This is a genomic window from Humidesulfovibrio sp. (assembly GCF_031082295.1).
Taxonomy (GTDB): domain Bacteria; phylum Desulfobacterota; class Desulfovibrionia; order Desulfovibrionales; family Desulfovibrionaceae; genus Humidesulfovibrio.
Window position 1 is genome coordinate 55,037 of sequence record NZ_JAVHLD010000005.1, and the last position, 56,590, is coordinate 111,626.

The following is a 56,590-nucleotide window of genomic DNA, read 5'->3' on the forward strand; positions in this document are numbered from 1 at the left end:
GCGGAAAAGGCCGAGCGAGCCAAAAGCGAGCAGGTAGACAATGAACTGCGCACATTGCGCAGCAAGGTGAAGGCCCTTGAGGAAAAGGTCTCCAAACTCTCAACGGAGCTTACAACGAGAAGGGTCATTGGAGAGAACAAGCGAGGCTTTTCCTGAACGCAATATGAGTGATGAAGAGCACTAGCGGTGCACTACATAGGGGGGCATTGCTCGGTTAATCACAGGAGCACGTGCCAAGGGCAAGGGCAAGATTATCTGACGGTATCATTGTAACGGGAGGAAGTATGTCTCAGTGGTCCAAAAACAACGACGTTCTGAACACTGTTAACCGGGGCAACCCTTGTGAATCCGGCCTGTGCACCCTGTGCCGCGCCGACTGCTCCGGCAAGTGCGAAACCTGGCTCTCCAGCCTCAAGGGCCGCAGCCTGCTCTACCCCCGCGATTTCGGCACCGTCACTGCGGGCAGCAACAACACCTGCCATGTCGGCGTAAGCTACAATGCCCTGCGCATCCAAGGCTACAACTACGGCGCAGATGGCATGGCCCAGAACATGTCCACCTCTCCGGACAACTGCCTGTTCACCAAGGTCAACCTGGAGACGAGCTTCGGCAATGAGGATCCGGTCAAATGCCGTCTCCCCCTCATGACGGGCGCATTGGGTTCCACCTTCATCGCAGCCAAGTATTGGGACTCCTTCGCCATCGGCGGATCCCTGGCGGGCATCCCCGTTGTAGTCGGCGAGAATGTCGTCGGTGTGGACCGCCAATCCAAGCTCACCGCGAAGAAGATCACCAAGGCTCCTGAACTGGACCGCCGCGTGGAGACCTACCTGCGCTATCACGACGGGTATGGCGCCATCATCGTGCAAATGAACGTGGAGGACACCCGCAACGGCGTGGCCGAATATGTCATCAACAAGTACGGCGACAAGGTCTGCCTGGAGTTGAAGTGGGGCCAGGGCGCAAAGAACATCGGCGGCGAGATCGAGGTGGACAACCTGGACTACGCCCTGTTCCTGAAGGGACGCGGCTACCTGGTTGACCCGGATCCGGAGGATCCCAAGGTCCAGCACGCCTTCCACAGTGGCGCCATCAAGAGCTTTGCCCGCCACAGCCGCCTTGGCTACACCGATCTCACCTCCGAGGCCCAGGTCCGCGAGAGCTTCATGCAGTCCGTGGCCTACCTGCGCAAGCTGGGCTACAAGCGCATCTCGCTCAAGACCGGCTCCTACGGCATGGAAGCCCTGGCCATGTCCATCAAGTATGCCAGTGACGCCAACCTCGACCTGTTGACCATCGACGGCTCCGGCGGCGGCACGGGCATGAGTCCTTGGAACATGATGGAGACCTGGGGCGTGCCGAGCATCCTGCTGCACGCCAAGACCCGCGAATACGCGGCACTGCTGGCGGCACGTGGCCGCAAGGTGGTGGACATCTCCCTTGCCGGCGGCTTCGCACGCGAGGACCACATATTCAAGGCCATGGCCCTGGGTGCGCCCTTCACCAAGCTTATCTGCATGGGCCGCGCCATCATGATCCCCGGTTTCCTGGGGGCCAACATTGAGGGCGTGCTCCATCCCGAGCGCAAGGCTCAGGTCTTCGGCAACTGGGACATCATGCCCAAGGCCATCAGCGACCTCGGAAAATCCCCCGAGCAGATCTTCGCCTGCTACGAAGACGTCAAAAAGAAGGTTGGCGCCAAGGAGATCAAGAACATTCCCTTCGGGGCAATCGCCTTCTGCACGTTGGCCGACAAGCTCGCCGCCGGGCTGCAGCAACTCCTGGCCGGAGCGCGCAGGTTCTCCCTGTCCGAACTGTGCCGCAACGACATCGCCTCAGCCAACCGCGAGACCGAGTTCGAGACGGGCATTCCCTTCATTACCACTGTGCAGGATGAGACTGCCAGGAAGATCCTGGAGTCCTGATCCGAAAGAGGCCCCTTCCTTTTGGTGAGTGGGAAGGGGCCTCCCCCAAGCTTGGCTCGGCACGTCGGGCATGCTAGTGTCTGAACGTATCCCGATATGGATCAGGCATCAGGCGGAGTTTATGCACGACATGCGCAGAACCAAGTCCCAACTCATCGAGGAACTCAAACGGTTCCGACACAAAGAGGCGCACACCGACGCCCTTGCCAGAGAGCATGAGCGAGTCGAACGCGCCCTGCGCGAGCGTGTAAAAGAGCTGAATTGTCTCTATGGCATTTCGCACCTGGCGCAAAACAGGGAACTGCCAATGGAGGAGTTGGTCAGGCAGGTTGGAGAGTTGGTCTGCGCCTCCTGGCAGTACCCAGAAATTACTTGCGCCCGCATCCGCATCGAAGCCCACGACTGCACCACCCGAAACTATCGCAATAGCCCCTGGAGCCAATCAAGCCCCATCAACATCCAAGGGGAACACCTTGGGGAAATCGAGGTGCGCTATCTGGAAGAACGCCCGGAGAGTGATGAGGGGCCGTTCCTGCGAGAGGAGCGCAACCTGATTGACGCCGTGGCCCACAAGCTGGGCCGCTTGGTGCAGGCCAACCGCAGCGAGGCCCACATGCGAGTTCTCTCACGCGAACTCATCAAGGCTCAGGAGAATGAACGCCTGCGCATCGCCACGGAACTGCACGACCATCTGGCCCAGGACCTCGCCGCGCTCAAGCTCGACCTGGGAGAACTCATGGAGCATCCACCGGCGCCTGGCCTTCCCATGCAGAACCGTTTGGCTGAACTCACTGAAAGGCTCTCCGGGGCCATCTCGTCCATTCGCAACTTGGCCTACGACCTGCTTCCCCCGGGCCTGGAAGACCTGGGCCTCGTGCGGACCCTTAGGCGCTACTGCACGGACTTCGCCAACCGCAGCGGGCTTGCAGTGGACTTTTTCGCCGATGGCATGGAGGGTGTGCACCTCGGCTTCGAGACCCAGATCAACATCTACCGGCTGGTCCAAGAGTCCCTGACGAACGTTCGCAAGCACGCCCAGGCCAGCTGTGCCACAGTGCGGATCATCCGCTCTTACCCGAGCGTTATCGTACGCATTGAGGACAACGGGCAGGGGGTTGACCTTGAGCACCGCCTGGACGAGTTCTATCAGAGCAAGAAGATGGGCATATGGGGCATGCGCGAGCGGGCCAGGCTCCTTGGCGGGCACATCACCCTGCGCTCACGCCCAGGCCGAGGCATGCGCATCCACATTGAAATCCCCCTGGAGAACATGAACAATGGTGCATAAACACAAGATTCTGGTCATCGACGATCACCCGATGTTCCGTGATGGTGTGAAGACCATTGTCCGGGCCAACCCAGCCTATGACATCGTCGCCGAGGCCGGGACCTGTGCCGAGGGCTTGGCCCTGGCAAGAAGCCTCCAGCCTGATCTCGTCATCGTGGACATCTCCCTGCCTGACGGCAACGGCATTGACCTAGCGCGCGACATCCTGACTTACGCCCCGGAGAGCAGGGTGCTCATGCTCAGCATGCACTCCAAGGTCGAATTCATAGCCACGGCCTTCCAGGCTGGTGTCTCGGCCTACCTAGCCAAGGACTCCAGTCGAGACCAACTCCTGCAGGCCTTGGATGCTGTGTTGGCAGGCAAGCAGTACCTTGACGGCTCCCTCTCACCCAGGGTGCTCAGCGAGTTGCTCTTGCGCACCAACTCGGAAACGCGCATGGCTGACGCTTCCTACGGCAAGCTCTCACGACGGGAACAGCAGGTGCTGCGGCTCTTGGCCGAGGGACAGGCCCCGGCAGCCATCGCCGAGCGGCTGTTCATCTCCCGTAAAACCGTGGAGAACCACCGCACCAACATCCTGCAAAAACTCGGCATCAAAAGCCCCGTGGCCCTGGTGCGCTACGCGGCGCGCATGGGTCTCATCGACCTGGACACACAAGAGTAATGACGAATCATGCGGGCTTTCCGCGCCAAGCTCGCGGCATTGACAGTGCCCCCCCGCCTTGCAGTCCGCACAGGCTCGCAACAAAGCATTCTTGTTGCCTGGTGGCGATTTGTCTCCTGATGACCACGCACCGGCACGGCAAATATGGTTACAAGCTGGTAGATTCCTGCCACCGAAGACGGAAGGACCTCTTCCGCCGAAGAAGGGATCAACGGTTGCTCCTGCCACCTTATGGTCGGTATGGACGGCACAGGCCGAGCTGTCATGTTGGCCGAAACGGTTCTGTGCAGCCTTTTCCTTGTACCCAATCCCCTGGTGTGATTTCAGAAGCAAAGCACCTAGGTGAGGTGGTTCTGCACAACCGTGACATTGCGGCCTTTGGATTTAGCAAGATAGCACGCCTCATCTGCGCAACGCATAAGTATATCAATACTATGCGCTCCGTTGTCGCAGGTGGTGACGCCGACACTTACAGTTAAACGCAGCGCATTTCCATCCACCCAGAAAAAGTTGTCTTCAAAAAAAAGGCGAATTTTCTCGGCAAGGCGAAAGGCTGATGCCGAATTTGTGTTTGGGGCAAGAATTCCAAATTCTTCACCGCCAATGCGGCCAATGGTGTCAGTTGTCCTCAACATGCTGGTCAAGGAATCTGCAAGAAACTGTAATGCCCGGTCACCGGCAGCATGTCCGTATGTATCATTAATGCTTTTAAAGTAGTCGATATCGAGGAGGATTAGGGATAGCGGGAGACAGTTGCGTTTTGCCTGGTTGATCTCGGATTCCGCTTGGTCCATGAAGTATCTTCTGTTACGCAATCCGGTCAGGCTGTCGGTTGTCGCAAGCTGGGTCAATGTCTTTTCTGCGATCATCTTATCCGTAATATCTCTGTAGCTCCAAAGCCTTCCAGAAATATTTCCTGCGTCCACCAAGGGACAGGAATATTGCTCCAGTACAGAGCCGTTTTTCAAATGGATCAAGTCCAGTCTGCATCCTTCGCCTGAGCAAAGCTCATGCATATTCAGTAGGTGCTCAGACTCGGGGGAAACAGATCCGACCATGCCGGACAGCACAAATTCTCTTATTGTACTCTGTTCGAGATGGGGATCCAGATTCCATACTTTCAAGAATTGAGTGTTGTAGTGTATGATTTTAGAGTTGACATCCAGCACAATGATGCCATCGCTTGTCGATTCCAATATTAATTTCAGCTCGTAAGCCTTTTTGCTTAAGGACGTCTCCGTCATTTCTTCGATTTTTCTGGCTATTGTAGCAATCTCGTGGTTTGAGAATCTACTTGTCGGCATGGGAGAGTGCTTGCCATCTGTAATGTCGGCAATGCGCTTGCCAAGCGAAGTCAAGGGACCGACAAACCGTTTCTCGTATATTTTGACCTGTGCCAACCCCAAGGCTATCGCCATCAGGATTAAAAAAAGCACGAACAGGGAAAGTTTTACGCGTATTGGTGTTGTTATTTCGGAGCTGTCTATTGCAGAGACGATGGTCCAGTCCGTTGACTTCAATTTTTTGTAGACTGCCATCCGGTTTCTTCCAGATAGTGTGTATTCAATGTATCCAGAATTTTCTGTAAGTAATTTGCTTAAACCAGGGACAATCGTGTCCATATCCTTTTGTATATATTCCTCGTTCTGATGCACCAAGATTGTGCCCTTGCTGTCCACCACAAAATTTGCTTGAGAATCGTAGTATTTTGCGGAATTCAGCAGGCTGTTTGCGTACTCGAGCGAACAGTCAAGTGAAATGACACCCGAAATATTGGAATGAGCATCGACGAGTGTCTTGGATATCGATAGAAGCCATTCTCCTGTTTGAATTTCGCGGTATGGGATACCTACGGACAGGTCTGGGAACTTTTTCATCGCAGAAGTATACCACGGTCGTGTCCTAGGGTCATAATTTGCGACCGGCGTATAGTCGTTGATCAGCAGATCGCCATTAGTGTACCCAGAGTAGCAATACTTAATATTTGAATTTGCATTTGTTATTGATCTGTATCGATTTAGTACGGTTTTCTCCATCGTTTTGTTGTGATTTATGAAGTTTGCAACATCTGAATCGTCCGCCAGTATTTTTGCTGTAACAATAAGACCTTCTAGAGTGGCCTCAGTGTATGTTGAAATTCTAAAGTTAGAGCTAATGATCTTTTGACGCGCTTCGTTCATGCCCAGCATATATATGCTTGTAGATAGTATTGCTATAAATACTGCAGACATCATCATCGAGCTTGCCAGCTCAATGAAGAAGAATTCGTTCTTCAATGTTAATTTATATTTAGAAAACACAGTTGTGGTCTCCGCTTAGCCTTGCATGCCGGAATCTAAAGTGCCCGCGAATATTCTTGCGACGGAAGCTGAACACACTGTAGCACGCGGTTGGCTCTGAACACCCAGGCCATTGGGGGGGGTAGCCTTTTGCCTGTCCTGCGCTGATAGGCCTCGGAACATATCAAGATTTAAAACATTAACACTTTACTTCAATTAGCTCAACAAACATTGATCCAAAGTCTCACACGTTTTTGTGTCCAGCCATCAGCTGAGCACTCAGCTGAGCACCCCGCGGGTAAGGGGTGGCATTTCCTCTGATCGCACAATTCCTGAATGTGGCCTCCTGGAATTCGGCTGTATATGTCGTCAGAGCCATTCTTCTGCGCTCACCAGGCTATTCCAAATTTGCAAATCAACGTGACAGGTTGCATGTTGTTCATCGTTCCAGCCCTGGACAGCCCCACCTGTGGTGTATTCCCATCTCCATCACATGCCGTCCAGCCGCTCAATCGCCGCAAATGAGGCTCGGATTCTTGCATGCGTCTCGTTAGTGCTTTTACAGGTCTGATGATGCGGCGTGAACGCGCTACAGGGCTATCCCACTTGGCCTGCGAGGCCACCGGATTCGATCCCAGTTCGCGCATGGCTCACTTTAGGCACAGGGCTTAACGCTTGCCCCTTGTTTCGTTTGACAGATCCTTCATTTCTGGCGGCAGGAGAAAGGGTCGCGCTATGCAGAGGTCATCACGAACCGCGGCACGCTTGAGGTGTGTGAACTCCAATGACAGCAGCATGCGGAATGCCCAAGGCCTAAAAATGTATTATGGATTCGAAGCATGTGCTGTGGTCAGCGCCTTCGCAACGCATAGGCCAGGGGTTCAATCCAACTCGTTTCCATCAAGAAAACAACTGGTTGCAGCAGAAATGCCGCAGCCCGTTTCTTGTCATTTTCTCTCCGCCTGCCGCCGCGGCACCTCCTGCGCACTCCCCGCGCCCATCAACACATGGCCATTTGTGCCCGTCATTCGAAAAATCGGTTGCCCCTTCCCCGTTTTAATGTGTATGTTCTCGTTATTCTGGAGATATCGCATCCATTCCGGGAGCTGCCCATGCAGGAGTTCGCCCGCATTATCGCCGCCAGCGAAGATTGGCTTATGGAGCGCGTGCTGTCCTACGCCCTGAGGCAGGGATACACAAAGTACACATCCACCCAAGCCGAGCCTTGGCGCCTGTCCATCCGCGGACTCTCCGGCGCGCTGCTGAACGCATTGCCCGGCTCTCAAGCGGGTCTGGAGTTCGGGCCGGACGACACCTTTTCCGAGGATCCGGCGTCGGTCTTCGCGGTCCAGGAGGCGCGCCTGCACAGGGCCAGGGGCATCAGCCTGTCCATGTTCCTCGGCCTGCTCAAGTACTACCGCCAGGCTTACCTGGACCTCACGGATGAAGCCGACCCGGTCGACGAGCGGCCCCTGACCCGGCCTTTCGTGGAGCGTTTTTTCGATCGCGTGGAGGTGGGCATCGCCTCGGAATGGTGCGCCATCTCGGAAACCGTGCAGCACGGGGAGCTGCGCGAAGCCAACAGGCTCATCGTCAACGAAAAGAACCGCTACCTGACCGTATTCAAGAGCCTGGCCGCACCGGTGGTCTACATCGGCAAGGACGGGCTCGTTCAAAACATCAATGCGGCGGCAACCGACTGGCTCCAGAAGGTGTCTGGCTTCGGCGGCGCCTGTTCCCCCGCCGGGACGCCTCAGGCCAGCGGGTCCGCTGACGGCGCAACCTATCGCGGGCGGGCGGCGAAGGAGCTGTTCCCCTGGCTGGAAGAACCGCTCATGCGTGTGCTCCGGGGCGACGACGCCAGAGTGACCCTTGAACATCGGCTCGGAGAAGGCGGGACCGTCTGCGACATCAGGGTGACGATTTCGCCAAGCCTGGACATGAGCGGGAGATTCGAAGGCGCCGTGCTGGTCCTTCAGGATGTGACGGAGCTCCGCAAGGCGCAGGAGCTCCTGAGCAAGTCCAACCAAGTTTTGCAATCTGAGGTCCAGATGCGGACCAGCGCGCTCGAGGAGGCCAACCGCCGCCTCAAGAGCGAGGTGCGCGAGCGCGAGCTTTACCAGCAGGCCCTTACCGAGAGCGCCGCCCTCTACCGAGCCGTGGTGGAGGATCAGGGCGAGCTGATTTGCCGTTTCAAGCCCGACGGCTCGATCCTCTTTGCCAACAAGGCTTACATGCGCATATTTGAAGGCAGCTCTGTGCCGCTGGCCGACGGAGCGGGCCTGTTCCTGTACGACGGCAAACAGCGGTCCATCGGGGAACTGCTGGCCATGGTCACCGTAGATGCCCCGGTAATGAGCATTGAGCAGCAGGCCGTCACGCCCTCCGGCCAGCGTGTGTGGTACGTCTGGACCTGTCGGGGCATCTTCGACGATGCCGGCCAGTTGGATGCCTACCAACTGGTGGGCGGAGACGTCACCCGGGCGCGGGAGGCCGAGCAGGCCCTGCGCGAGCTCAACGAGTCCCTGGAGCGGACCGTTCGGGAGCGCACGGATACGCTCGAGGAGCGTGCCTTGAGCTTCGAGCGCATGAACAAGACCCTGACGACGCAGGTGGAAAGCCGGCGGCAGGCGGAGCTGGCCCTGGCCAAGGCCGCGGCCGAGCAACAGGCCAAGGTGCGCCAGATCACGGCGCTGTATGGCTTGTCCGAGGTGCTGGGCAAGCGCTGGGACAGCGAGCTGGAGATGCTGGACCATGCGGTGAGCGCGCTTCAGGGGGGATGGCGCGACCAGGACGGCACGGAGGTGGAGATCGTCTTTGACGGCCAGGCCTGCCGCAGCAGTAATTACCAGGAAGGCTGCGAGTGCATGACGCAGCTCCTTGCCCCCTTTGGACAGGAGCGGGGAAGCTTGACCGTCTGCCATGCCGGACCATGCAACCTGACGGCCCCCCGGCCCTTCATGGCGGACGAGGAAGAGCTGTTCACCAGCATGGCGCGCCAGCTTGAGCGGGCGCTTGAGGGCCATATCTCGCATTCGCGGCTGGCCCAGTCCGAACGCGAGTTCCTGGAGTTCTTCGACAACGCGGCCGAGGCCATCATCATCCACGACGAGAACGGGCTGATCCTGGACGTCAACACCAACGCGGGCATCTGGCTCAACCTCGCCACCGAGGGCATGGTCGGCGCAAACCTTCTGGATTTTACCTCGGCGGAGGACAGGGTGGCCATGGCCGGGCGGTTTGTGAACGCCCTGCGCGAAGCTCCGGAAATCTTCCAGACCACTTTGCGGCGCAAGGACGGGTTCGCAATTCCCCTGGAGATGCTCTGCCAGGCGCAGGACTACCAGGGGCGCAGGGTGCTGGTGAGCAGCGGTCGCAACATCGCCAAGCGCCTGCAGGCGGAGGCCGAAGCCCAGCGGCGCATGGCCCAGGAACGGCTGCTGTCCGGCATCTCCACGCGCCTGGTCAACGCCACCGGGCCGCATGTTCCCGTAGCCCTGGCGGAGACCCTGTCGGAGATCTGCGGGTTCGTCGGCATGCGGCGCGCGGCCATCTATCATTATGTTGCCCCGTTCAACCGTTTGGAGCTGGCGTATCAATGGGCGGCCGACGGGCTGCAGCCGCTGCCCAGCTCCATGAAGCGCCTGGGCCGCATGAAGGCTCCCTGGCTTCTTGAGCGCGCCATGACCAGCGAGTGGCTGCCCATCCGCGACGTGGCGCATTTGCCCCCGGCGGCGAGCAAGGAGAAGCGGCTTCTGGTCGAAGCCGGGATATCCAGCCTGACCCTCATCCCCATGTCCATCCAGGGGAAGCTCCAGGGGTTGTTCCTGGTGGCCGACTCGATCACCGCCGAGTCGCCGTCCCCAGACCCCCAGCTTCTGCTCCAGTTCGCGCCCCTGTTCTCGAACGTCATGTTGCGCCAGAGCACCCGCGAAGCCCTGCGTGAGAGCGCCAGCCTCGTCACGTCCATCCTGAACGCCCTCTCGGCCTTCCTGTGCGTGCTCGACAAGAAGGGCGCCATCACCCTGGTCAACCAGGCCTGGCTGAAGAATGGGGCCAAGAGCGGCCCCACCGTGGCCGGAAGCCTGACCGTGGGCGACAATTACCTGGACTACTTAAGCCAGGCTGCGGAACAGGGTGACGAGTACGCCTCCGCCATCAAGAAGGGCATCGGCTCGGTGCTTTCCGGGCAGGCCGACCTGTACCGCCTGGAGTTCCCCTCCCGCTCCGGACCGGCCCTGCACTGGTACCTGCTGGAGGCCACTCCTGGCGGCAAGGGCGCCCGCGGCGCCGTGCTCACGCACCTGGACATCACGGCCAGGAAGCGCGCCGAACGTCGCCTCAGCCGCAACGAGACGCGCTACAGAACGCTGATCGAGGCCCTGCACGAGGGGCTGCTCATGGTACGCCAGGGCGGGATCCTGGCCTACCTGAACGAACAGTTCGCCAAGATGCTCGGCTGGCCCAGGGCCACGCTGCTGGGCCGACGGCCAGAGGAGTACGTGGCCGCAGAGAGCCTGGCGCGCCTGTCCGCCCTGTTGACTTCGGACACGGAGACCCGGCACGCCGAGGAGATCGTCTGGAACCACTCCACCGGCCGCCATGTGTACACCCTGGTCTCCTCCTCCAAGACCCTGGACGAGGACGGCAATGTCCTGGGCACCTACGCGGTGGTCACCGACACCACGGAACGCAAGGGGCTGGAGTCGCAGCTCCTCCAGTCGCAGAAGCTGGAGGCCATCGGCCAGCTGGCCGCGGGCATCGCGCATGAGATCAACACGCCCGCGCAATACGTTGGCAACAACGTGCAGTTCGTCAAGGGCGCCTTCGAGGACATGCTCGCCATTTGCGACAAGGCCAGGGAGCTGGTGCGGGCGTCCACGGAGACCCCGCCGACCCTGGCGGACATGCAGGCCCTTGCGGCGCTCATGGCCGAGCGCGACATCGACTACCTGGAGACCGAGGTTCCAAGCGCCATCGCCCAGACCCTGGAGGGCGTGGAGCGCATCAGCACCATCGTGCGCTCGGTGAAGCAGTTCGCCCACCCGGGCGCGGCGGTCATGGCTCCGGCTGACCTGAACGAGGCAATGCGCAGCACGGTGATTGTGTCGCGCAACGAGTGGAAGTATGTGGCCGAGCTGGCCCCCGAGCTGGACGACAGCCTGCCGCCGGTGGTCTGCATGATCGGCGAGATCAACCAGGTGGTGCTGAACCTCATCGTCAACGCGGCCCACGCCATTGCCGACGCCATCAAGGCCGATCCCGAACGCAAGGGGCTCATCACCCTGCGCACGAAGCTCGCCCCGCCCTGGGCCGAGATACGCGTCTCGGATACGGGCACGGGCATTCCCCTCGCCGTGCAGGCCAAGATCTTCGATCCGTTCTTCACCACCAAGGAGGTGGGCAAGGGCACCGGCCAGGGGCTCACCATCTCGCGCTCCATTGTGGTCGAGAAGCACCACGGCCAGATGTTTTTTGAAACCGAACTCGGCGTGGGGACCACCTTCGTGGTGCGTCTGCCGCTGGAACGAAAGGACGAAGGGCAAGGATGATGAAGCGGAACATTCTCTTCGTCGACGATGAGCCGAACATCCTGCAAGGGCTGCGGCGCATGCTGCGGCCCATGCGCGAGAAGTGGGACATGCACTTCGCCGCCAGCGGGCAGGAGGCCCTGGAGATCATGTCGCGGGTGCCCATGGACGCCGTCGTCTCGGACATGCGCATGCCCGGCATGGACGGCCCGGAGCTGTTGCGGCGGATCATGCATGAGCACCCTGAAGTGGTGCGCTTCGCGCTCTCCGGCTACTCCGACCATGAGATGGTCGGGCGCAGCATCGCCCCTACGCACCAGTACCTCACCAAGCCCTGCGACGAGAAGAAGCTCGTCCAGGCGCTGGAAGAGGCCATGAACGCCCGGCGTTTCGTCACCAACAAGGCCGTGCTGGACAAGATCGCCCGCATCGAGCACCTGCCCGTGCTGCCCAGGGCCTACGTCCGCATCACCGACGAGCTGGCCAAGGGCGACCCCTCGCCCAAGGTCGTGGGCGAGATCGTGGCCGAGGACGTGGGCCTCACCGCCAACATCCTGAAGCTCGTGAACTCGGCCTATTTCGGCCTGGCGCGGCAGATCTCCTCGCCCCAGCAGGCGGTCATCGTCCTCGGGGTCAATGTCATCCGCTCGGTCATCCTCTCCCTGCATGTGTTCAAGAGCTTCGAGACCACGGAGGAGAGGTCTTTTTCCTTGTCCAAGCTCTGGTCGCACTGCATGCGCACCGCCAGCATCGCCCGGTGCATCGCCCAGATGGAGGGCATGTCCAGGGAGGATGCCGACAGCGCCTACATCGCCACCCTGCTGCACGATGTGGGCAAGCTTCTGCTGGACGCCCACTGCGCGTCGGAATGCCAGGATATCTACCGCGAGGTGCGCGAGAACAACCGCTGTGTGGCCGAGGTGGAGGCCGAGCTGCTGGGGCTGACCCACGCCCAGGTCGGCGCGTACCTGCTGGGGCTTTGGGGCCTGCCTTCAAGCGTTGTGCACGCGGTGGCCATGCACCACTCGGAGGACCCGGAGCCGGAGGGGTTCTGCCCAGCCGACGTGACCTGTTTCGCCAACCTGCTGGACCACGACATTTTCGTCTTCAACAAGCATTATGCCCGGCCCCAGATAATTCCCGGGCGTCTGGCGGCCATCGGCGGCCCGGACAAGCTCGCGCGGTGGCGGGACGCCGTAGTGGCTCTGGACCTCAGCGAGGAGGGAACATGAACAGGAAGTTGCTGTTCGTCGATGACGACGTGAACCTGCTGGAGAGCTTCCGCAGGCAGCTGCACAAGAAGGCCGAGGTCGTCACCGCCGCGGGGCCGAAGGCCGGCATCGAGGCCGCCGCGCGCCAGGGACCTTTCGCCGTGGTCATCTCCGACTACAACATGCCCGTGATGAACGGGGTGGACATGCTGCGGGTCATCCGCCACGGCAGTCCGGACACGGTGCGCGTGCTGCTGACCGGACACGCCGACCTTGAGATCGCCATCCAGGCGGTGAACGAGAGCAACATATTCCGCCTGTTGACCAAGCCCTGCCCGCCGGAAACCCTCGAAAAGGTGCTGGCCGACGCCTTCCGCCACCACGATCTCGTCACCGCTGAAAAGGAATTGCTGGAGCAGACCCTGAGGGGCAGCGTGGCCGTGCTCTGCGACCTCATCTCCCTGGTCAAGCCCGATGTCTTCGGACGTGTCTCGCGCATCCTGCCGTTCCTGCGCGGCGTCAGCAAGCTTATGGGCGACCCGCGCCCCTGGGAGACGGAGACCGCCGCCATGCTCTCGGTGGTGGGCTTCATCACCCTGCCCGATGCGCTCATCCGCAAGGTGGAAAAGGGCCAGCCCCTGACCGACTCCGAGCTGAACCAGTTCCTGGGGCATCCGGCCTTCGGGGCCAAGCTGGTTGGCAAGATCCCGCGCATGAACCGGGTGGCGGAGATAGTGGCCTGCCAGGAAAAGCACTACGAGGGGGGAGGCGTGCCCAAGGACGCCGCCCAGGGCGAGGCCATCCCGCTTGGCGCGCGCATCCTGAAGGCCGTGGTGGATTTCGACATCCTCCTGGCCAACGGCATGAGCAAGGCGGACACCATCACCAAGCTGGACCGGCGCAAGGGCGTGTACGACCCCAAGGTGCTGGCTGCCCTGGCCGAAGTGGTCAACGAACACGCGCGCTACGCCATGCAGAAGGTGCACCTGCTGGCCTTGGCTCCCGGCATGATCCTGGCCGAGGACCTCATCGGCCAGCGCGGTTCGGAGACCATGCTGCTCATGGCCAAGGGCCGGGAGCTGAACGAGACGGTCATCGAATTCATCCTGGACAATTCGCGGACCATCAAGATCAACCAGCCTGTTGCCGTGATCCAGCCGCTCTGAGCGGCCGGGAGCAAAGGAGACGAGAATGCCCCAGACCAAGGCCCGCGTGCTCATGGTGGACGATGACCCGAACCTGCTGGAGTCCTTGCGCCGGCAGTTCTCAGCAACCTATGACGTAGTGGTGGCCCAGGGCGGCGAGAAGGCCATGGAGCTCATGGCCTCAAGCGAACCCTTCGCGGTGCTTGTCTCGGACCTGAAGATGCCCGGCATGGACGGCATCGAGTTCTTGTCCAAGGCCGCGGCGCTGTACCCCGACACGGTGCGCATCCTGCTCACCGGGTTCGCCGACCTGAAGAACGCCATGGACGCGGTGAACCAGGGCTTCATCTTCCGTTTTCTGAACAAGCCCTGCCCGCCAGAGACCCTGGGCCAAGCCCTGGCCGACGCCCTGAGGCAGCGCAGCCTTGTGGAGGCCCAGCGCGAGAACTACTCGCTCAAGCGCTTCAAGCACCTTCTGGAAGGCATCGTGCAAGGCTTCTCCGCACTGGTGGAGGCGCGCGACCCGTACCTGGCGGGCCACCAAACCCGGGTCACGGCCTTGACCCTGGCCATCGCGCGCGAGCTGGGCCTTGGCGCGGATGACCTGGACATCCTGCGCATCGCCGCCCTGCTGCACGATATCGGCAAGGTCTATGTGCCGGCGGACTTCCTGAACCGCCCCGGCATCCTGCGCGAGGAGGAGTTCTCGGTCATCAAGATGCACCCCGAGGTGGGCTACGGCATCCTGAAGAATCTGGGCGAGGACTGGCCCGTGGCCACCATCATCCGCCAGCACCACGAGCGCATGGACGGCTCCGGCTATCCGCAGGGCCTGGTCGGGTCGGAGATAGTGCAGGGCGCGCGCATCATCGCCGTGGCCGACGTGGTGGACGCCATGTGTTCGCACCGGCCCTACCGGCCAAGCCTGGGCATTGAGGCCGCTCTGCGCGAACTGGAAATGGGCAGCGGCGTCAGTTATGACGAGCCCTGCGTGCAGATTTGCCTGCGGCTCTTCCGTGTCGGCGGGTTTGTGTTCCCGACGGCCCCGGGTGCCCTTTGAGCGAGGTGGGCGGCCCCGCGCCAGCGGGCCTTTGCTCCGGCGGACAGGCCCCGGCGACTGCTGAAGGGCAGGGCGCCCGCAGACGCGTCGTGCTTTTCGTGGATGACGAGCCCATCGTCCTCATGGGCCTCAAGCGCATCTTCCATCACATGGCGCAGAAGTGGGACATGCTTTTCGCCTCGGGCGCGCAGGAGGCTCTGGCGCTGATGGCCGCGCGGCCTGTTGACGCCATCGTCACGGACCTGACCATGCCCGGCCTGGACGGCACGGAGCTGCTGCGCCGCACCCTGCGTGAGCATCCCGACGCGGTGCGTGTGCTCCTCTCCGGCTACTCGGAGGAGGAGCTCCTTGGCCGGGCCCTGGCCCCGGCGCACCAGTTCTTCGCCAAGCCCTGCGACGAGCGGAGGCTCGCCAACGCGCTGGAAGAGGCCATGGACGCCCGCGCCTATGTCACCAACTCGCTGGTGCTGGAAAAGATCGGCCTGCCCCTGCTGCCCGAGGTTTTGCGGCGCATCGCCTTCGAGCTGGACAATGATGCCCCGGACATTGAGGAGATCGCCGCCCTGGTGACCGCTGACTCGGCCCTGGCCGAGGCGGTGCTTGAGCTCGTCGACGGCACGCGGCTGTGCGCGGGGCGCACGCTCGAAACACCCCGGCAGGCGGTGCTCGCCCTGGGGATCGAGATCGTCCAGCCAGCGGTCCTCTTCCTTTCCCTGTTCAGCCGCTTCGAGGCCGGCGGGGTGCGTTCCTACGCCTTGCCGAAGCTGAAGGCCCATTGCCTGCGCAGCGCGGGCATCGCCCGGGCCATCGCCCTGGACATGGGGCTTGCCGGCGCCGCGGTCGATTGCGCGTATTCCGCGGCCTTGCTCCACGACACGGGCAAGCTGCTGCTCGATGTCCTCTACGCCTCCGAGTGCCAGGAGATTATGGAAGCGGTCCGGGCCGACAACCGTCGGGTGTCAGAGGTCGAAGCGGAGCACCTCGGCCTGACCCACGCCCAGGTCGGGGCCTATCTCCTGGGCCTTTTGGGACTGCCTCAGCCCGTGGTGCGCGCCGTTGCCCGGCACCATGCCCACAGCCCAGAGCAGAAGGGATTCCATGCGGAGGACGCCGTGTACTTCGCCAATGTGCTGGACCACGGTCTTTTTGTCTTCAACGAGTGCTACGCGAGACCAGAGCCGGACCCGCTGAGGCTGGCGGGCATCGGCGGAGACGAGCGGCTTGGGCGGTGGAGGAAGGTTGTTCTCGGGCTGGGCCTGGGGCACGCCGGGGTCAATCGGGCCGGAGCCTAGCTGGCCGTAGCCTTCTGGGGCGTGAAGTCCTTGGGGATGATGTTGAAGGGCCGCAGGACTCTGGGGCGAGGCCTGGCCGCCGCCTGCCGCACCGCGTAAAAGGCCCACGCCGCCGCAGGGATCCAGCCCACCAGGGTCAGCTGCAACAGCAGGCAGGCCAGCGCGGTTCCGAACCGGTCCAGCCCGGCAAAGGCGAACCAGGGGTTCAGTATGGCGAGCAGTAGTCTCATGGCTGTCTCGTGCGTTTGTGTTGAAATGGTTCTTCGCAATAATTCAGACTAAAACTGTCTGAAATTGGATAAGCCCAATATGAGCACTCAAAAGCGATTGTCAATGGGGCGCGCACGGGCCGACGCGGGGAGCCGCTGCTAGGCCCGCTGCCTCGGGGGCGTGAAGTTTCTGGGGACGATGTTGAAGGGCTGGAGCCTTCTGGGCTGCGGCATAAGCTCCGCCCGCCGGATGGCCATGTAGGCCCAGGCGGCGGCAGGAAGCCAGCCGATGAGGGTGAGCTGCAGGCTGAGGCAGCCAAGTGCTGGGCCGAGACGCCCGAGGTGGGCGAAGACGACCCAGGGATTCAAGATGGAGAGTGCGATGTGCATAGGGACTCGTGTCGGTTTGCTGCTAAAGAGTGTCTTGCCATCTGCTGCTTTCCGCCAATTGCCGGTCTTTCGCCTTGAGCGGGCAAGTGCCAGCACAACGGAAAGAGCTATTTAGTTGTGCCGCAAAAAAAGTCAAGATGTATTATGTGAGCCGATGAACTTTCCCGCAGCATGCGAGGAAAGTGACCAGGCTCTCCGGGGAAGGCGTGAGTCTCCAGCTGGTATGGCGATGGATGGGGGCGTGTGGGAGTGGCTGGTTGCCAGGGGCTCAGGCGTTAGCGGGGAATCCAGATGCGGAAGGTCGAGCCCTGGCCCGGCTCGGAGACGGCGCCGATGCGCCCCCCGTGCTGGTCCACGGCCTTCTTGGCGATGAACAGCCCAAGGCCCGTGCCGCGCGAGCCCTTGGTGGAGAAGAACACCGAGAACAGGCGCGAGAGCGTGTCCGGCTGCATGCCGATGCCGTTGTCCTCGATCTCGAAGAACACGCCGCTGGCGTCGGGCCTGGCGCGGAACACCACCTCGTGGGTCTCCTTGGTGTGGTCTTCCAGGCAGGCGTCCACGGCGTTCTCCAGAATGTTCACCATGGCGGCGGAGAGCACCACGGCGTCCACCGCGAAGTTGCCCAGGTTCGGGGCTATCTCGCTGATGAAGCTCACGCCCAGTTGCTCGGCCTTGGGCGCCACGGTCTCGGCCACCTGCGTGGCCAGGTCGCGGGCCTCCATGTCGCGCAGCTGCAGCTCGCGCTTCTTGGCGTAGAACAGAATGTCGAGCACCATGCCCTTGATGCGCCCGATGAGCTCGGTGACCTTGCCCCAGCCCGCCTGGACCATCTCCTGGTCGCCCGTGCGGAAGCCCGCGTTGACCTTGTACACGCCGCCGTCCAGCGCCGTGAGCAGGCCCTTGATGCCGTGGGAGAGCGAGGCGATGAGCATGCCGAGGCTGGCCAGGTGGTCCTGCATGCGCGAGAGCTCGGTGATGTCGGTGGCCATCTCCATGACGGCCTCGATCTCGCCGTGCTCGTTGCGGATGGGCGCGGTCCACACCACCACCTGCACCGGCTCGCCGTCCTTGCCGCGCACGGTCAGCTCGCTCTGGTGCGCCTGGCCGTCCTCGAAGGTCTTGAGGGTGGGGCAGCCGAAGCAGGGCCTGGCCGTGCCGCAATAGGCCTCGTAGCACAGCCCTCCGCCGTTCCGGTCGGCCGGGTCGCCGAACTCGGCCTTGAAGCGGCGGTTGGCGGCCTGGATGCGCAGGTGGCGATCCTGCACGGTGATGAAGCAGGGCGCTTCGTCGAAGAGCTGCTGGTAGCGCTGGCGGGTGGCGCGCAGTTCGTCCTGCAGGCGCTGCACCTCGCCCGCGTCCACGGTGAGTTCCAGCACCAGGTCGATCTCGCCGTCCACGCCCTTGATGGGCGCGGTGTGCACCATGACGGCGGACAGGGTCTCGTCCGGGCCGAACAGGGCCACGCGGCTTTTCTGGCCCTGCCCGGTGGCCAGGGTGCGGCCCACGGGGCTCCCCGCCTCGGTGCCCGCTTGCCCGGCATAGACGGTGTAGCCCGGCTGGCCCACGCGGTCGCCCAGGCGCTCCCGGTAGAGCTGGTTCACGGAGACGATGCGCTGGTAGGCGTCCTGGATGGACACCAGGCAGGGCAGGCCGTTGAAGATGCCGATCCCGCCCTCCACGTCTCCGGCCACGCCGCCGATGAGCTGGGTGAGGCCCTCGACAGCGCCCTTGACGGCGCACTGGCGTTCCACGTCCATCAGGTGGTCCGCCTGCTGATGAACCAGCACCTCAAGGTTCTCGGTGTAGTTCTTCAGGCGCTCGCGCATGACGATCTTGGCCTTGGCGCGGTCCAGGGCGATCTCCAGCACGTCCGGCCCGGCAGGCTTGGCGATGAAGTCGCAGGCGTCGAGCTTGAGCCCCGCCACGGCCATGTCCAGGTCGCCGTGGCCGGTGACCAGGATGACCTCGGTGTCCGGGCTCATGGTCTTGATGCGGCGCAGAAGCTCCAGGCCGTCCATGCCGGGCATGCGGATGTCGGTGAGGACGACGGGGGGAAGCACGCGTTCAAAGACAGCCAGCGCCTCGTCGCCGCTGGCCGCCTCAAACACTTTGTATCCCATGTCGGCCAAGGTGATGCCGACTACCTTGCGGATTCCTGCCTCGTCATCCACAAGCAGCACGTTCATGCTCATCAAGCCTGCCCCTGGACTTTGATCGCAGCCTGTGAGGCTGGACCGCGCCCGCGTTCTGGAGCGCATCCTACATGAAGTCCCCCCGGAAGGGAAAGCTCCTCAAGGCGTCCGCTACGGCGCGCCGATGGCCCCTTCCACGATCTTCAGCACCTGAGCGGGCTCAAAGGGCTTGTTCACCGTGGCGATGGCCTTGCGGATGGCCAGGTGGATGCCCGCCAGGCCGCTTATCACCACCACGGGCAGGTCCTTGAACTCGGGCTTCTGGCTGAACTTGCGGTAGAACCTCGGACCCCATTCGTCGGGCATCTCCAGGTCCAGGGTCAGCAGGTCCGGCTTTTCGCGCTCCATGACCTCCATGGCGGCCTCGCCGCCCGGAGCCGAACAGGTGGCGTAGCCGCGTTCCTTGAAGATGGACACAAGGTATTCCACGATATCAGGATCGTCGTCCACCACCATGATTTTCTTCGCCATCTTACGCCTCCTTCGTGTTCTGCTTCGAAATTCCGACTCAGCCGGCGGGAGCCGTCGCGCTCCGGCCTTCCAGGATCCTCTCGGCCTCCCGCAGGAGCGCCTCCGGGCTGGGGGGCTTCTCCACGTAGCCGTCCACGTCCGGCAGGCGCCCTCCGTCGCCGCTGCGCGACCCGCTCTGCACCAGCTTGAGCGAGTGCCGGAAAGTATCGCCTCCGATGGCTGAAACCACAAGCACCCCGGCCTGCCCCAGAACCGCGTCGGCCTTGAGCCGCTGGAAGAGCTTCAGGCCGCCCTCGTTGGGCATCATCAAGTCCAGGCTGACGAGGTCGGGCTTCCACTCCGTGGCCTTGCGGAAGCCCTCCTCGCCGTCTCTGGCCATCCTGACCTCATACCCCGCCGTCTCGAAGACCGCGGCGATGTAAAGTCTCAGGTGCATCTCGTCGTCCACGACGAGCACCCGGCCCCGGGCCTCGCCCGCCTTCATGGCCTACTCCGCGCGCGGCACCCCGTAGGGGCTCACGTCCACCTTGTCGGGGTGGTTCACGCTGAGCACGGGGCAGGCCGAGCGCAGCACAACCTGCTCGATGGTGCTGCCGAGCATGGCCTGCTCGGGGTCCACGTCCTTGGTGTGGTGGGCCATGACGATCAAGTCTGCCTTGGCCTCGCGGGCGTACTTCAGCACCTCCACGTGCGGGGTGCCTTCGCGCAGGGCGATGACGTAGTTGTCGAAGTCGCCCATGTTGGCCACGTACTTGTCCTGAATCTTCTTCTCGGCCAGGGCCAGCTGCTGCTCAATATAGGCCTGGGTGGCGCTGCTGGCCTGGCCCTCGGGGCCGATGTCCACGCAGTGGAACACGTGCAGCTTGCAGCCGATCTCCTTGGCCACGTTGCGGGCGAACTGGAAGGCGTAGTCGGCGGGCTTGCTGAAGTCCGTGGCGACCACGATGTTGGCGAAGTACGACCAGCAGGTGACGCAGGGGCGGCTGACGATGAGCACCGGGCAGCGGGCGCTCTTGGCCACCTTCTGCATGGTGGAGCCTGCGATGGCGCGGTGACGCATGGCGCCCACGTCTTCCTCGCGGGTGTGCGCGCCCATGATGATGAGGCTGGCGTCGTCCTTGCGCGCCTTGCGCAGGATCTCGGTGTGCGGCTCGCCGGTGGTGGTCTGGTAGACGCAGTCAGGGTGGTCCTTGCCGAGCTTCTCGTAATACTGGGCCATCTCTTCCTTCACCAGGCTCACCAGGTTCTCGTCCACATTCTCCTGCTCACCGGTGCGCACGTCGCGGTAGGTGAGGCTGAACCCGCGGCCGGGCAGGCCGAAGACGTGGTACACGAAGAGCTTGGAGCGGTTCTTGCGCGAGAGCTCAAAGGCGACGCGGGCGGCGTCGTCGCATGTGGGAGAGGCCGACGTGGCGAACAGGATCTTCTCAAACATAACTACCTCCTTAGTGCGCATTCCACGGGTGCGCCGTGAAAGGCGAGTTGCCAACCGATGCCTTCCTGAAACTCGAACAGGTTCACGACTGTTTGGAAGCGGAATTCGTCCATCCGGTCGCCAAAGACCACGTGCTTGAGCTGGCCCAGGGTCACTGGCAGGTCGAGCAGCGTCTCCACCGGATAGGGCTTGACCTCGATGTCTGCGCCATCCGTGCCCACCCCGCGCAGGGCGTGGTAGATCTCAAGCCTGGGCGGAGCCGGGTGGCCGATGATCTCCACCACCTTGGACAGCTCCAGCCGCGCGATGCCCGGAGGCATGCAGCCCTCGGCTGGCCAGCGGGAAAGCCCGGCGGCAAGGTCCTTGGCAAAGGGGCTCAAGCGCGTGAGCAGCGGGTAGGCCGCGAGCATCTGGACGAAGCTGCGCAAGGTGTAACCCTGTTCCAGCACAACGCGAGCCCCGAGAGCGCAGAGTGGGTCCGTCTCTTGCTTCCCGTCGTGCCGGAGCAGAAATCCATTCTTGGCGAGTGTGATAACGTCCATATTGCACATTCCGTTTGTATGCAATTGCTCTTCTGCTACGATCTTAATGCGACTTCACTGTATTACATAATAATGTCCGAGTCAACATTGTAAAGAAAAATTCTGTGTAAAAAAGTCATATTTTCGCATATTTAATTCATTCTATCCTGGTATGACAATGGAGAATGTCGTTCCTGCATTAATTTCGCTTGTTACTGCAATGCTTCCGCCGTGTTCTTCCACGATCTTCTTGGTCGTCATGAGTCCCAGGCCGGAGCCGCCTTCACCCTTGGTGCTGAAGAATGCGGTGAACAGCCGGGCCTTGGCTTCCTCATCCAGGCCGCAGCCGTTGTCGGAAACGCTGTAGCGCACGCCGCCGCCCGGCAGGGACGAGACGCTGAGGTCCACCCGCCCGCCAGGAGCATCGGGGCCGAAACCAGCGGTCTGGCAGGCGTCAAGGGCGTTGCCCACCAGGTTCATGAGGGCCCGGTGCAGGGCGTCGGCGTCGATGTTCGCGAGCGGCAGGTCCGGTGCAGGCGCCAGGCAAAGCTCCACGCCTGCGGCCTTGGCCTTGAGCGCCAGCAGCTCCGCCACCTGACGCGCGGGCAGGGCGGGGTCGCAGGGAGCGGGCTTGAGGGCCTCGGGCCTGGCGTAGCGCAGCATTTCAAGCGAAAGGTTCTTGATCTTCTCCACGTTGGCCTGGAGCATCTCCCAGCCTTGCTCCAGGTAGGCCCGGCGATCCAGCTCCAGGCCCTTGCCCAGCAGGAAGATGCTGCCCTCCAGGCCGCTGGCCAGGTTCTTGATGGCGTGGGAAAGCCCGGCCACGGTCTGGCCCACGGCGGCCAGGCGTTCGGCCGCCAGCAGCTCGCGGGTCTTCTGTTCCACCAGGCGCTCCAGCTCGCGAGTGTGCTCGCGGATGGCCCGGCGCATGCTCAAGCGTTCGCGGGCCCGGCCCAGCGCGATGTCCAGGGCGTCGTCGCTGATGGGCTTGGTGACGAAGTCCGTGGCGTCGAGCTTGATGCCCTGGATGGCCAGGTCGATGTCGCCGTGGCCGGTGATGAGGATGACCTCGACATCGCGGCCACCGCAGTCGGCCGAGCCGTCGGCCTCGGCCTTGATGGTCCGCAGAAGTTCCAGGCCGTCCATGCCTGGCATCTTGATGTCCGTGATGACGATGGTCGGCGCGAGCTCGCGGAACAGGGCCAGGGCCTGCTCGGCGTTTTCGGCCATGTGTACCGTGAAGCCCCGGTCGGCAAGGCTCAGGCCCAGCACCTTGCGGATGCCCTCCTCGTCGTCCACCAGAAGCAGTCGCGTCGCGTCGCTCATGGCCGCCCCCCATTCAGTTCGATGGGCAGGGTGATGATGAAGCGCGTGCCCTCGCCGGGAACGGAGTAGGCGCGGATGTCGCCGCCGCAGTCCTTGACGATGCCGTAGCTGATGGACAGGCCCAGGCCCGTGCCCTTGCCCACCTTCTTGGTGGTGAAGAAGGGCTGGAAGATCTTCTCCAGCACGCCGGGGGGAATGCCGCAGCCCGTGTCGGCGATGGTCACCGCCACGAACTGGCCGTCTTTTCTGGCGGAGAGCAGGATCCGCTTGGGGCTGGCGGGCTTGTCCGCCATCTCCGGGGCCGCCCACTTTTCCTCAATGGCGTCGCGGGCGTTGATGAGCATGTTGATGAACACCTGCTCCAGGCGCCCGGCGTCGGCCAGCACCTTGGGCAGGTCCGGGTCGACGTGGAGGGCCACCTCGATCTCGCGCAGCTTGAGCTGCTGGCTGAAGATGTCCAGCGCCCGGGTGAGGATGGCCCCGGCGTCCACGGGCTCGAGCTTCATCTCCGGCTTGCGCCCGAACTCGCGCAGGTGGTTGATGATCTTGGAGGCGCGGTCCACGTGGGCGTCGATCTCCTTGGCCATCTCGGCGAGGATGTCCGGGGCCAGGCATTCCTGGCGGGTGATCTTGCGCACGATGAAGCTGGCCGCGGTCTTGATGACCGACAGGGGCTGGTTCAGCTCATGGGCCATGCCCGTGGCCATCTCGCCCAGGGTGGCCATCTTGGAGGCCTGGATGAGCTGCTGCTCGGTCTCAAGGCGCTTGGTGATGTCGCTGGTGGTGACGAGCAGCACCTTCTGGCCGGAAAACTCGGAGGGCGACACGCGCACCGTGACGAACAGCCTGCGGCCGTCCTTGGTCATGTGGACCACGCGGTCGTGCAGGTCCGTCTGGGCCAGGCGCTTCTCGAAGCGGTCGCGGTCCTCCTTCGGGTACAGGTCCTGGAACGAGCGGCCTATGATCTCGAAAGGCTCGAAGCCGTACACTGTGGGCACGGACTCGTTGCAGTCGAGGATGCGCAGGGTCTCCGCGTCAAGCACGAACACGGGGTTGGGGATGTTGCGGAAGATGGCCTGGTACTTGTGCTCGCTCTTCTCCAGCTCCTCCTCCAACTGCTTGCGGCTGGTGATGTCCAGGCACATCTCCATGGCCGAGACGATCTCGCCGTCGCTGTTGGTGATGGGCGTCGTGGTCACCAGCCAGTGCCGCTGGTTCCCGTCGGCGTCGAAGCCCGTCTCCTCGCTGCAGTGGCTCTTGCCCGTCTGGAAGGTCATCTCCACCGGGCAGTTGGGGCATTTCTCGTTGCGGCCCTTGTAGGCGTGGTAGCAGAAGTCGCCGGGGCGCGGGCGGAACTTCTCGCGGAATTCCTGGTTGTAGCGCAGCAGCCGAAAGTTCTTGTCCTGCACGGTGATGATGCAGGGCACCTGCGAGAACAGCGTCTGGTACTCGTCGCGCTGGCGGTTCAGCTCGATCTGCTTCTCGCTGATGCTCTTGCCCATGCGCTCTATGGCGTGGACCAGGGTGCCCATCTCGTCGCGCTGGGAGATGTCGATGCCCGCGCACTGGCCGCCCTCGGCGATGCGCTTGGCGCCGCGGATGAGCCTGCGGATGGGCCGGATGACGAAGCGCATCATGAACACGAAGATGGACAGGCCGAGCGCCAGCAGGCCGATGGCGGTGAAGGCGATGATGCGCGTCTTGGACGAGCTGATCTCGCGGTCGGTGGCCTCCAGTGACACCACCACGTCGATGGCGCCCAGGACCTTCTTGTCCGCCGGGTGGAAGTGGCAGTTTTCGGAGCAGCCGGGCTCGTTGTGGATGGGGCTGATGATGCCCAGCGTGCGCTGGCCGTTCGGTCCGTCGAAGATGCGCGTGCGCGCTTCCAGGGGCACGTCGGAGGTCGGGGGGTTGGACTGGTGGCAGACGTAGCATGCCTGGCTCTTGATGTCCGTGACGGAATCGACCTCGCTTGAGATGTTGGAGAACTTGATCTGACCTTCCTTGTTGTACACGCGGATGGCCAGGATGCCCTCCTGCCTGCCCACGTTGGAGATGATCTGGTTCAGGTCCTCGCGCGCGTTCAGCATCATGGCGTAGCGCGTGCCGAGCTTGATGGTGGTGCCCAGGCGGTCGGCCTCGGACACCACGTAGGTCATGAGCACGTCCTCCTGGTGGCTGATGGCCAGGTAGGACAGGGCGAACACGCACACCACGAGAGAAGTCCCCGCAGCCACGATGAGCTTGGAGATGAGGCTTCCTTGAATGGCGTCCCACGGCGTCCGCATGACTCGCTTCCCCGGCCTGTTCGGCCTGCCGCCGTTCCGGCGGGAGATGCTTGTGCAGAGCCCTCCCGCCGGTCAGCGGCGGACGGTTGTCAGCGCTTGTGACACTGGCCGCAGGCCAGCGGTCCCTTGCCCTTGGCCCTGTGGCAGTCGATGCACTGCTTGTGGTAGGCGCGCTTGAGGTTGGTGGCCTTTCCCGCGGGCTTCACCTTGTGGCACTCCACGCAGGGCGTGCCCTCGGTGGAGGCGCTCTTGTCGATCTTGCCGTCGGACCCGCCGTGGTGGCAAACCACGCATTCCTCCAGCTTGGCCTTTTCGTTGTGCTTGTCGTGGACGAACACGGCCGGGGGCCTGGTCAGCGTGCCGAAGGCCTCCGGGGCCAGTTTGGTGATGGCGTCCTGGGCCATGACGGCCTGTACCGTCGCCAGGGCCGACACGATGGTCAGTGCGGCCAGGATGAGAAGGGGGAGTGTGCGCTTCATGTCTGCCTCCTCTTAGGCCTCGGGCTTTTCCATGCATTCGTAGATGATGTCGCTCAAGAACTTGAGCTCCATACCGAGCTTGTGGTGGTGGATGATGTCGTGCAGGCCGCCGTGGCAGTTGTGGCAGGGGGTGATCACCGTCTTGACGCCGGTGGCCTTGAGCTGCTCGGCCTTGACCGTGTTGCCCGCAACCCGCTGGTTCTTGAAGGGCGGGCCGCAGTTGATGACGCCGCCGCCAGCCGCGCAGCAGAAGTTGTGTTCCATGTTGGGGTGCATCTCCACGATGTCGCCTTCCACCAGGAAGCGCGTCACCTCGCGCAGCTTCTGTTGCAGCCCCTTGCCGCGGACGATGTTGCAGGGGTCCTGGATGGTCACCGGGCCGGGGAACTTCTTGACCAGCTTGATGCGCCCCTCCTGGATGAGCTCCCAGTAGAACTCCACGGCGTGGATGACCGGCACGGGCGGATAGCTGTAGCCCAGCCAGCGGTTGCCCACGTCGTACACCGAGCGCAGGGCGTGGCCGCATTCGCCCATGACGATGCGCTTGACCTTGAGCTTCTGGGCGCTTTCGAAGTGGCGGCGCTTCAAGCGGCCCATCATTTCGAAGTCGCCGGTGAACATGCACATGTCGGAGTTGTCCCAGCCGGAATGCGCGGGCATGGTCCAGTCCTTCCCGGACATGTGCAGGATGGCCGCAGCCTGGTAGATGAGCTGGGTGCGGAACTTTGGCTCGGGCGCGATGACGGAGTAGTAGATGTCCGCGCCTTCCTTATCGAGCGGGATGCGCAGGCCGGGGAACTCCTCGCGCGCCTCGTCCTCCTGCCACATGAGCGAGTCCGTCCACTCGTCGTCCTTGACCCACATCTGGTTGAACACGGCTGAGTGGCTGTGCGCCGTGTCCTGGATGTACTGCGGGGTGACGCCAAGCTTGTGGCAGATGCGCCGCACGACAGAGATGATGTAGGCCGTGTCGATGCCGATGGGGCAGAAATGCACGCAGCGGCGGCAGAGGTTGCATTCGGTGTAGGCCAGCTGCGCCATGCCGTATATGAAGTCCGGGTCCACCCGGCCCTTCCTGTCCAGCAGCACGCTCATGGTCTGGTGCACCTTGCCCGCCGGGGTGAAGCTCGGGTCGCCGGGGTGGGAGAGGGCGAAGTGGCAGGCCTCGGCGCAGAGGCCGCAGCGCATGCAGGTCTCGGCGTAGGTGGCCAGGCGCGCGCCGGTCTCGCCCTTCAGCACGGCGCCGATGGTTTTCTCGATCTTCTCCGGGGTCAGCCGCGAGACCCCGCGCCTGAGCCCCACGTCCTCGATGAGTCTTTCTTGGATGCCCATGTGTGGTTCCTCCTTGGGGCTTTACCAGTCTCTCGCGTGGCGCACGCCGCCAAACTCCGAGCCCATGTAGGCGCGGGTGAAGGCGGCGAAGACCATGTGCGAGAGGCGGGTGAAGGGGATGGCGGCGAGCATGATCTCTCCGGCCACGATGTGGGCGACGATCATGACCTGGTAGTCGAACACCTGGTGGTAGGCCAAAAAGCCGGTCAGGAAGGGCAGGGTCACGATGGTGAGCGCCAGCCAGTCCTTGCCGGTGGTGATGTAGGCCACTTCCTTCTGCGTCAGCCTGCGGCCGGCGAAGACGAGGCAGGCCGCCAGCACCACCAGGGTCATGATGTCGGCCACGTTGTCGGGCAGGGTGGCGTAGGAGATGCCGAAGAATTCCGTCCACAGCGTCACGTGCGCCACCAAAAAAACCGGCACGGCGATGAGGCAGAGGTGGAAGGCGAAGGTGGTCACGGTCATGACCGGACTCTTGCGCCAGCCCAGGGCGTTGAAGGGGATGAGCCAGTTGAAGATGGAGCGCAGGGAGAACCCCAGGTCCATGAAGCTCACGGACGGGGCGTCTTTCTTCAGGGCCAGTTGATACATGGAATACAGTCGATAGGCCGAGCCCAGGAGAAAGATCCCCCAGGCGAGCCAGGCCAGCGGGCCGGTGACGAATTCGTATGCCGCATTCATGTTCGTCCTCCTTTGCGCGCCTAGGCGCGGCCTACCTCTGCGACGATGCGCAGGAAGGCGTCCTTGTCCAAGGCCCGGATGAGCAGCTTGGTTCCGTCGGGGCTGAAGGCGGGTTCGAAGACCTTCGTGAACTCGCGCGGGTAGACCCTGCCGTCGACCACCAGGGTCTGGCGTCCGGCCTTTTCCACCTTCACGGCCACGTGCCCGCCTGTCGCGCTGATGACCGGTGTCCAGGCCATGTCCCAGGTGCCGTCCCAGAACCTGCCGTCCACCATGACGCGCCAGTCCTTGTTGAATGTGTTGCCCAGCGCGGCGACGGTCTCGCCCTGGCGGGCGACGACGAGGTCGGTGACGACGGGTTGCGAGATGGCCCACGGCTTGCCGTTCACGGCCACGGTGAAGGCGCCGAACTGTGGCGCCACGATGGCCGCGATGTTCTTGCCGTCCTGGCTGATGACCTGGTGCCAGCACTGGGCGAACTTGGGCTCCCAAATGATCTGGTCGTCCTGGGCCAGGCCCCAGGCCCCGGCCATGCGCACCGGCGCCACCACCGAGCCTGTGGCCGGGTTGAAGCGCGGTTCCCACACGCAGCCGTAGTTGGCGGCCCACTTGTTGCCGTCCACCACGATGGAGTAGTCGTACAGGGAGGTGCGCACCTGGGCGGCCACGCGCTTGCCCGCGGGGTCAAAGGTCGGTGTCCAGACGTTCATGAAGCTGACGCCCCAGGACTGGCCGTTCACCGCCACGCCGAAAACCCCCGCGGCGAAGTCGTCGAGGTCGGCCGGCTTGAGCGAGCCGACCTGCACCACCGCGGCGGATGACTGGCCGTCGGCGGAAAGGGTTGGCTGGTTGGCGTTCTCGTAGAGGGTCTCCCAGGTGGTGCCGTCGAGGCACAGGCCGTACTCGCCGCCGCTCTGGATGCAGGCCGCGATGACGTCGCCCTCGGCGGAGAACTGGGTGCCCCAGAGGTAGTCGAAGCTCTCCTCCCAGGCCTCGCCGTCCACGGCCAGGGTCCACATGCCGTCCGCCTGGACCACGGCGGTCAGCCGTCCGTCCGGGCTGAAGCGCGGGTACCATGCCTTGTCGAAGCTGTTTTCCCACGGCTCGCCGTTGACCAGGGCCGTGAAGCCTCCGTCGGCCAGGCTGGCCAGCATGGCCAGCCGTTCCCCGTCGGGTGAGGCGTGCGGCTCTTCGATCCAGGCGCATGTCTCCGGGCATTTGACCGAAGGCAGTATGACCCGTTGTCCCGGTTCCCAATTCCACAAGGTAGGTGGATGCATGTCGCCCTCCCTCGCACGTGTTGCGTGCGCTACGTATTGACCGCCGAGTGTTCCGCTAGGAATACCTCAAAATAACGCCATGTTAATTCACTATGAAAACGTTATGCAGTTGATAATGAATCGCAATGTTATGTAGCTACATGCAATGTTGCCATATATTTTGCATTGTGTGAAGTACTTTTTGAAATTTTTTGTTTACATACGCGCAAAGTATGTTTACTATATTAAAGCATACAGTTTTAGTGTGACTTGCAAAGCGTATTTACTTTGTATATCGTGCCGATCAAGAGTGTCTGTGTTTACCGTCCCGCGTGCGAAGGAGTTGCGTAGCTCGGCGCGGGGGCACAGGGGACAGGGGGGGCGCCATGCGACTGACGACCAAGGGCAGATATGGGATGCGGCTTGTGCTGGACATCGCGCAGCACGAGGACAAGGGGCCGGTCTCCATGGCCGAAACCTCGCTGCGCCAGGATGTCTCGGTGAAGTATCTGGAGCGCCTGGTGGGCGAACTGCAGCGCGCCGGGTTCGTGCGCAGCGTGCGCGGGCGCGAGGGAGGCCACCTGCTGGCCATGCCCCCGGAGAACATCACCGTGGGCGACGTGGTCCGCGCCCTGGAGGGCGACGCCGCCGTGCTGCCCTGCTCCAACAACCGCCTGGCCTGCCCCCGCTCGGTGCACTGCCTCACGCGCACCATCTGGATCGCGGCGGATCAGGCCATGCTCGAAAAGCTCGACTCCGTCACCGTGCGCGACATCCTGAGCGACGGCCAGAACTGCATCGCCCGCAAGGAGGCCGAGCGGCTCAAAGCCCAGAAGAAGGCCGAGTCCAAGCCGGAGGCCCCGGCGGGCGAGGAGGCGCTGGCCGAGCCGGTGCAGCGCAAAAAGCTGGCCCGGCGCATTTTCCGCCAGCGCCTGGCCCAGACCACCCAGGGTCGCCCCGTGCGCCCGGAGGGCGCGCCCAAGAAGATCCTTGTGGTGGATGACGACCCGGACATCGTGGAATATCTTGTGACGGTGCTGCGCGAGCGTGGCTACGACACCTGCACGGCCTGCGACGGCGACGTGGCCATGGAGGTGCTGGTGACGGAATACCCGGACCTCGTGACGCTTGACCTTGAGATGCCCAACGAATGGGGGCCGAAGTTCTTCCGCCGGTTCTCGCGCATCCCGGAGTTCCGCGACCTGCCGGTCATCGTCATCAGCGGCCTGCCGGGCATCCACCTGGCCATCCGCAAGGCCGTGGGCACCGTCCGCAAGCCCTTCGACCCGCAGGAGGTCCTGCGCATCGTGGAAGGGGCCATCGGAGAGCCCTAGCCAGCGCCTGGCCCGCAAGGCCAACGCCGCAGAGGAGGAGCGCGAGGCTCCAGTCCACGTCTAAAGTCCGCGAAACAATGCGCCGCCGAGGCGGTCAGGATATCCCTGGCCGCCTTTTTGCGCGTGGCGCACAGCCGGGAGGACAAAGGGAAGGCAAGGTGCAGGGGGCGTTTTCCGTGCGAGCTGCGGGCGATCCTGGCTTCCAGGGCCACGTCACACAATGCGCCGCGGCCGGCTTTGGGCGTGTTGCTGTCGGCCTGGATGCCGTCTTGGCTCGGTGAGGGGGGCGTCAGTTGGAGGCGAGGAGCTGCACGTAGTTGCGCACGCTGGATGCGCCGGAGTCGTGCGCGCTGTCGTTCAGGCGCTGGCGTTCGGCGTTGGTGCGCACTCGGCCCAGGAGCACCGCGTTGCCCTCCACCACCTGCACGCGCACGTCGCGGGTGCGGATGCCGGACATGCGCAGGATGTTGTCGCGCAGCTCGCCGTCCGTGACGTAGTGCCTGCCCGAGCCAGCGGGGAACAGGCACAGGGTCAGCTCGCGCACGCCCTTGACGTTCCTTGTGGCGTTGCGGGCGCGTTCCAGTTCTCTGGGGTTCGCATAGGTGCCGACGATGTAGGCGCGGCCCTGGGTGACGTGAGGAGTGGCCTGGGCCAGCATGCCGCCCAGGGAGTGCAGCCGGGCGCGCAGCCGGGCCTCGGCCTGGGCGTCGTCGCTGGTGTCCTGGCTCAGGCTCTGGCGCGAGTTGATGCCGGCCGCCATGTCGAAGCCGGTTTTTCCGGCTTCGGCCACGGAGAGCACGTCGCCCACCGCAAGGAGGGGCAGCGCGGCGCATCCGCTGGTGCAGAGCGCGAGCAGGCAGAGAAGAGCGGTGAGGCAGAGCTTTCGCACCAAGAACCCCCGACGGAGACCACGCAGTCGCTGGAGCAGACAAGGGAGAGACGCTCCAGGCGCCGCGAAGCATCTCCGCACATACCCCCTTCGGCAGACAATAGCGATGGGTTTAGGGCTTGCGGTGGCATTTGCGCCTGGGATTTCAGGGAACCTTGAGAACGCCCTTCCTGTCGGTGATGGCGATGTAGTACGGCTGCCCGGCCAGCCACTGCTCCAGCACGACCACCATATGCCTGGGCCGCGTTTCCCACTTGTCCCAGTGCTTTTTCTTGATGGCCAGCACGACGTCCTTTTCGGCGACCAGCGGGTCCAGCGTGTCGTAGGCTGCGGTCTCGCGCACCACGCCGCCGACATAGTACGAGTAGATGCCCTGGTAGATGTCGTGGGCCACGGGCAGGTAGCCCTTGGCGGCGTAGTCCTTGAGCACGTCGGCTTGGGGCTTGGGGCTCATGATGGCGTCCAGCGCCGGGGACAGGCTCTGCGCCGCGGGCTGCACCCACAGGGCGGTCAGGATGGCCAGGACCGGGAGCACGCGCCGGGCGGTCTGCCCGCGCAGGAGCAACAGCCCCAGGCCGCAGGCGGCGAAGCCCCCGGCCACGGCCCAGATGCCAGGCAGGGACATCTGCACGGGCAGAAAGCGCTCGGCCTGGGTGGTCACGGCGGCAAGGCCCAGGAACAGGATTCCCGCGGCGGTCCAGAGCCGCCGCCAGGGCCTGGGCGTTTTGTCCCCGAGCAGCTCCAGGGCCAGCAGCAATGCCAGGGGGGGGAGCTGCGGCAGGATGTAGACCACCACCTTGCCGCTCAAAAGCGAGAGCAGGGTCAGCCCGCTCAGGAAGGATATCCACAGCCAGGCCTTGGCATCGGCCACGGGGGCCAGGGAAGCCACGGAAGACGACGCCTTGCGCCCGGCATAAAGCGCGCGCCAGTAGTCTCCGTCGAACAGGCGGCGCACCGGCAGCGCCAGGAGCGCCAGGGTCCAGGGCAGCCAGCAGGGGGGAAAGGCCACCAGGTAAAAATAGAACGGCTCGGCGTGATGGAAGGTCTTGGTGGCGCGCTGGAAGATCTGCTCCACGAAGATTTTGCGCAGGAAGTCCGGCCCCTCCACAAAGTAGGCGGCGAGAACCCAGGAGAAAACCAGGGCCAGCAGGGCCAGCAGCCCCGGCAGCATGCCGGCGCGGAAGAACTCCCGCGCGCGACCGCGCCAGGTGAGGTAGAGCAGGGTGGTCAGCACCGGGAACAGCAGGCCCAGCGGCCCCTTGGTGAGCGTGGCCAGCCCGGCCAGAAAGAGCGCAAGGGTGTTGAGCCGCGCGCGCCGGACCTCGTTGCCGGGGGTGAAGGCCAGGCAGAAGGCCGCCTGGGCCGCGATGATCAGCGCCGTGAAGAGCAGGTCCATGCGCGAGTAGTGCAGCAGCCCGGAGAAGAACAGGGTGGAGAGCAGGATCAGCCCGGCCGCCATCCCGACGGATGCCCCGGCCTCGTCGTCCAGCTTGAGGGCCCGCGCAAGGGCGAGGGTGGCGTAGAGCACCAGCAGCCCGCTGGCAGCCGCGCCCAGGAAGAATACCGCCGGGTCGCTGACGCCGGGGATGGCGTCGAGCGCGCGCAGAAACCAGAAGTACAGGGGCGGCTTGTCCGGGTAGGCCACGCCGTTCAGCGACAGCACCAGCCAGCGCCCGCGCAGCAATCCGGCGTAGGCGTCGGCGTAGCGCACCTCGTCGGAAAACCACAGGGCGCGGCTTTGCAGGGTGAAGGCCGTCTGCATGGCCGTCAGCACTGCCAGGGCAAGCCAGGGGCTGCGGCGGATCAGGTCCCACAGGCGGTCCAGGCATTTTTCGACGAGGGCGGTCATGTCCATCTCCTTGCCAGGTAAAGCGCGAGGTATCCGCCCAGGCTGCCCACCAGCCAGCCCGCCAGGACGTCCGAGGGGTGGTGCCAGCCCAGCGCGATGCGGCTGAAGCCCACGAGCCCGGCCATGAGCCCCAGCCCTATCGGCGCCAGCCAGGGGCCAAAACGTATCGCCAGGGGCACGGTCTGGACCATGATTTCCGTGGTGTGGCCCGAGGGTAGCGAGTGGTGCCCGGAGTCAAGGGACCAGGGCACGAAGGGGCCGGGCACGTCGGGCCGGGGGCGGCCGATGGAGATTTTGAGGAAGCGCTCCAGCGCCAAGGACACGATGAGCTGCGCGGCCAGGCAGCCCAGGGCCAGCATGGTGAGGTCGCGGCGGCGCTGCTTCAGCCCCTTGATGAGAATGCCCGCGTAGACCAGGTACAGGGCCGGATTGCCCCAGTTCGTGCAGAACTTGAGCAGGGCCACGGCTTGCGGATGTTCCGGCCGCCAGGCGTCGAAATGCGCGATGATGGCGTCTTCGGCGCCAAGCACGCCGTAGCAGGCCGCCATCGCCGCAACGAGCGGCAGGGACAGGACGGCCCAGGCGGCCAGTGGGTTCGGGGCTGTGCGCGGCATGCGGCCTTATAGGGCGAATCCGGGGCGCATGCAACCGACGCGGGAAACATCGTCCGGCGCGCCCGCCCGCGGGAAATGAAAAACGCCCGCCAGGGTCGGTCCCGGCGGGCGCTTCGCTGCCTCGCTTGCGGATGCGGTAACTCAGGCGGCCCGGTGGCTGCCCAGGCCCGCCACGCAGCGGTCCACTTCGCGCACCTTGGCCAGGATGTTCTTGCCGATGCGCTTGAACTCCATCAAGTCCTTCGGCTCATAGCTGCGCCGGGTCTTGGCCAGTCCGGCCAGGTCCAGGGTTTCGTTGAACAGATAGGGCAGGTACAGCGGGTCCTGGCGCACGAAGAACAGGGCCTGCTCCAGCATGTTGTGGATGTCTACCTGGTTGGCCTCGTTGTGCTTGAACAGCTTGGCCAGGCGCTTCTCCACGTTCCTGAAGGAACTGGTCCAGATGTGGCTGCGCGGCTCGAAGCAGATGTCCTGGCCGGGGGTGCGGGCCTGGGCCAGCTTTTGGAGGAACAGGTCCTTGCTGCCCGGAGCCGAGGACAGGCAGCCCTCGTTCACGGCCTCTTCCAGGGTCACGGCGGGCGCGCCCTCGATGATGACGCCGCCGCCGTAGAGATTGTAGATGCGAAACGGCGACTTCTTGATGTCGTTCTCCAGGTCGCGCTTGCTGGTCAGGTACTGGACGCTCGAGATGATCTCCTCGCCCCACAGGTTCGTCAGCCTCTGGTGGGACTGCGGGTTGAAGGGCAGGGGGGCCGAGGCGTGGTGGCCTTCGGCGTGGGTGGTCTCGCCCTTCCAGGCGAAGTCCTGGCCCGCCAGCAGGATGCTGCCGATGCCCATCCAGCGCAGCAGGCGCACCAAGGTCACGGAGACGTTGCCGCCCGCGTCGAGCACGAACTCGCGGTCCTGCAGCACGAAGGTGGCCAGGCCGCCCAGGGTCCACAGGGGCAGGGTGGGGCCGGGATAGCGCCGCACCACCTCGGGGTTGACCTTGGTGGAGTAGATGAGCGGGATGTCCTTGGCCCAGTCCATGTCCAGGCGGTTGTAGAGCGTCAGCATGCTGTCGTCGTAGTCGAGCGCCAGGCAGAAGTCGGGCTTGAGGTCGTAGGGGCGGAGCACCGGCAGGGTCTGCAGGGCCGAGACATACAGGGCGTAGCCGCGGTTCTTGGCCAGGTCCGGGGCGAACTTGGCCAAAGACGGCCCGGCGCCCAGCACCACCGCGCCCACGCCGTTGGCGCTGTCCTTCAGGGACTTCAGGCTGCCGTCCGCTGCCGCGCGGCGGTAGTTCTTGAGCTCGTTGCCCACCATGACGTCCTGGCGCAGGCGCAGGGTGACCATCTCCACGCTGAAGTTCTCCAGCCGGTTCTTGACGGTCTGCATCCAGAGCGCGTACTCCGGGCCGATCTGCTGGCTCGGCACGTCGGCGCGCAGGTAGATTTTTCCGTACACGTACTGCAGGTCGAGGTTCTTCACGACCTCCATCAGGTACTCGTCCGAGGGCACGATGAAGTGCAGCTTCTTGTTGGCCAGAAACGGCCTGTAGTCCGTCTGGCCCAGGCAGGCCAGCAGCACGGCCGGGTTTGGCTCAAGCACGAGCACCTTGTGGGTGTCCGGCGTGTTGACGAGGATGTGGTTCAGGCCGTAGCCGATGTTGGTGCCCACGATGACCGTCGCCGAGAGGTCCGGCTTTTCGATGTCGACCCACTCGCGATAGATCTGGGTGGGGGCGAGGGCGTCAAAAATGCCGTTGCCGCAGGGCATGCGCCAGTCAATGAGCCCCCATTGGTTGACAAAGACGCTCGTTTTCAGGGATTCTCCGTCCAGCGGGCTTTCCGAGAGCCAGGCGTACAGCGCCGGGTTGGCGCTTTGAAGGGCAGTGATGTTTTCTTTCAGATGCGGATATGCAGTCATCAGGCCGACCCCTTGTGTTTGGGGGCGAGAATGCAATTCGCGGGCCAGCGCCCGGAAATGGGCGGAAAGCCCGCAACCAGAGGATTCGCCATGCAGCGCACGGACATATTGAGGCTCGTGGGCAACACGCCCCTGGTGGAAATCCGCCGCCTGAACCCGTACCCCAACGTCAAAATCATGGCGAAGGTCGAGTTCATGAACCCCGGAGGCTCCATCAAGGACCGCGTGGCCGTGGCCATGATCGAGGCGGCGGAGAAAAGCGGCGAGCTGAAACCCGGCAAGACCATCATCGAGGCGACCAGCGGCAACACCGGCGTGGGGTTGGCCATGGTGGCAGCGGTCAAGGGCTACAAGATGCTCCTGCTCATGCCCGACTCCGCCAGCGAGGAGCGCAAGCGCATCATGCGCGGCTTCGGCGCGGAGATACGCCTGACCCCGGGCCGCATGGGCACCGACGGCGCCATCGAGGAGGCCTACCGCCTGGCCCGCACCGAGCCCGACAAGTACGTGCTCATGGATCAGTTCAACAACCCCGCCAGCATCGAGGCCCACTACAACGGCACCGGCCTTGAGATCTGGGAGCAGACAGACGGCCAGGTGACCCACGCCGTGGTCACGCTGGGCACCTCGGGCACGGCCATGGGCGTGGCCAAGCGCCTGCACGAGCACCCCGGCGTCAGGGTCGTCGCCGTGGAGCCCTTCGCGGGCCACAAGATCCAGGGCCTCAAGAACATGCACGAGTCCTACCCGCCGGGCATCTACAACAAGAAGGCCCTGGACCAGATCCTCCACGTGGAGGACGAGGAGGCCTTCTCCATGTGCCGCAAGCTGGCCTGCGAGGAGGGCCTGTTCGTGGGCATGAGCTCCGGCGCGGCCATGGCCGGGGCGCTCCAGCTCGCCGCCAGCCTGGAGGCGGAAGGGCAGCCCGGCTACATCGTGGTCATCTTTCCCGACAGCGGCGAGCGCTACCTGTCCACCCCGCTCTTCGCGCCCAAGGCCCAGGACGGCCTGCGCCTGATGAACCTGGCCACCGGGCACAAGGCCGTCATCGACGCCGCCGGTTCGCTCAACATCTACACCATCGGCCCCAGCCTGGACGAGCCCGACGACCCGGACGCCTGGCGGCGGCTGGTGCTGTCCGATGTCCTGGCCCGCCACCTGAGCTCCCGGGGGGCGCAGGTCAAGGTCGCCGTCGGCCTGGCCGACCTGGACGACCGCACCCTGTCCTCGGCCCGCGCCGCCGGGCTCTCCCGCGCGGACTACGTGGCCGGGGTCCTCGAGCGCATCAAGGCCCGGGCCAAGGCCCTGCGCCTGCTGCCGGAGACCGTCTTCGAGCCCGCCTCGGCCTCGGTGCCGCAGTCGCTGGACATCTGCCGCAAGCTCCTGGGCAAGGGCCAGGCCTACGAGAAGCTCAGAAGCGTGTACTTCGACGTGCGCCGCGACAAGCGCTACGGCAGCATGCACCTGATGGACATGGACAAGCTCTCCGTGGGCAAGACCGTGGACCTGGACGACTACGTCAAGGACAACCCGCTGGACTTCACCCTGCTCAAGCGCGCCAGCCTGCAGGACCTGAAGCTCGGCGACGTCATCGAGACCGAGTGGGGCAACGTGCGGCCCAGCTGGTTCGTGCAGATCGCCGTGGCGGGCCTCGCGGCGCTGGGCCGGGTGGACGTGCTCGTGGCCGGAGAGGACCACCAGTTCCCGCACCTGGAGAACCTGCGCGTGGTCTGGAGCGCGGCGGGCGTGGAGCCCAAGGCCTGGCTGGCGGACCGCAAGCTGGCCCGAGAGGAGGGCGTGGCCCTGGACCTGGACGAGATCATCTCCCGGACGGGCGGCCAGGCTGGAAACGCCGGCGGGCTGCGCCTGTGGCTGCTCTCCGCGGCCTATCGCAAGCCGCTGTCGGCCTCGGCGCAGAGTTTGTCCATGTGGGCGCGCAACTGGCACAAGGTGCAGGAGGCCGCCTGCGGGCTGCGTCTGGCGCAAGGCCCCGCCGACGGGAGGAAGGGGAAGGACGTCCCCGAGGACGTGGCCCAGGCCGTGTTCGACCTGAAGGCCGGGCTGGCGGGCGCCCTGGAGGACGACCTGTCGCTGCACCGCTACTGGCCCAAGCTCTTTACCTTCGTGAAGCTGGTCAACGGCTGGCTGTCGGCCACAGGGACTTCCGCCGGAACCATGAATGGCGCTTCAGCCACCCTGTGCCTGCAGCAGCTGGAAGCCGCCGACGCGGTGCTCGGCATCCTCGACCTCTCCCAGATGCCCGTGGCCTGCGACTGCCTGCCGGAAGCCGTGCGCGCCCTGGTGAACGAGCGCGAGGCCGCGCGCAAGGCCAAGGACTTCGCCGCCTCCGACACCCTGCGCGAGCGCCTGACTTCCTGCGGCTACCGCGTCGAGGACACGGCGCAGGGGCCGCGCGTCTACTCGCTGTAGCGCCGCCGCGACGTCATGTTCTGGCTCTACGCGACACTGATGTGGTTTCTCTTCGCCGCCCTGGCGGTGGGCCTCGGCGCGCTCAGGGTCCTGCTCCTGCAGCCCGTCGTCGGCGAGCCCGTGGCCCACGTGCTCGGCACCCTCGTCGGCTGCGCGCTGTTCCTGGTGCTCATCTTCCGCTTCGTGGCCCGTGTGGGCGCGCGCCCAAAGGCCCGCCTCGTGGCCCTGGGACTGTTCTGGACGCTTGCCACCGTGGCCTTCGAATTCGGCTTCGGCCATTACGTCATGGGCCACAGCTGGCAGCGGCTGTTGGCCGACTACAACCTGCTCGCAGGACGCTTGTGGGTGCTGGTGCTCTTGACCCTGTACTTCGGGCCGCGCCTTGCGGCCTGGCGCCTCGACCTCCGGCGGTCCTGAGCCCGACCTGCACCTCTCCCCAACCTCGTCTGGAGCCTTTCCATGGAAACAGACCCCCAGTACCTGAAATTGCGCGCCATCTTCGAGGCAGCCCTTTCGCGCATCGACCCCTACGGCATGCTGAAGGACCGCCTGCGCCTTGAGCACACTGGCGGCGGCGACCTGCTGGTGGCGGAACTGGAGCAGCAGCGCCACGTGGTGGACCTGTCGCGCTTCAGGCGCATTCTGGTGCTGGGCTGCGGCAAGGCCTCGGGCCGCATGGCCCGCGCCGTGGAGGAGCTGCTGGGCGACCGCATTTCGCCTCGCATGGAATTTGGCGGCCTGGTGTGTGTCAAATACGGCCACACGGAAAAGCTGACCCGCATCGAGCAGGCCGAGGCCGGACACCCCATGCCCGACGAGGCCGGGGTGCAGGCGGCATTGCGCATCGCGGAGCTGGCGCGGGAAGCCGACGAGCAGACGCTGGTCATCAACCTTATTTCCGGCGGCGGCTCCGCGCTTTTGCCCGCGCCCATGGCCTACGTGGACGGCGGGCGTGAAGTTCAGCTGACCCTGGCCCACAAGCAGGAAGTCACCCGCGCGCTCTTGGCCTGCGGGGCCGACATCCGCGAGATAAACTGTGTCAGGAAGCACCTCTCCGAGCTCAAGGGCGGGCGGTTCCTGCGCCTGCTCGCGCCCGCCACCAGCCTCTCGCTCATCCTGTCGGACGTCGTGGGCGACCGCCTGGACACCATCGCCTCGGGCATCACCAGCGCCGACGAGAGCACCTACGCCCAGGCCCAGGCCATCGTGGAGAAGTACGGGCTCGCGCCCAAGCTGCCGCCGGAGGTGGTGCGCTGCCTGGAACTCGGCGCGGCGGGAGACATCGCCGAGACGCCCAAGCCCGGCGACCCGGCCCTGGACCACGCCACGAACCTGCTCATCGGCACCAACCACGCGGCCCTGCTGGCTTCTTGCGACAAGGCCCGGGAGCTGGGCTACAACGTGGCGCCCCTGACCTGCCTGCTCACGGGCGAGGCGCGGGAGGTGGCCAAGTTCCTGGCGGGCATCGCGCTCGACGTGCGGCGCTCGGAGATGCTGGTGAAGCGCCCGGCCTGCGTGATCCTGGGCGGCGAGACCGTGGTCACGCTCATCGGCGAGGGCAAGGGCGGCCGCAACCAGGAGATGGCCCTGGCGTTCTTGGCCGAGCTGGAGCGCGACCCGGAGCACGGCCGCGCCATCAGCTTCCTCTCGGCCTCCACCGACGGCTCCGACGGCCCAACGGACGCCGCCGGGGCCTACGCCTCCACCATGATGCTGGACCGCGCCCGCGCGCTGGGCCTGTCCACCGCCGCGGCGCTTGGGGCCAACGACTCCTACCATTTCTTTGAGGCCATCGGCGGGCTGTACAAGACCGGCCCGACCATGACCAACGTCTGCGACCTGCACATGCTGCTGGTGGAGTAGGGCTGGCCCCCTTGCAGGGGGTTTCGTTTTCCTGGTACGTATATGCGCACCAGGAGGTGTATTCATGCGCCGCTTCGTCCGCTTGCTGTCCCTCGCTTGCCTCGTCCTCCTGCTGGCCGCGCCAGCCGTTGCCGCCCCGCAGCCTGAACGCCGGGTGGCCCTGGTCATCGGCAACGGCGCGTACAAGGCCGGGCCGCTTAAAAACCCCGTCAACGACGCCCGTGACATGGCGGCCGCCCTTCGCGAGCTGGGCTTCGAGGTCATCCTGCGCGAGAACGCCGGGCTGGCCCAGATGGAACAGGCCGTGGACCAGTTCTGGACCAGTCTGAAAAAGGGCGGCACCGGCCTGTTCTTCTTTGCGGGCCACGGCATGCAGGTGAAGGGCGTGAACTACCTGGTGCCCGTGGACGCAAACCTCCAGATCGAGCAGGACGTGAAGGTGCGCTGCCTGGACGTGAACCTGGTGCTGGGGCGCATGGAGAACGCGGGCAACCCGCTCAACCTGGTGATCCTGGACGCCTGCCGCAACAACCCCTTTGCCCGGGCCTGGCGCAACGCCGGGCAGGGCCTGGCCAAGATGGACGCGCCCATGGGCACGCTCATCGCCTACGCCACGGCCCCGGACAGCGTGGCCGCGGACGGCGCTGGCAAGAACGGCGTGTACACCCAGCACCTGCTGCGGACCATGCGCACCCCTGGCCTCAAGGTGGAGGACGTGCTCAAGCAGACCCGCATCGGCGTCATCCGCGACACGGACAAGCGGCAGATTCCGTGGGAGTCCTCAAGCCTCACGGGCGATTTCTACTTCCGGCCGGGCGCGGGTGGCCAGGCCGTCCCGCCCCAGCAGCTGGCCCTGGCCGTTCCGCCTAAGGAGGCGCTCCCGACGGTCGACCAGTCACAGGCCTGGCAGGACGACCTGGCCAACAGTCTCGCGGGCAGGTACGCCATCGCCTGGGGGCACAAGGAGACGCCAAGCCCCATGGTCATCGAATTTTCCGTCAAGGATGGCCAGTTGGTCGGGACTGCGGGGGGGGCCACGGAGCACACCCGCCTGGTGAGCATCACCAACATTCAGCTTCAGGGTAGGGTGTTGATTTTTCAATGCGACTTCAGGGTCGGCGTTGGCCTTTTGGGAGGTCTCTTTGGAGGCACACCCCTTACCACGAACTACACCGGCGAGTTGGGAAGGGAACTGTCGGCCATTCGCGTCAAGGCCAAGAATTCTTTCGGCGGAGAGGGCGAGGATTGGCTGGTGCGCCTCCCCTAGACGACCCGCTCCCTCATGCCCCCCGCCGCACCAAAAGCAGCGAGAAATAGCTCGGCTTGTCCGGCACGTTATTGAGGCCGGTGATGACCTCCTCGCCCTCGTGCCCCAGGCGGGTGACGAACACGGCGGAGTCGGCCAGGCCGAGCTTGGCCAGCACCCGGCGGATGGTCGGCATGTTTCTGTAGGCTTTCAAAATCACGGCGGAATCCGCGGCGGAGAGGATGCGCTCAAGCTCCGCTTCCTCGGCCACGCCGGACACCACGGCCAGGTTCTCGCCGCTCTCCGCCAGCACCCGGCCCGTGAACGCCGCCGCGGCCTGGTAGCTCGTCACCCCCGGGATGACCTGCACCGGAATCTGCGAGAGCAGGCCGTTCAGGGTGCGCAAGAGGTAGCCGAAGGTGCTGTACGTCAGCGGGTCGCCCAGCGTCAGGAACGCGGCGTCCTTGCCAAGCGCAAGCTGCCCGGCCACGATGTCGGCGTTCTTGCGCCAGGCGCTTGCCAGCACGGCCTCGTCGCGGGTCATGGGGAAGTCCAGGCGGATGACCGTGACCCCCTCCCGCAGGTGCGGCGCGGCGATGGACTGCGCCAGGGAGGCCTCGTTCTTGGTGGAGGCGGCGGCGAACACCACGTCCACCTGCTTCAGCCGGTTCACGGCCTTGAGCGTGATGAGCTCCGGGTCGCCGGGGCCGACGCCGATTCCGAATAGAGTACCGTAGCGGGTCATTATTTGTCCTTGCTCTTCGTGTGGTTGTAGTCAGTGGCGCGACCCTTGGCCGGTGCCGGGATTCCTGGGTGCAGCAGGGCGGCGAGCTCTTCCGCGGCGTCGATGCTTTGCGGGCCGGGCCGCGAGTACTTCTGCTCGTCCACGAACCATGCTCGGCCGCTCGCCGCCGCCGGAATGGCGCGCAGGCGCGGGCGGCTGGTCAGCGGCAGGGGGGCCGGGTTCATGGGGCCGCGCTGGATGATGTAGGCCTCGGGCGCCAGCCGGATGATCTCTTCCTCGCTCAGGCGCGAGAACTTGGCCGTGTCCGCGACGCAGTTCACTCCTCCGGCGCGGCGGATGATCTCGGCCACCAGCCCGCCCTGCCCGGCGGCGAGCATGTTGGGCGAGCGCACCTCGAAGAACACTCGCGGGCGCTGAGGGAACGCGGCCAGCCGGGCGTCCAGGGCGCTCAGCCGGGCCTCCATGCCGCGCACCATGGCCTCTGCCTGGGGCTCGGCGCCGGTCAGCGCGCCCACCCGGCGGATGACGGAGAACAGCTCGGCAAAGGTCGAGGCGTGGAACACGGCCACGTTGATGCCGTGCCTGCGCAGGGCCTCCACCGGCAGGGAGGCCTCCTTGCGGCCCGCCAGCTGGAGCACCAGGTCCGGCTTCTGGGCCAGCACGGCCTCGATGTTGGGGCGCATGTGCGTGCCGATGACGGGCAGCTTGGCGATGCTGGCGGGCAGCCTGTCGGCGTTGGTGCGCGCAACGATGACGCCCGTGCGGCCCAGGCCGTCCAGGATCTCGTTGAACGCCCCGTAAAGCGCGATGACGCGCTGCGCCGGACGCTCCAGGCGGATCTCCCTGCCCTGGTCGTCGGTGGCGCTGACGCCCGCGTGTATGGGCTCAGCCGAGAGCAGCAGCGCCAGCGCCAGGCACCAGATGCGCCTGGGGCGCGCCGGTGACGGGGTGCGCGGCCACGCGAATGTCCGTCTCATAGATGTCCTTCAGATTCGATTCCGTAAATATCTCAGCGGTCGGGCCGTCCAGGGTGATGCGCCCGTCCTTCAGGAACACCAGGCGCGGGCAGTACAGCGCGGCCAGGTTCAGGTCGTGCAGGGCCGAGAGCACGGTGCTTCCGGTCCGGTTCAGCGCGGCGAGCAGGTCGTATGCCTCCACTCGCCTCGCCATGTCCAGCGCGGAGACGGCTTCGTCCAGCAGCAGCAGGTCCCGGCCCTGGGCCAGGGCCCGCGCCAGGAACACCCGTTGCAACTCGCCGCCGGAAAGCTCCGAGGCCTGCCGCCCCGCCAGGTCGAGCGCCCGTGCGTCGCGCAGGGCGGCCTCGGCGGCGGCGTGGTCGTCCGGGCCATAGTCGGAGAGCGGGCCGGACAAGAGCCCCTTGCGCGCGAAGCGGCCCATGAGCACCAGCTCGCGCACGCTGAAGCCAGTCGGGGCTTCCACCCGCTGCGGCACGCAGGACAGGCGCAGCGCCCGTTCCCGGTGCGACAGCGAGCGGATGTCCGCGCCGCCGATCTCGACGCGCCCGGAAGCGGCGGGCAAAAGTCCTGCCAGGGCCTTGATGAGGGTCGTCTTGCCCGAACCGTTGGGGCCGAGCAGGCCCACAAGCTCGCCGCGCCCCACGCGCAGGTCGATGCCGCGCAGCACCTCGCGGCGGCCATAGTTCACGTGCAGGCCGGTGACGCGGATCATGCGGCCCCCTGGGACTTCCTGCCCAGCAGCAGGCAGAAGAACGGCCCGCCGATGAGCGCCGTGACCACCCCCACGGGCAGCTCCGCGCCGCCGGGCAGCACGCTGCGCGCCAGCACGTCGCTCCACAGCAGCAGCAGTCCGCCCAAGAGCGCCGAGGCCGGGAGCAGGGTGCGGTGCCCGGCGCCCAGGACCAGGCGCAAAAGATGCGGCACCACCAGCCCCACGAAGCCGATGACCCCGGACACGGCCACCGCCGCGCCGGACAACAGGCTCGCGCCGATGAGCAGCCACAGCCGCGAGCGTCCGGCATCGAGGCCCAAAAGCCGCGCCTGGCCTTCGCCCAGAGCCAGCAAGTCCAGCTCCCGCGCGCGCCAGAGCACCAGCGCGAGGCCCACGGCCATGTACGGCAACGCCAGGCGCACGTGCTCGAAGCCGCGCCCCTGGAAGCTGCCCATGATCCAGAACACGATGCTGGACACGCTCTCCTCGTCCAAGGATTTCAGCAGCGAGATGAGCGCGGACAGGAAGGTGGACACCACGATGCCCGCCAGCACGATGGTCTCGCGCCGCATGCCGCCACCGCCGATGCGCCCCAGGGCCAGCACCGCCGCAAGGGCCAGCAGCGCACCCGCCAGGGCGAACAGGGGCAGAATCCCGGTGCCGCCGCCCAGGCCGCCCAAGCTGTCGGCGATCGCGCCTCCGGCGAAGCCGAAGATGATGGCCACGCTGGCGCCGAAGGCAGCGCCGCCGGAGACGCCCAGGGTGAAGGCGTCGGCCAGGGGGTTGCGCAGAACGCCCTGGAACACGCAGCCCGCCGTGGCCAGCGACGCCCCCGTGAGCCAGGCCAGGGCCACGCGCGCCAGGCGGATGTCCACCACCACGACGGACAGCGCCGGGTCCACGGGCCGCGCGGTGGCGAAGCCAAGGGCGCCCAGCAGGGCGTTCAGGGTCTGCCCCGGCGTGGAGGGAAAGCTCCCCAGCCCGCAGGCGATGAGGGCCGAGGCCAGGGAGGCCGCGCAGATCAGCGCGATCCAGAGGGCCTTGGCCCCCCGGATTCCGCTGTTGCGGTCGCGCGGTTTCGCGCGGTCGTCTCCGGCCTTGGCGGTCATGCTAGTCGGCCTTTCGTGTCGCGGGCAATTGCTTCACGGCGTCACGCAGGTGGTCTATCCACAGCGCGGCCACAGCGGGGCGGCTGCCCAGGCCGAGCATCTCCGCCCTGGAGGCGATGCCCGCGGCCCGAAGCCTGGAGGCCCAGGAGTCGGCGTCCGCCCCGGCCATGTCGTTCATGGCGTGGTCGCCGGCGACGCTCATGAGGGGCACCAGATGCGCCAGGCGCACGCCCCGGCGCTTCAGCTCGGGCAGCACCTCGTCAAGGCCGGGGGTGCCCTCCACCGTGGCGATGAAGACGCTCTTGTCGCGCTTCCACAGGGCCAGCTGCAGGGCGGCGTAGGCGGCGTTGGCCGGGTGGTCGGTGCCGTGGCCCATGAGCAGCACGGCCTCGTCCTTCTTGTGCCGGGGCAGGGCGGCCAGGATGACCTCGGCGGCCTTGGCGATGTCCTCATGGCTGTGGAGCAGCGGGCGGCCAACGCTCACGTGGGCGATGCCCTTGGGCATGGCCTGGAAGGCCTCCGCCGTGGCCGTGATGTCGGAGAATTCGCGGCCCGGTATGGCGTGCAGGGACTGCACGGCGACCTGGGTGAAGCCCTCGGCGGCCATGTCGGCCAGGGCCTGTGCCGGGGAGGGCCGGACGATGCCCTGTCTGGCGACCTTGTCGCGGATGATCTTGGACGAATAGGCCAGGCGCACCGGCACGCCGGGGAAGGCGGCCTCGGCCTCGGCCTTCAGGGCGTCGATGGCCTGCACGGCCTCGGGCACGCTGGTGCCGAAGGCCACCAGCAGGATGCCCCGCTTGTCCGCGGCCTTGTGCCCGTGCCCGGCCTGGGCGGCGTGCGGCAAGAGCAGGGCCAACGCGAGCAGAACGGAGGCGAGCAGGGCGCAGGAGAGCAGGCGCAGCGCGTGTGCGGAAACGGATGGACGCATGAAGGACCTCCAGTGTGGAGGGGCTGGTGCGGGGACAACAAAAAATCCCTTCCCGCGCGGATTGGCGGAAAGGGATGCCCGTATTCGTCCCTGATATGTCCCGTCGGACAAAAGCCCTCGTTGCCGACGAGAAGCAATAGCAAACGTCCGGCAGGTCTTCCGACTCACCCCATCGGCCCCGGCCTTCCCAGGATATCTCCCAGTGGCGCGCGCGGGGGCCGACTTTTTGCGGGGTTCACGGCGGCGGGTCCGCTCCCGAATTTCACGGGATTCCCTCTTCGCCCTTTCGGGCACCGAACAAATGGACTGTTAGTCTTCGCTGTCGGGGGTGTCAAGCAGGGGAGTCGGGCCGGGTCAAGCGTCGGCTCAGCGTGCGTCCGCCGGGGGCGCAAGGCTGGCCAGCAGCTTCTCGATGTCCAGCACCAGCGCGTCGCTCTCGCCCATCATGCCGAAGCCCAGGATGGGCAGCCCGAAGATCTCCTGCACCGGCACGGTGAAGCCTGTGACCACGACCTGCTGCTGGCGCAGCACCTCGTCCACCAGCAGCGCGGCGCTGGCGTTGCCCATGCGCACGGTGACGATGAGCCCGTTCTCGATGCTGGACTCGGTTTCACTCAGTTCCAGGTGGCGGCACAGGCGCAGCAGGTGGTAGATCTGGCCGCGCACGCTCACCGTCTCGCCGCCGTCCGGCAGCGCCACGATGTCGCTCTGGCGGGGGGCGAAGATTTCCAGCACGTCGCGTGAGGGCAGGATGAGGGTCTCTGGCCCGACGCGGCAGACGAGCGCGTCCACGATGCCCTCGTTCACCGAGCGCGACAGCGGGATGGACAAGGTGAAGGTGGAGCCGCCGGTCGGGCGGTTGGCGATGAGGATGTCGCCGCCAAGCGTGGTGCGCACGGCGTTGGCCACGGCGTCCATGCCCACGCCGCGCCCGGAGACGTCGGTGACCTTCTCGGCGGTGCTGAAGCCGGAGGCGAGAATGAACTGGATGGTTTCCTCTTCGGAGAGTTCCACCCCCGGTTCGATGAGCCCGCGCTCCTCGGCCTTTGCGCGCACGCGCGCGGCGTTGATGCCCCGGCCGTCGTCGGAGACCTCCACAAAGGCCGTGTCGCCCTTGCGCCAGGCCGTGAGGTTCACGCTGCCGGTTTCGTCCTTGCCAGCCTGGGCGCGCTCCTCGGGCGCTTCCAGCCCGTGGTCCAGGGCGTTGCGCAGCAGGTGCACCAGCGGCTCGTTCAGGCACTCCACGATGGTCTTGTCGAGGGGCAGTTCGTCGCCGGTGATGGTGAACCGAACCTTCTTCTGCATCTTCTGGGCGAGGCTCTGCACGAGGCGGTTCATGGGCAGGAAAATCTGGCGCAGGGGCACCAGGCGGATGGCGTCCACCTGGGTCTGCAGGCCGGTGATGACCGTGTCGAGCTCGGCCAGGGTGGAGGCCGAGAGGGTGGCCCCCCGCGTGCCGCTCTGGGAGAGCACGGCGAAGGTGACCATGAGCTTGCCGACCAGCTCGATGAGGCTGTCCAGGCGCTCGGTGGGCACGCGGATGCTTGTGATGCTCTGCTTGGCGCCCTGTCCGGCCTGCTCGACCTGTTTTTCGGCGTCTTCCAGGGGGGCGTGCTTCAGGTGCTCAAGCTCGTCCGCCTCGGTGGCTGCGCTGCTGACAGCGGGCTTGTGCTCTTGGGTCAATTCCGGGGCCGTTGCCGACACCGGGGCGGAGGCCGACTCTGGCGCCGCTTCGGGCGTTGGGGCTGGCGCGGGGGCGACAATGGCCGCGCGGGGTTGGTCAAGCACCCCGGCCAGGGTCAGCAGAAATTTGCGGTGGGCCTCGCAAACGCGCAAGAGCGAAGTGACCAGGCCCTCGTTCACCGGGCTGATGCCGTCGGCGAACATGTCGAGCAGGGCCGTGAGCTGGGCCGAGGCCAGCTTCAGGTGGGAGATGCCTAAAGTGTCGAGGGCCTCGCGCACGGCCTCGGGACCGGGCTTGCCTTCCTCAAGCCGGAGGACCTTGTCCTCCATGCCTTCCATGCACTGGTCGACAATATCCCTCATGAGGCTTCTCCGGTGGCTGCTTCCGCCTGCATGACGGCCAGGACCGTGTCCATGTCGCTGGCGTGGAACGTTTCGCGCGCGGCGCCCGCGAGCCCGCGCACGCTGATGCTCCAGTGTCCGGCCAGGGTGGAGATGTCCTCCCAGGCGCTTGAGCCGAAAGTCTTGACCCCGGTCAGGTCCAGCACCACGGGGGTCTCCTGGGGCTGGGTGATGATGGCGCCCACGATCTGGTCGCGGTGGTGCTTGCGGTGCACGCGCGCGGTCGTGATGCGCACCACGGCGCGTCCGTCCACCTGCTCAACCTTGAGGCAGGACTCGCCAGCAGGACCGGCCTGGCCCGCTCCGCCGCCGCTGGCAGCCTCAAGCACCTCGCATACCGCGTCCATTTCGGCCTTGTCGGGCGCGCCCAGGTCGCGAATCTGCTCGATGACGGCGAAGATGGAATTCACGCCGTGCGCGGCAAGGGAGATGTTGTCGGCGCTGTGCGGCAGGCTGCCGGACTGGAGTTTTTTGAGGAAGCTCTCCACCGCGTGGGTGAAGGAACTGGCGGACTCGAAGCCGGGCATGAACCCGGTGACGCCTTTGATTGTGTGCAGCGGGCGCGAGAGGATCTCGATGCCGCCAGCGACATCGCCTTCGCTCAGGTGGCCGAGTCCCTCCAGCACCTGCGGGTAATATTTGTCGCTGACTTCAGCGAAAAATTCTTCGGTCAGGGCGTCGCTCAAAGTCGCTCCGTTGCTGTCCTATTCGATGACAAAGCCAAGCTTCTGAAGTTCTGAGAAGAGCTTGTCCTTGCTCAAGGGCTTGATGATGTAGCCCGACGCCTCCCCGTCGTGGAAGGAACGGATGACGGTCTTGGCGTCGTCAAGGGCCGTGGTCATGAGCACCTTGACCTGGGGCCGCAGCTTGTTTTCGTGTTCCTTCGCGCGGATCTGCGTCAGCGCCTCCAGCCCGTCCAGTTCCGGCATCATGATGTCCATGAGGATCAAGTCGTAAGGCTTGCCCTCGTCATGAGCCATTTGGAAGGCTGCGACGGCCTCCTTGCCGTTGACGGCGATATCGACCTCGAACAGGGTGCTCAGAAAGGCCGTGAGCACCTTGCGGCCAAGAAATTCGTCTTCGGCGATGAGTGCGCGCATACGTATCCTCCGCTTCGGTGGGTGTTGTAGCAGTACGTAGAATCGCATATTTCCTAGCTAAGTCAACAGGAAATTCGCAGAAAGGTGGGCACTTGCGCAGGCGGCTTGTTCTCAGGTAGAAGCCCGCCCATGCGAGGATTCATCACACCTGAGCGCACCGAGCGCATCAAAAGCGTGTTGGCCAAGCGCCAGCGCGACTTCACGCTGGTCATGGACAACATTTGGGACCCGCACAATGTGTCTGCTATTTTGCGTAGTTGCGACGCTTTTGGGCTGTTCCGCGTGCACCTGTACTACACCACCGAGAAATGGCCGGAGCTGGGCAAGAAGTCCTCTGCCTCGGCCAAGAAATGGGTGGAGCGCGTGGGCCACACGGACGGGCCTGAGATGCTGGGGCAGTTCGCGGCCGCCGGGGTCCAGGTCATCCGCACGGGGTTTTCCGAAACGGCCAAGCCGCTGTACGACTTCGACTTCACCAAGCCGACGGCGGTGATCCTGTCCAACGAGCACCGGGGCGCGTCGCCCGAGCTTGTGGAGGGCGTGGCGGAGGAACTCTACATCCCCATGCAGGGCATGGTGCAGAGCCTGAACGTGTCCGTCGCCGCTGCGGTGATTCTCTACGAGGCCTTTTCCCAGCGCCGGCGCGCCGGACTGCTCGACACCCCGGCCTTCAGCCCCGAGGAGCTGGCCGCGCTGGAACTGGACTGGGCCGACAGGTAGGCCCGGCCCGGCGTTATCAGAGCCAAACGCTTCAAGAAAAAATAAAGACTGACCGGATCGCGCGCGGCGACCCGGACAGTCTTTTGTTTTTCTCTATGGTCAGGCCGGAAGCGGGTTCCGGCATGCAAGCGCGGTGGCCTAGTGGTGGCCTTCCGCCTTGCCCTGCTTGATGCGGATGAGGGCCACGGTGATGATCCAGGCCAGGTAGATGAAGATCAGGGAAACACCGACGGTGCCCTGGGTGGTGCTGTGGGCCATGTCTTTCAAGAGTTCGCCGAGCATGTGTGATTCCTCCGTGCGTTCTTTGCCGGGCCTGATGGCCGAAGCGGTTCTATTTCACCGGAATGCCGCAAAATGTCAAGGGGGTTTGCCCCGGCACGGACAGCGGGGCAGGCATTTGCCGCTCCCTGCCCGTGCGGCCCATGTTTGCGCCGTGCCCGCCCTTGTCAGGCCCGCCCCGCAAGGGATAGATACCCCGAAGGCGCCGCTTGCGCCGAAAGGGGACCGCCATGACCGCAAGACCTCGCCTCGTCGTGCTGGACGGCTACACCATGGGCCAGGATGTTTCCTGGCAGGCCCTGGCCGACCTGGGCCCACTGACCGTGTACGACCGCACGTCGCTGGAGCAGGTGCTGGAGCGCGCGCTTGGGGCGGAGGTGCTCCTCACCAACAAGACCGTGCTCGACGCCGCGCTCATCGACGCGCTGCCGGACTTGAAGTGCATCCTGGTGCTGGCCACGGGCTACAACGTGGTGGACATCGCCGCCGCCGCGCGTCGGGGCATCCCCGTGTGCAACGTGCCGGGGTACTCGCCGCCCTCGGTGGCCCAGCACGTCCTGAGCGTGGTGCTGGAGATGTTCACCCACACCTCGCGCCACGCCCGCGCCGTGGCCGAAGGCCGCTGGAGCGCCCAGCCCGACTTCTGCTTCTGGGACGCCGCGCCGGTGGAGCTTGCGGGCAAGACCTTCGGCGTGGTGGGCTTCGGGGCCATCGGGCAAAAGGTGGCGGCCCTGGCCCACGCCTTCGGCATGAACGTGCTGGCCCATGTGCCGCGCCCCAAGCCCGCGCCCGGCTACGAGCCCTTCGCCTTCGCCGGGCTGGACGAGCTCTTCGCCAGCGCCGACGTGGTGAGCCTGCACTGCCCGCTCACGGCGGACAACGAGAACATGGTGGACGCGCGCCTGCTCGGCCTCATGAAGCCCACCGCCTGCCTGGTGAACACGGCGCGCGGCCAGCTTGTGGACGAGGCCGCCCTGGCCCGGGCCCTCAGCTCCGGGCAGCTCGGCGGGGCCGCGCTCGACGTGGTCCGCGTGGAGCCCATCCGGCCCGACAACCCGCTGCTCAAAGCCCCCAACTGCCTCATCACCCCGCACGTGGCCTGGGCCTCGCTGGAGGCGCGCACCCGGCTCATGGCCGGCGTGGCGGCCAACCTCGCTGCCTTCCTGGCAGGGGCGCCCCAGAACGTGGTGAACCGGGCGTCATAGCCCCGCCGCCGCATCTGGTGCCATGGCTTCATCATTTGACTCGGCCCTTTACACCTCCGCGTTGTTGTGTCATTTGCGACATGTGCCTAATTTGGCATAGAACAGTCGAGCCACATCGGAGGACCCTCATGCGCAAACTCATCATCGTCCTGGCCATGCTTTCGGCCTTTGCCTTCGCCAGCACGGCCCTCGCCGCCGAGGACATCAAGATCGGCACCACCACCAGCACCGCCGACACCGGCCTGCTGGACTACCTTGAGCCCATGGTCCTGAAGGACACGGGGCTTGCCATGCGCTGGATCGCCGTGGGCACCGGCAAGGCGCTGGAGCACGGCAAGAACTGCGACGTGGACGTGCTGATGGTCCACGCCCCCGGCGCGGAGAAGAAGTTCATAGAGGACGGCTTCGGGGTGTCCCGCGCGGAGTTCATGTTCAATGACTTCGTGCTGGTGGGACCGGTGAAGGATCCCGCCAAGATCAAGGGCAGGGGCGTGGCCGACGCGCTGAAGGCCATCGCCGCCGCCAAGGCCTCCTTCGCCAGCCGTGGCGACGACTCCGGCACCCACAAGATGGAGAAGAACCTCTGGAAGGTGGCCTCCCTGCCCGTGCCGGACAAGGACTCCTGGTACATCGGCGTGGGCCAGGGCATGCTGGCCACCCTGCGCATCGCCGCCGAGCGCGGGGCCTACACCCTGACCGACCGCGGCACCTGGATCAAGTACGAGGCCAAGGACCAGGGCAAGTCCGGCCTGGCCATCCTCTCAGAGGGTGACAAGGCCTTGCTGAACCAGTACAGCATCATCCAGCTGGCGCCCAAGTGCGTCAAGATCAAGCACGCCGCCGCCAGGAAGCTTGAGGCATGGTTCGTGTCCCCGGCGGGGCAGAAGGCCATCGCGTCCTTCAATCTCGAGGGCAAGCAGCTGTTTTTCCCAAACGCCGCCAAGTAGCGGCAGGCCGCCAGCGGGCGGAGGAACATGGACTACTTCAGTGAGGGCTTGAGCCAGGCCGTGGCGCTTCTGCTGTCGCTCGACGCCGAGACCTTCTCGGCCGTCGGCGCCACGGCCAGCGTCACGGCCCTGGCGCTCTTCGCCAGCCTGCTTCTGGGACTGCCCCTGGGATTCGCCCTGGGGCATTTCCGCTTTCCCGGCCGCCGGGCGGCGCGCCTGTTCGTGGACTGGATGCTCTCCCTGCCCACTGTGGTCATCGGCCTCATCGTCTACGCGCTCCTGACCGCCCGCGGCCCGCTGGGCGAGTGGGGCCTGCTCTTCACCGTGCCGGGCATGGCGCTCGGCCTCACGCTGCTCGGCCTGCCCATCATCGTCTCCATGACCGCCACGGCGGTGGAGTCAACGGACACGCGCCTGACCGAGACCCTGCTGTCGCTTGGCGCGGACCGCTGGCAACTGCTGCTGGCCACGCTGGTCGAGGCTCGCTTCGCCATGGCGCTGGCCGCGGCCACGGCCTTCGGCCGCATCGTGAGCGAGGTCGGCATCGCCATGATGGTGGGCGGCAACATCAAATGGCAGACGCGCACCATCACCACGGCCATCGCGCTGGAAACCGGCAAGGGCGAGTTCGCCACGGGCATCGCGCTGGGATTCGTGCTCATGGTCGTGGCCCTGGTGGTGAATCTGCTGGTGGCGCTCCTGCGCGGCAGGTCGAACGGGCGCCAGGGCGGGGCTCAGCCCGGCGGGGTCAGGCCGTGAGCGCGCCGCTGTATTCCCTGCGCGGGGTGGTGGTCGGCTACGGCGAGCCTGCCACGGCCAACGCCGTGCTGCACGTGCCGGAGTTGTCCATCGAGCGCGGGAGCATCCTTGGGCTCGTGGGGCACAACGGCAGCGGCAAGAGTACCCTGCTCAAGCTGCTGGGCTTTCTGCTGGCGCCGAGCGCGGGCGAACTTTCTTTCGACGGGCGCGTGGTGGACGCCGCGGGCTATCGCGCCGGGCACCTGCTGCGCCGCCGGGCCGTGCTCCTGGGGCAGGACACCTGCCTCTTGAAGCGGTCGGTGGCGGCCAACGTGGCCTTTGGCCTGAAGCTGCGCGGCCAGCCCGTTTCGCAGGCCGCCCTGGCCGAGGCGCTGGGCCTGGTGGGGCTTGATTTCGTGGAGTTCGGCCCGCGCTCCTGGCGCGAACTCTCCGGCGGCGAGGCGCGGCGCGTGGCCCTGGCGGCGCGGCTGGCGCTCACGCCCGAGGCGCTGTTGCTGGACGAGCCCACCACCGGCCTGGACCGCGCGAGCGTCGGCTTCGTGCAGCAGGCCGTGCTGGCCGCCCGCGAGTCGCGCGGGACCACGCTGGTCATCGCCAGCCACGACGTGGACTGGCTCAAGTCCTGCGCCGACCGGGTGCTGCTGATGGACGAGGGGCGCATTACCGGCGAAATCTTGGGCGAGCTTTAAGGCTCGTAAGCTTCCGGTTACTCCGCCTTCAGGAAATCGTACTTCCCCAGGCCCTGCACCAGCAGAAACGAGCAGTTGTCGCCGCCGGCGTTGACCACGCGGTGCACCACTCCGGGCTCGATGCGGCAGGGCGCGCCGGGGAACAGCTCGCGCCGCTCGATGCGCCCCGTTTCCGGCTGAATCTCCACGCGCACCGCGCCGGTGAGGGCGAAGGTGGTGTCCGTGATTTCGCTGTGGTGGTGCCAGGGCGTGGCCTGGCCCGGGGCCAGGGTCATGAGCACCACGCGCAGGGTGTCCGTCTCGGCGATGACCTCGCGTCCGGCGATGGCGTAGGGGGGTGTGTCCATGCGGGTGCTCCTTGCGGGCGGCTAGCGCCGGAAGCGGTTGCGCAGGGCGAAGGCGAAGATGGTGGCCTGGAGGGTGATGAGCAGTTGGCTGATGCCCTTTCCGAGGCGCAGCCAGCCGCCCTGGCCTGGGATATCTTTTGCGAAGGGGAAGTGTGACAGAGCATCGTTCACCTGCGTGCTGAACCAGAACGACTCGATGGGGTGCGGGAAGGCGTTCAGCACGAAGGGCAGCACGGCCAGGAATGCCAGAAACACACCGGCGCGTTTCTCGCGCTCGCCGTAGCCGCTGACGGCCCAGTACCAGAAGTTGAGGGACAGCAGCAGGCCGGGGGCCAAGCGAAGAAGCTGTGCGGCTGCCTGAACCTTGCGCCACGCGGGGGTCGTTTTCTCTTCAATCTCGTCAAGCAGCGGCATGGCCTGTGGGATGCCTACGATGAGCATCTTGAGCCCCATGAGCTTTTCCCGGTAGTGCCACTTGGAGACCATTGGTTGGTCGTGTTCGCTGGCGGCTTTCTGTTTCAGGCTGCGGTACAGTTCCTCGCAGGCCTTGTGGTCCGGTCCATATATCACCTCCGGCAAAAGCCTCTCCGGCCAGTTGCAGCCCTTGAAAGAGAGGCACTCCGTTTCCATGCTGGTGAAGTCGAAGATGGAGAGGGAGGATGCGGAGAGAGAGTGTAAAAGTAGGGCGTTGGTATGTGCTTTGAGCCTATACAACGTCGTCAGTCTGTTGAATATCGCTCCTGTGAAGTTTGCTTGCCCTACGAATTCCGAGGAATAAAAGGTTACATTATTGAACGTTGTTTGTTCGAAACTTGTCAATCCGTCAAATGTTGTGTTCGTGCAGTTTGTCGTTCCAAAGAAATGAGTGAGCGTGAAGTCTGCTACATCGCCAAACTTCGCCATCTCAAAGTATACGGACTGGCTACAGGTTACTTGCCGAAATAAGACAGCGCCTCCAAATCTGGCAAGTGAAAAATCAGCCCAGCCGAAGAATTTGACGAGATCGAAATCAGCTTCTTCGCTCAAAGCGGCATTTCGGAATGAGGCTTCACTATTGAAAGTGGCTTGTTGAAAATACAACTTTCCTCTAAACGAAACACCGTCAAAAGTCGCTCTGTAGTGGAACTTTGCGCCATAGAAAACCGTCTCTTTGGAGAACGTTGCGTTATCAAAAGTTGCTCTTCCAATGAATTCTGTCGACTCGAAACAGGCAACGTCATTGAAGGTTGTTGAAAGAAAGCTGACATGGTCAAAGCGTGTTTCAGGCTCGATATATGCTACGCCACAAAATATCGCACCGTCAAATTTCAATGGGGGAAGAGAGAGGGGCTTGTCGAACCAACCGGTAGTGAAGTCAGGAATAATGGCACCGGAAAGGTCGCACAATTCATTTCTGCCTTCGGCCTCATTCCTGGCCTTCACCGCAGCAATGCGCGCGAACACCCGCTCATTGAACTCATCGACAGATATGCCCTTCTTGTCCGCCGGGGCGTGGAACAGGCAGTACTCCTTCCTGTCCGCCTCATCCGTGTAGATCACGGGCTGCGGGTCGGGCCACTCGTGTTCTTCGCATTTGCAGCAGGGCATGGGGGCCTCGCGTGGGGCTGGAGCCTGTGGGGGCACGTGGCCGGGCCGCGCCATACGCGGCGGCCTGTATCAGCGAGGAATATAAGCAGGATAAGCGGGCCGGAGTCAAGTGGCTACAGCAGCCACAACCCCAAGCCCACCCCGCACAGCACCACCCATATGGGGTCGACGCGCTTGTACAGGGCGATGGTGGCCGCCACGCACAGCGCGGCCTTGAGCCACGACCACTGCATGGACCGCGCGAGCTCGATGCCCACGGCCAGGATGAGCCCGCCGAGCGTGGAGAGCACGCCCGCCAGCGCCCGGCGGAAGGGCTGCCAGCCCAGCAGCCGGTTGGCGTGGGGCACCGTGAGCATGAGGATGAAGAACGACGGCGTGAAGATCCAGACCCCGGCCGTGAGCGCGCCCAAGAGCCCCGCGATGTGGTAGCCCACGAAGCAGGCCCCGAGCATGAACGGGCCGGGCGTCACCTGTGCCAGGGCCATGCCGTCCATGAAGGTGGCCGCGCTCATCCATTGATGCAGGTCCACGGCCTCGTGGTACAGCGCCGGGAACACCCCGTACCCGCCAAAGGCCATGAGGTCGCTCTTGGCCATGGACAGCGACAGCGTGAACAGCAGCGGGGCCGCTGCGAAGGTGGCGGCCAGCCAGGCCAGGCCCAGGGCAGCCAGCAGCAGCACCCCGCGCACCGGCACCGGGGACTCGGGCAGTCGCACCGGCGGGGCGGTTTCGTCGCGGAAGACCACCGGCCCGACAAGCGCCGCGCCCAGAATGATCCAGGCCGGGCTGACGCCCGACAGGAACAGCGCGCAGGCAAGCCCGGTCATGACTACGCGGCGCGGGCCATGCGCGTACTTGAGCCAGAAATCGTACACCGCCAGCGCGATGATGCCGAGCACCACGCTGGACAGGCCCGCCATGGCCGAGGTGGTGAGCGACACGCCCTGCATGGCGTGGTACAGGGCCGAGAGCGCGGTGATGAGCAGGCAGGCGGGCACCGCGAAGCCGAAAAAGCCCGCCAGGGCGCCGGGCAGGCCGCGCAGCACCAGGCCGGTGTAGGCCGCCATCTGCATCAGCGTGCCGCCGGGGATGGCCTGGCACACCGCCAGCCCCACCTTGAAGCCCTCGTCGTCGAGCCAGCCGCGCTTCAGGATATGGTCGCGCATGAGCGGCATCATGGCCGGGCCGCCGTAGGCCGTGGCGCCCACGCGCAAAAAGCAGCGGAAGATGTCTGCCAGGCTGGGCCGGGCGGGTGGCAAGCATGTGTCCGAGGTCGTGTCCGCTTGG

At 64.9% G+C, this 56,590-nt stretch carries 49 protein-coding genes, 1 pseudogene and 1 riboswitch (1 of these 51 only partly in view); of the genes and pseudogenes, 20 read left to right on the forward strand and 30 right to left on the reverse strand.

The annotated features are described in order from the left end of the window. The 4 genes from RDU24_RS04485 to RDU24_RS04500 form a co-directional block, all read left to right on the forward strand. Positions 1 to 156, forward strand: the 3' portion of a protein-coding gene (locus tag RDU24_RS04485; protein WP_308734538.1) for a hypothetical protein. Its footprint begins 39 nt before the window's first position; only the last 156 of its 195 coding nucleotides appear in the window; its start codon lies off the left edge, out of view; its stop codon occupies positions 154 to 156. Positions 157 to 284: 128 nt separating this feature from the next. Further along, entirely contained in the window at positions 285 to 1,925 is a 1,641-nt protein-coding gene (locus RDU24_RS04490) for a glutamate synthase-related protein (RefSeq protein WP_308734539.1), read from the forward strand. A gap of 130 nt (positions 1,926 to 2,055) precedes the next feature. After that, positions 2,056 to 3,213 carry a sensor histidine kinase gene (locus tag RDU24_RS04495; RefSeq protein ID WP_308734540.1) on the forward strand — a complete coding sequence of 386 codons (1,158 nt, stop codon included), beginning with the start codon at positions 2,056 to 2,058 and terminating at the stop codon, positions 3,211 to 3,213. Then, a complete protein-coding gene (locus RDU24_RS04500; RefSeq protein WP_308734541.1) occupies positions 3,203 to 3,877 on the forward strand; it encodes a response regulator transcription factor in 675 nt (224 codons plus the stop codon). The genes RDU24_RS04495 and RDU24_RS04500 overlap by 11 nt, the downstream gene beginning before the upstream one ends. A 338-nt stretch (positions 3,878 to 4,215) precedes the next feature. Here the strand turns inward: RDU24_RS04500 and RDU24_RS04505 are convergent, their stop codons facing one another. Continuing rightward, positions 4,216 to 6,177: a sensor domain-containing diguanylate cyclase gene (locus RDU24_RS04505; RefSeq protein WP_308734542.1), complete on the reverse strand. Its 1,962-nt coding sequence runs from the start codon at positions 6,175 to 6,177 to the stop codon at positions 4,216 to 4,218. Positions 6,178 to 7,268: 1,091 nt separating this feature from the next. On the opposite strand from RDU24_RS04505, the gene RDU24_RS04510 reads away from it, so the two are divergent. From RDU24_RS04510 to RDU24_RS04530, 5 genes are all read left to right on the forward strand, one after another. Further along, positions 7,269 to 11,708: a PAS domain S-box protein gene (locus RDU24_RS04510; protein ID WP_308734543.1), complete on the forward strand. Its 4,440-nt coding sequence runs from the start codon at positions 7,269 to 7,271 to the stop codon at positions 11,706 to 11,708. Continuing rightward, positions 11,705 to 12,919 carry a response regulator gene (locus RDU24_RS04515; protein WP_308734544.1) on the forward strand — a complete coding sequence of 405 codons (1,215 nt, stop codon included), beginning with the start codon at positions 11,705 to 11,707 and terminating at the stop codon, positions 12,917 to 12,919. The genes RDU24_RS04510 and RDU24_RS04515 overlap by 4 nt, the downstream gene beginning before the upstream one ends. Continuing rightward, the gene (locus tag RDU24_RS04520; RefSeq protein WP_308734545.1) at positions 12,916 to 14,064 is read left to right on the forward strand and encodes an HD domain-containing phosphohydrolase; all 1,149 of its coding nucleotides are present in this window, start codon (positions 12,916 to 12,918) and stop codon (positions 14,062 to 14,064) included. Before RDU24_RS04515 ends, RDU24_RS04520 begins: the two co-directional genes overlap by 4 nt. Positions 14,065 to 14,089: 25 nt before the next feature. Next, the gene (locus RDU24_RS04525) at positions 14,090 to 15,103 is read left to right on the forward strand and encodes an HD domain-containing phosphohydrolase (RefSeq protein WP_308734546.1); all 1,014 of its coding nucleotides are present in this window, start codon (positions 14,090 to 14,092) and stop codon (positions 15,101 to 15,103) included. 89 nt (positions 15,104 to 15,192) lie between these two features. Beyond that, positions 15,193 to 16,395, forward strand: a complete 1,203-nt coding sequence (locus tag RDU24_RS04530; protein WP_308734547.1) for an HDOD domain-containing protein — start codon at positions 15,193 to 15,195, stop codon at positions 16,393 to 16,395. Here RDU24_RS04530 and RDU24_RS04535 read toward each other — a convergent pair. The 13 genes from RDU24_RS04535 to tmcD form a co-directional block, all read right to left on the reverse strand. Continuing rightward, positions 16,392 to 16,625, reverse strand: coding sequence for a YqaE/Pmp3 family membrane protein (locus RDU24_RS04535; RefSeq protein ID WP_308734548.1), 234 nt, complete (start codon positions 16,623 to 16,625; stop codon positions 16,392 to 16,394). The genes RDU24_RS04530 and RDU24_RS04535 overlap by 4 nt on opposite strands. 138 nt (positions 16,626 to 16,763) lie before the next feature. Beyond that, positions 16,764 to 16,994 (reverse strand): hypothetical protein, encoded by a 231-nt coding sequence (locus RDU24_RS04540; RefSeq protein WP_308734549.1) that lies wholly within the window; start codon positions 16,992 to 16,994, stop codon positions 16,764 to 16,766. A gap of 275 nt (positions 16,995 to 17,269) precedes the next feature. Beyond that, complete coding sequence (locus RDU24_RS04545; RefSeq protein ID WP_308734550.1) at positions 17,270 to 19,186, reverse strand: hybrid sensor histidine kinase/response regulator; 1,917 nt, start codon at positions 19,184 to 19,186, stop codon at positions 17,270 to 17,272. A gap of 111 nt (positions 19,187 to 19,297) precedes the next feature. Further along, on the reverse strand, positions 19,298 to 19,657 hold the full coding sequence (gene divK / locus RDU24_RS04550) for a DVU0259 family response regulator domain-containing protein (protein ID WP_308734551.1): 360 nt from the start codon (positions 19,655 to 19,657) through the stop codon (positions 19,298 to 19,300). 37 nt (positions 19,658 to 19,694) lie between these two features. After that, a complete protein-coding gene (locus tag RDU24_RS04555; RefSeq protein WP_308734552.1) occupies positions 19,695 to 20,141 on the reverse strand; it encodes a response regulator in 447 nt (148 codons plus the stop codon). A 3-nt stretch (positions 20,142 to 20,144) separates the two neighbouring features. Further along, positions 20,145 to 21,092 (reverse strand): universal stress protein, encoded by a 948-nt coding sequence (locus RDU24_RS04560; RefSeq protein WP_308734553.1) that lies wholly within the window; start codon positions 21,090 to 21,092, stop codon positions 20,145 to 20,147. Positions 21,093 to 21,094: 2 nt separating this feature from the next. Continuing rightward, complete coding sequence (locus RDU24_RS04565; protein ID WP_308734554.1) at positions 21,095 to 21,634, reverse strand: hypothetical protein; 540 nt, start codon at positions 21,632 to 21,634, stop codon at positions 21,095 to 21,097. 141 nt (positions 21,635 to 21,775) lie between these two features. Beyond that, positions 21,776 to 22,939 carry a sensor histidine kinase gene (locus RDU24_RS04570; protein WP_308734555.1) on the reverse strand — a complete coding sequence of 388 codons (1,164 nt, stop codon included), beginning with the start codon at positions 22,937 to 22,939 and terminating at the stop codon, positions 21,776 to 21,778. Beyond that, positions 22,936 to 25,227 (reverse strand): PAS domain S-box protein, encoded by a 2,292-nt coding sequence (locus tag RDU24_RS04575; RefSeq protein WP_308734556.1) that lies wholly within the window; start codon positions 25,225 to 25,227, stop codon positions 22,936 to 22,938. The genes RDU24_RS04570 and RDU24_RS04575 overlap by 4 nt, the downstream gene beginning before the upstream one ends. 89 nt (positions 25,228 to 25,316) lie before the next feature. Further along, positions 25,317 to 25,706: an acidic tetraheme cytochrome c3 TmcA gene (tmcA, locus tag RDU24_RS04580; protein ID WP_308734557.1), complete on the reverse strand. Its 390-nt coding sequence runs from the start codon at positions 25,704 to 25,706 to the stop codon at positions 25,317 to 25,319. Between the two features lie 12 nt (positions 25,707 to 25,718). After that, positions 25,719 to 27,038 (reverse strand): electron transfer complex ferredoxin TmcB, encoded by a 1,320-nt coding sequence (gene tmcB / locus RDU24_RS04585; RefSeq protein WP_308734558.1) that lies wholly within the window; start codon positions 27,036 to 27,038, stop codon positions 25,719 to 25,721. 21 nt (positions 27,039 to 27,059) lie between these two features. After that, positions 27,060 to 27,719 (reverse strand): TmcC family electron transfer complex membrane anchor subunit, encoded by a 660-nt coding sequence (gene tmcC, locus RDU24_RS04590; RefSeq protein ID WP_308734559.1) that lies wholly within the window; start codon positions 27,717 to 27,719, stop codon positions 27,060 to 27,062. A 20-nt stretch (positions 27,720 to 27,739) separates the two neighbouring features. Continuing rightward, positions 27,740 to 28,999 carry an electron transfer complex subunit TmcD gene (gene tmcD, locus RDU24_RS04595; protein WP_308734560.1) on the reverse strand — a complete coding sequence of 420 codons (1,260 nt, stop codon included), beginning with the start codon at positions 28,997 to 28,999 and terminating at the stop codon, positions 27,740 to 27,742. A 365-nt stretch (positions 29,000 to 29,364) separates the two neighbouring features. Between tmcD and RDU24_RS04600 the strand changes: the two are divergent. Beyond that, positions 29,365 to 29,748: pseudogene (locus RDU24_RS04600) on the forward strand (RrF2 family transcriptional regulator); the annotation flags it as partial. Between the two features lie 189 nt (positions 29,749 to 29,937). Further along, positions 29,938 to 30,312, forward strand: coding sequence for a DVU0259 family response regulator domain-containing protein (gene divK, locus RDU24_RS04605; RefSeq protein WP_308734653.1), 375 nt, complete (start codon positions 29,938 to 29,940; stop codon positions 30,310 to 30,312). Between the two features lie 289 nt (positions 30,313 to 30,601). On the opposite strand, the gene RDU24_RS04610 is transcribed toward divK (RDU24_RS04605), so the two are convergent. From RDU24_RS04610 to RDU24_RS04625, 4 genes are all read right to left on the reverse strand, one after another. Beyond that, the gene (locus RDU24_RS04610) at positions 30,602 to 31,201 is read right to left on the reverse strand and encodes a BON domain-containing protein (protein WP_308734561.1); all 600 of its coding nucleotides are present in this window, start codon (positions 31,199 to 31,201) and stop codon (positions 30,602 to 30,604) included. A 145-nt stretch (positions 31,202 to 31,346) separates the two neighbouring features. After that, entirely contained in the window at positions 31,347 to 33,050 is a 1,704-nt protein-coding gene (locus RDU24_RS04615) for an ArnT family glycosyltransferase (RefSeq protein ID WP_308734562.1), read from the reverse strand. Continuing rightward, positions 33,047 to 33,664 carry a phosphatase PAP2 family protein gene (locus tag RDU24_RS04620; protein WP_308734563.1) on the reverse strand — a complete coding sequence of 206 codons (618 nt, stop codon included), beginning with the start codon at positions 33,662 to 33,664 and terminating at the stop codon, positions 33,047 to 33,049. The genes RDU24_RS04615 and RDU24_RS04620 overlap by 4 nt, the downstream gene beginning before the upstream one ends. 141 nt (positions 33,665 to 33,805) lie before the next feature. Continuing rightward, positions 33,806 to 35,572 (reverse strand): motility associated factor glycosyltransferase family protein, encoded by a 1,767-nt coding sequence (locus RDU24_RS04625; RefSeq protein ID WP_308734564.1) that lies wholly within the window; start codon positions 35,570 to 35,572, stop codon positions 33,806 to 33,808. 90 nt (positions 35,573 to 35,662) lie between these two features. Between RDU24_RS04625 and RDU24_RS04630 the strand changes: the two genes are divergently transcribed. From RDU24_RS04630 to RDU24_RS04645, 4 genes are all read left to right on the forward strand, one after another. Beyond that, the gene (locus RDU24_RS04630; RefSeq protein WP_308734565.1) at positions 35,663 to 38,002 is read left to right on the forward strand and encodes a cysteine synthase; all 2,340 of its coding nucleotides are present in this window, start codon (positions 35,663 to 35,665) and stop codon (positions 38,000 to 38,002) included. Between the two features lie 39 nt (positions 38,003 to 38,041). After that, positions 38,042 to 38,419 carry a hypothetical protein gene (locus RDU24_RS04635; RefSeq protein WP_308734566.1) on the forward strand — a complete coding sequence of 126 codons (378 nt, stop codon included), beginning with the start codon at positions 38,042 to 38,044 and terminating at the stop codon, positions 38,417 to 38,419. Between the two features lie 42 nt (positions 38,420 to 38,461). Continuing rightward, positions 38,462 to 39,865: a glycerate kinase type-2 family protein gene (locus tag RDU24_RS04640; protein ID WP_308734567.1), complete on the forward strand. Its 1,404-nt coding sequence runs from the start codon at positions 38,462 to 38,464 to the stop codon at positions 39,863 to 39,865. Between the two features lie 64 nt (positions 39,866 to 39,929). After that, on the forward strand, positions 39,930 to 41,132 hold the full coding sequence (locus tag RDU24_RS04645) for a caspase family protein (protein ID WP_308734568.1): 1,203 nt from the start codon (positions 39,930 to 39,932) through the stop codon (positions 41,130 to 41,132). A 13-nt stretch (positions 41,133 to 41,145) separates the two neighbouring features. Here RDU24_RS04645 and cobI read toward each other — a convergent pair whose 3' ends face one another. The 8 genes from cobI to RDU24_RS04685 form a co-directional block, all read right to left on the reverse strand. Then, positions 41,146 to 41,856 carry a precorrin-2 C(20)-methyltransferase gene (gene cobI / locus RDU24_RS04650; protein ID WP_308734569.1) on the reverse strand — a complete coding sequence of 237 codons (711 nt, stop codon included), beginning with the start codon at positions 41,854 to 41,856 and terminating at the stop codon, positions 41,146 to 41,148. Continuing rightward, positions 41,856 to 42,833: an ABC transporter substrate-binding protein gene (locus RDU24_RS04655; RefSeq protein WP_308734570.1), complete on the reverse strand. Its 978-nt coding sequence runs from the start codon at positions 42,831 to 42,833 to the stop codon at positions 41,856 to 41,858. The genes cobI and RDU24_RS04655 overlap by 1 nt, the downstream gene beginning before the upstream one ends. After that, positions 42,742 to 43,545, reverse strand: coding sequence for an ABC transporter ATP-binding protein (locus RDU24_RS04660; protein WP_308734571.1), 804 nt, complete (start codon positions 43,543 to 43,545; stop codon positions 42,742 to 42,744). Before RDU24_RS04660 ends, RDU24_RS04655 begins: the two co-directional genes overlap by 92 nt. Then, complete coding sequence (locus RDU24_RS04665) at positions 43,542 to 44,654, reverse strand: FecCD family ABC transporter permease (protein WP_308734572.1); 1,113 nt, start codon at positions 44,652 to 44,654, stop codon at positions 43,542 to 43,544. Before RDU24_RS04665 ends, RDU24_RS04660 begins: the two co-directional genes overlap by 4 nt. Before the next feature lies 1 nt (position 44,655). Next, positions 44,656 to 45,585 (reverse strand): sirohydrochlorin cobaltochelatase, encoded by a 930-nt coding sequence (locus RDU24_RS04670; protein WP_308734573.1) that lies wholly within the window; start codon positions 45,583 to 45,585, stop codon positions 44,656 to 44,658. A 132-nt stretch (positions 45,586 to 45,717) separates the two neighbouring features. Continuing rightward, a riboswitch (cobalamin riboswitch) is annotated at positions 45,718 to 45,898 on the reverse strand. 53 nt (positions 45,899 to 45,951) lie between these two features. Then, on the reverse strand, positions 45,952 to 47,631 hold the full coding sequence (locus RDU24_RS04675; RefSeq protein WP_308734574.1) for a chemotaxis protein CheA: 1,680 nt from the start codon (positions 47,629 to 47,631) through the stop codon (positions 45,952 to 45,954). After that, complete coding sequence (locus tag RDU24_RS04680) at positions 47,628 to 48,356, reverse strand: histidine kinase (protein WP_308734575.1); 729 nt, start codon at positions 48,354 to 48,356, stop codon at positions 47,628 to 47,630. Before RDU24_RS04680 ends, RDU24_RS04675 begins: the two co-directional genes overlap by 4 nt. 18 nt (positions 48,357 to 48,374) lie before the next feature. Then, on the reverse strand, positions 48,375 to 48,770 hold the full coding sequence (locus RDU24_RS04685; RefSeq protein ID WP_308734576.1) for a response regulator: 396 nt from the start codon (positions 48,768 to 48,770) through the stop codon (positions 48,375 to 48,377). Between the two features lie 129 nt (positions 48,771 to 48,899). Here RDU24_RS04685 and RDU24_RS04690 point away from each other — a divergent pair, with 129 nt between their 5' ends. Beyond that, positions 48,900 to 49,490, forward strand: coding sequence for a TrmH family RNA methyltransferase (locus RDU24_RS04690; protein WP_308734577.1), 591 nt, complete (start codon positions 48,900 to 48,902; stop codon positions 49,488 to 49,490). 138 nt (positions 49,491 to 49,628) lie between these two features. On the opposite strand, the gene RDU24_RS04695 is transcribed toward RDU24_RS04690, so the two are convergent. Continuing rightward, positions 49,629 to 49,772 (reverse strand): hypothetical protein, encoded by a 144-nt coding sequence (locus tag RDU24_RS04695; RefSeq protein WP_308734578.1) that lies wholly within the window; start codon positions 49,770 to 49,772, stop codon positions 49,629 to 49,631. Positions 49,773 to 49,999: 227 nt separating this feature from the next. On the opposite strand from RDU24_RS04695, the gene RDU24_RS04700 reads away from it, so the two are divergent. The 4 genes from RDU24_RS04700 to RDU24_RS04715 all read left to right on the forward strand — a co-directional run bounded on the left by RDU24_RS04700 (position 50,000) and on the right by RDU24_RS04715 (position 53,369). Beyond that, positions 50,000 to 50,974 (forward strand): D-2-hydroxyacid dehydrogenase, encoded by a 975-nt coding sequence (locus RDU24_RS04700; protein ID WP_308734579.1) that lies wholly within the window; start codon positions 50,000 to 50,002, stop codon positions 50,972 to 50,974. 128 nt (positions 50,975 to 51,102) lie between these two features. After that, positions 51,103 to 51,921, forward strand: a complete 819-nt coding sequence (locus RDU24_RS04705; RefSeq protein WP_308734580.1) for a substrate-binding domain-containing protein — start codon at positions 51,103 to 51,105, stop codon at positions 51,919 to 51,921. A gap of 27 nt (positions 51,922 to 51,948) precedes the next feature. Next, on the forward strand, positions 51,949 to 52,680 hold the full coding sequence (locus RDU24_RS04710) for an ABC transporter permease (protein ID WP_308734581.1): 732 nt from the start codon (positions 51,949 to 51,951) through the stop codon (positions 52,678 to 52,680). After that, positions 52,677 to 53,369 carry an energy-coupling factor ABC transporter ATP-binding protein gene (locus RDU24_RS04715; RefSeq protein WP_308734582.1) on the forward strand — a complete coding sequence of 231 codons (693 nt, stop codon included), beginning with the start codon at positions 52,677 to 52,679 and terminating at the stop codon, positions 53,367 to 53,369. The genes RDU24_RS04710 and RDU24_RS04715 overlap by 4 nt, the downstream gene beginning before the upstream one ends. 17 nt (positions 53,370 to 53,386) lie before the next feature. Here the strand turns inward: RDU24_RS04715 and RDU24_RS04720 are convergent, their stop codons facing one another. The 3 genes from RDU24_RS04720 to chrA form a co-directional block, all read right to left on the reverse strand. Further along, positions 53,387 to 53,716, reverse strand: a complete 330-nt coding sequence (locus tag RDU24_RS04720) for a cupin domain-containing protein (RefSeq protein ID WP_308734583.1) — start codon at positions 53,714 to 53,716, stop codon at positions 53,387 to 53,389. Between the two features lie 21 nt (positions 53,717 to 53,737). After that, positions 53,738 to 55,303, reverse strand: a complete 1,566-nt coding sequence (locus tag RDU24_RS04725) for a pentapeptide repeat-containing protein (protein ID WP_308734584.1) — start codon at positions 55,301 to 55,303, stop codon at positions 53,738 to 53,740. Positions 55,304 to 55,416: 113 nt separating this feature from the next. Then, positions 55,417 to 56,562 (reverse strand): chromate efflux transporter, encoded by a 1,146-nt coding sequence (chrA, locus tag RDU24_RS04730; protein WP_308734585.1) that lies wholly within the window; start codon positions 56,560 to 56,562, stop codon positions 55,417 to 55,419. Between the last annotated feature and the right edge of the window lie 28 nt (positions 56,563 to 56,590).

Bases quoted from the DNA above. Each gene is read 5' to 3' on its own strand.
- RDU24_RS04490 (WP_308734539.1), top strand. From the start codon at position 285: ATGTCTCAGTGGTCCAAAAACAACGACGTTCTGAACACTGTTAACCGG.
- RDU24_RS04495 (WP_308734540.1), top strand. From the start codon at position 2,056: ATGCGCAGAACCAAGTCCCAACTCATCGAGGAACTCAAACGGTTCCGA.
- RDU24_RS04500 (WP_308734541.1), top strand. From the start codon at position 3,203: ATGGTGCATAAACACAAGATTCTGGTCATCGACGATCACCCGATGTTC.
- RDU24_RS04510 (WP_308734543.1), top strand. From the start codon at position 7,269: ATGCAGGAGTTCGCCCGCATTATCGCCGCCAGCGAAGATTGGCTTATG.
- RDU24_RS04515 (WP_308734544.1), top strand. From the start codon at position 11,705: ATGATGAAGCGGAACATTCTCTTCGTCGACGATGAGCCGAACATCCTG.
- RDU24_RS04520 (WP_308734545.1), top strand. From the start codon at position 12,916: ATGAACAGGAAGTTGCTGTTCGTCGATGACGACGTGAACCTGCTGGAG.
- RDU24_RS04525 (WP_308734546.1), top strand. From the start codon at position 14,090: ATGCCCCAGACCAAGGCCCGCGTGCTCATGGTGGACGATGACCCGAAC.
- RDU24_RS04535 (WP_308734548.1), bottom strand. From the start codon at position 16,625: ATGAGACTACTGCTCGCCATACTGAACCCCTGGTTCGCCTTTGCCGGG.
- RDU24_RS04540 (WP_308734549.1), bottom strand. From the start codon at position 16,994: ATGCACATCGCACTCTCCATCTTGAATCCCTGGGTCGTCTTCGCCCAC.
- RDU24_RS04545 (WP_308734550.1), bottom strand. From the start codon at position 19,186: ATGAGCATGAACGTGCTGCTTGTGGATGACGAGGCAGGAATCCGCAAG.
- divK (WP_308734551.1), bottom strand. From the start codon at position 19,657: ATGGCGAAGAAAATCATGGTGGTGGACGACGATCCTGATATCGTGGAA.
- RDU24_RS04555 (WP_308734552.1), bottom strand. From the start codon at position 20,141: ATGAAGGCGGGCGAGGCCCGGGGCCGGGTGCTCGTCGTGGACGACGAG.
- RDU24_RS04560 (WP_308734553.1), bottom strand. From the start codon at position 21,092: ATGTTTGAGAAGATCCTGTTCGCCACGTCGGCCTCTCCCACATGCGAC.
- RDU24_RS04565 (WP_308734554.1), bottom strand. From the start codon at position 21,634: ATGGACGTTATCACACTCGCCAAGAATGGATTTCTGCTCCGGCACGAC.
- RDU24_RS04570 (WP_308734555.1), bottom strand. From the start codon at position 22,939: ATGAGCGACGCGACGCGACTGCTTCTGGTGGACGACGAGGAGGGCATC.
- RDU24_RS04575 (WP_308734556.1), bottom strand. From the start codon at position 25,227: ATGCGGACGCCGTGGGACGCCATTCAAGGAAGCCTCATCTCCAAGCTC.
- tmcA (WP_308734557.1), bottom strand. From the start codon at position 25,706: ATGAAGCGCACACTCCCCCTTCTCATCCTGGCCGCACTGACCATCGTG.
- tmcB (WP_308734558.1), bottom strand. From the start codon at position 27,038: ATGGGCATCCAAGAAAGACTCATCGAGGACGTGGGGCTCAGGCGCGGG.
- tmcC (WP_308734559.1), bottom strand. From the start codon at position 27,719: ATGAATGCGGCATACGAATTCGTCACCGGCCCGCTGGCCTGGCTCGCC.
- tmcD (WP_308734560.1), bottom strand. From the start codon at position 28,999: ATGCATCCACCTACCTTGTGGAATTGGGAACCGGGACAACGGGTCATA.
- RDU24_RS04615 (WP_308734562.1), bottom strand. From the start codon at position 33,050: ATGACCGCCCTCGTCGAAAAATGCCTGGACCGCCTGTGGGACCTGATC.
- RDU24_RS04620 (WP_308734563.1), bottom strand. From the start codon at position 33,664: ATGCCGCGCACAGCCCCGAACCCACTGGCCGCCTGGGCCGTCCTGTCC.
- RDU24_RS04625 (WP_308734564.1), bottom strand. From the start codon at position 35,572: ATGACTGCATATCCGCATCTGAAAGAAAACATCACTGCCCTTCAAAGC.
- RDU24_RS04630 (WP_308734565.1), top strand. From the start codon at position 35,663: ATGCAGCGCACGGACATATTGAGGCTCGTGGGCAACACGCCCCTGGTG.
- RDU24_RS04635 (WP_308734566.1), top strand. From the start codon at position 38,042: ATGTGGTTTCTCTTCGCCGCCCTGGCGGTGGGCCTCGGCGCGCTCAGG.
- RDU24_RS04640 (WP_308734567.1), top strand. From the start codon at position 38,462: ATGGAAACAGACCCCCAGTACCTGAAATTGCGCGCCATCTTCGAGGCA.
- RDU24_RS04645 (WP_308734568.1), top strand. From the start codon at position 39,930: ATGCGCCGCTTCGTCCGCTTGCTGTCCCTCGCTTGCCTCGTCCTCCTG.
- cobI (WP_308734569.1), bottom strand. From the start codon at position 41,856: ATGACCCGCTACGGTACTCTATTCGGAATCGGCGTCGGCCCCGGCGAC.
- RDU24_RS04655 (WP_308734570.1), bottom strand. From the start codon at position 42,833: ATGAGACGGACATTCGCGTGGCCGCGCACCCCGTCACCGGCGCGCCCC.
- RDU24_RS04660 (WP_308734571.1), bottom strand. From the start codon at position 43,545: ATGATCCGCGTCACCGGCCTGCACGTGAACTATGGCCGCCGCGAGGTG.
- RDU24_RS04665 (WP_308734572.1), bottom strand. From the start codon at position 44,654: ATGACCGCCAAGGCCGGAGACGACCGCGCGAAACCGCGCGACCGCAAC.
- RDU24_RS04670 (WP_308734573.1), bottom strand. From the start codon at position 45,585: ATGCGTCCATCCGTTTCCGCACACGCGCTGCGCCTGCTCTCCTGCGCC.
- RDU24_RS04675 (WP_308734574.1), bottom strand. From the start codon at position 47,631: ATGAGGGATATTGTCGACCAGTGCATGGAAGGCATGGAGGACAAGGTC.
- RDU24_RS04685 (WP_308734576.1), bottom strand. From the start codon at position 48,770: ATGCGCGCACTCATCGCCGAAGACGAATTTCTTGGCCGCAAGGTGCTC.
- RDU24_RS04690 (WP_308734577.1), top strand. From the start codon at position 48,900: ATGCGAGGATTCATCACACCTGAGCGCACCGAGCGCATCAAAAGCGTG.
- RDU24_RS04695 (WP_308734578.1), bottom strand. From the start codon at position 49,772: ATGCTCGGCGAACTCTTGAAAGACATGGCCCACAGCACCACCCAGGGC.
- RDU24_RS04700 (WP_308734579.1), top strand. From the start codon at position 50,000: ATGACCGCAAGACCTCGCCTCGTCGTGCTGGACGGCTACACCATGGGC.
- RDU24_RS04705 (WP_308734580.1), top strand. From the start codon at position 51,103: ATGCGCAAACTCATCATCGTCCTGGCCATGCTTTCGGCCTTTGCCTTC.
- RDU24_RS04710 (WP_308734581.1), top strand. From the start codon at position 51,949: ATGGACTACTTCAGTGAGGGCTTGAGCCAGGCCGTGGCGCTTCTGCTG.
- RDU24_RS04720 (WP_308734583.1), bottom strand. From the start codon at position 53,716: ATGGACACACCCCCCTACGCCATCGCCGGACGCGAGGTCATCGCCGAG.
- RDU24_RS04725 (WP_308734584.1), bottom strand. From the start codon at position 55,303: ATGCCCTGCTGCAAATGCGAAGAACACGAGTGGCCCGACCCGCAGCCC.